Origin of the sequence: Bacillus sp. V3B, assembly GCF_024494465.1 — a bacterium.
Classification (GTDB): domain Bacteria; phylum Bacillota; class Bacilli; order Bacillales; family Cytobacillaceae; genus Bacillus_BD.
Genome location: NZ_JAETXM010000019.1, coordinates 1 through 57,671, shown reverse-complemented (window position 1 = coordinate 57,671; position 57,671 = coordinate 1). Strand labels below are relative to the sequence as shown.

Here is a 57,671-nt window from a genome sequence, read left to right as displayed (position 1 = left end):
TGGGTTGTGACAAATCTAAAGTTACCCAAATGACAACGGGAATTCCCTGATCTAACAGTTCCATCATTTCTTGTCTAGAACTACCACTGATATCAATCGAACGATTATCTTCCCCAATATCTTCGAAATATCGATTTGCCGCCTCGACTATAGGCGGTGCATAAGCAAAAAATCCTTCCGTACTTCTTGGTTCCCCTGCATATGCCTTAAAAGGATTTGCCCCGTATAACTGGTCACCAACCCTTTTAAAAGGCTGTTTTGGTAAATAGGTATCTGACATTTCTGTTTTACTCACATTATAACCATAATAATTTAGGATAGCCGTTAAAGATGTGATTTCACAGCCATGGGGAAGTTCAGGATATTGCAGAACCGTATCCACTGGAATATATAATTCTATAGTGTCAGTTTCTTCTTTATCTATCCCTTGGGATTTTTTTTCATATTCAGAAGATGTAGAGCTATCCCCATTTATCGTATCTGCTCTATTACTTTCTTTATATTTTATTAACATCACGATAAGGAAGGCTTCCATTGCGATGATCATGACTAATAAAATAGCAATAATCACTATTTTCTTCAATTTCCAGCTCAGTCCTTCTTAAAGTTTTAAAGTCAAATCAAGAAACTGTTGTCAGGATCGTATTATCAACTTCCGTTGAGGTAGAATCCTGCTCCTCTAACTCTATAAAAAATTTATTATACCAAACTAGGAATACATAAACGGTCCAAATATTTCTTGCATAATTATGTTTTCCTGTATAATGGTCATCAAGCATTGATAGTAACTCATCCCTATTGAAGAATTCTTTTGTTACTTCTGATTGGAATGCTTCTTTTACAATATTATAATACTTTTCCTCTCTTAACCAATGTCGAAGAGGAACAGGGAATCCTACCTTTTCTCTCTTTGCCCATTCTTCTGGAAGGACCTCCTTGGAAGCCGCTCTTAAGGCATATTTGGTATCGACATCATTGACCCTTAAGTTGCTTGGTAATTCTTCAGCCACTGACATGACTTCTTTATCTAAAAACGGGACCCTTAATTCAATGGAATGAGCCATACTCATTTTATCCGCTTTTAAAAGAATATCCCCAGGCAACCAAAGTTTCAAATCGAGATATTGCATTTTGGTCACATCATCTTTATCTTTAACCTGGTCATATACCTTTTTCGTTATATTTTGAACGGAAGGGCCCTTTTTGTAGTCATCTTGCAGAATGTTCATAGCCTCTTCTTCTTCAAAAATAATCGCTTCTCCAATAAATTTCTCTTCTATCTTTTGTCCACCCTTCACTAAAAAGTTCGTTATTTGATTTTTTGGAAGGTGGTCGCTGATTCGTGAAATGGAACGTCGAATCGCATAAGGTATTTTTTCATATTTTTGTAATTTAGCAGACTTTTGGTACCATGCATAACCACCAAAAATTTCATCTGCTCCTTCTCCAGACAATACAACCGTTACGTGCTTGCTGGCCATTTCTGTTAGAAAATATAACGGTACAGATGATAAATTAGATTGTGGTTCATCCATATGGTATTGAATAGTAGGTAACTTTTCAAAACACTCATCCGCATTCATCAGCTTTTTGTAGTTCTCTATTTCTAGAATATCTGAAAGATCTTTTGCTAGATTCGTTTCATTGAAAATTCCTTCGTGATCCTGAAAACCAATTGAAAAGGTCTTATTAGGCTTTAATAAGGCTGTAATATAACTCGAGTCCACGCCGCCCGATAAAAAGGAACCAACCTTTACATCACTGATTTTATGATAAGCAACAGATTCTCTTAACGTGCTGTTAATTTGTTCAATGTAATCCTCTAGACCCTTTTCCTTTTCATTAAAGTCTATATCCCAATAAGGCTTAATTTCCATTTGACCTTTTTTGTAAATCATATAATGTCCAGGTTTCAGCTTGAACACACCTTTAAAAAAGGTTTCATCTAATACAGAATATTGGAATGTCAAATAAGGCTTTAATGCATCCTTATTAAGCTCCTTTTTATAAGCAGGGTGTTTCAAAAAGGATTTTATTTCTGAACCAAATATAAGCGAGTTATCTACCGTATTTTGAGTATAGTACAAGGGCTTAATTCCAAAGAAGTCCCTTGCCAAAAACATTGTTTCACTCTTTTTATCCCATATGGCAAAGGCAAACATACCTCTTACTTTCTGTAATAAATCTACACCATATTCCTCATAAGCATGTACAACCACTTCACTATCAGCATCACTTTTAAAAATATGTCCTTTTTTAAGCAATTCACTTCTTAACTCTTGATAATTATATATTTCCCCATTAAAAACCAATACAAGGCTACCATCCTCATTGTACATTGGCTGACTGCCTTCTTCTGATAAATCAATGATACTAAGTCTTCTAAAGCCCAATGTTACACGGTCATCAGAAAAGAAGTCCCCACTATCGGGACCTCTATGTCTAATCGTATCCATCATATCGTTAATAACTTTACTACTATCTATTCCAATCACACTATCAGCAAATCCAACAAATCCACACATATTATGCAACCCAACCCTTTTCCTTCTTATTTTCCTTTAATAGACGAGTATAGACAGGAATTCTTTGCAAATGAATCAAACCTTCATACAATTTGTCCATTTCCTCCAACAATTTCCAGAACAATTTCTTTTTCATTGAATGGAATTTCTTTGTTTCCAATTACTTGTGACGTTTCATGGCCTTTTCCAGCCAATAAAATAATATCACCTTTTTCACATATTTCAATGGCATAACGAATCGCTTCTTTTCGATCCACTACCGCCATATAGGAACCATTTTCTTCTTCAATCGCTTCAACGATCTCTTTTATAATTAAATCGGGGTCTTGATTCTTTGGATTATCAGATGTCACAATTGAAAAATCAGCATGTTTCGCTGCAACCTTTCCCATTGCTCTTCTTTTATCTCTACCAGCTTCTCCAGGTGCTGCATACACGCCAAAGACTAGAATAACTCTACCTTCTGTATTGGATCGCAATGTATTGAGCGCCTTTTCCAAACCATCTTCCGTATGGGCAAAATCGACAACTACTTTTTTGTCGTCATCTTTATAAATAGTCTCAAGTCTACCTTTAATATGTTCTAAAGATTGAATCCCTTTTTGAATATCTTGAAGATTAATCCTATTACAATAAGCACAGGCAATCGCTGCTAAACTATTATACACATTAAAAACGCCAGGTATATTTACTTTGATTTCTATTGTACCTTCAGGTGTATGTAATGTATATTGGGAAAATTCACTATCTATATGGATATTTGTGGCATATATCTCTGCTTTGTTCTCAATTCCATAGGTAACCAATCTTGGTTTATATGACCGAATCTTCTCAATTAGCCTCCTCCCATAATCATCATCTACATTCACAATGTTATAATCATTGGTCAACTTGAATAATTTGGCTTTCGCCTCAAAATATTCTTCCATCGTATGATGAAGTTCTAAATGATCAGGAGTTAAATTTGTAAATACCCCCATATTAAAACGACTATAGGCTGTTCGGTTCAAACTTAAGGCATGTGATGATACTTCCATAATACAATCATCTATTTCGGCATCTACCATTTTTGAAAATATTTGTTGTAGGTTTAGTGATTCTGGGGTTGTGTTTTTATTTTTTAATTCTTTATTGTTGATGATGGTTCCAATTGTCCCAATAAGACCAATTGACTTTTTTGCCTGTTCAAAGATCGATTTAATAAAGTAGGTGGTCGATGTCTTACCGTTGGTCCCTGTTATTCCAATAAGATTTAATTTATCGGTCGGATTGTCATAGAAGTTAGCTGAAATTCGAGCCAATGCTTTTCTCGAATCCTTCACTTTAAGGATGGTCACATCCTCTTCTACCGAAATCTCCTTTTCAACAATGATGGTCGTTGCGCCCATTTCAATTGCTCTGCCTATAAACTGATGACCATCTACAGTAAAACCAGAAATAGCAACAAACACGCTGTTTGCTGCTATTTCTCTAGAGTCATAGGCGATAGAGCTTACCTCTTTATCCAAGCTTCCCTTTATCTGGATAAAGTCAAGATTATCAATTACCTTGGTTAGTAACATATGACTGCCTCCAATATATCTTTATGACTATTTAAAAATTTTCTTAACTATCTTTCCGGTGATGATACCCGCATAAGAAAAAGCTGGCTTAGGATCCTTCAAGTCCCATATAGCATGTGCTTTTGATTTAAATAAAGACTTGATGACTTCACCAACTTTAAGTTGTCCAGTCTTTATATAGTCTCTTATAGCTAGTATATCTTCATACGCATACCAAAATACAAGGTTTGTGTCTCTTTTCACTGCTTTTGGCGGCAACGGATTACCTGTTAATTCTTTATATGTGATATAGGGAAAATTAACGCCTACCTTGTACAATAAATTATTCAGATTGGTTATTCGCACATTTAATTCAATTAAATAAAATTTTCCTGTTTCAGCATCTTTTTTAAATTCAATCTCAACAAACCCTTTGAATCCAATACTTTCTAAGAATTTTGATCCTATCTCATAAAGCTCAGGAACATATTTTTGTCCAGTATAGACAGACGCACCGAAATTAATGGGATACTGACGGTATTTATTGCATGTAACCCAGTGAGTAACTTTTGCATCCTGATTTAAATAAGCATCAAACGTATACATATGATCATCAAACCCAGGAATAATTCGTTGAATAATAACCTCTTGATCCGCTTGTTTCGCCTTTTCTAAAGCATCTATTAATTCTTCTCTATTATAAACCTTAAATAGTTTTCTTCTAAAGATCGATACAAAGGTAGGTGAATCGGTAGGTTTAACTAAACAAGGATATTTAATCTTCTCATCTACTTTTTCAAAAAGATTTTCTTCATTTGTCCCTAACGTTTCAGGAACTGCCATCCCGTTCTCTATGGCCAATTGATGCAGCATTTCCTTGTCCATTGTCTTCGTGTATAAACCTTTTTCTGTTTGAGGAATAAGGTAATGCGCTTTTAATTCATCTAAATATTCGTCAATGACCTCTACATAAGAATCGTGACAGGGAATAAGCACGGGTGGGGAACTTTGTTTGCTTGCATAATCGATTAAAAATTCGATGAATTTTTCGGTTTCTTCCTTATAATGAGGGGAAATTAACCTCTCCGAACAATATTTTGATTTAGTAGCATAAGCGTTTTCATTCGAATAATCAACTGCAACTGTGTGTATCCCTTCTTTTCCTAAACATCTCATTGTACTTAAGCCGATATAATAATTATTCCCTAAAATGACTGCCTTATTATTCATACGAAATCTCCTCTATATCTATCATTCACCAATTATTTTACAATACATAAATATTGACACAGGACACTAGATTTTTCAAGATGTATCCTATAATCGAATGGACCTAGCAAAATCATACTAGACGTGACTGTGATGCGACTTCCTAGAAATAAAAATGAAGTGTGAGCCTTTAGCTTACACTGCTACTTTTGATTATTGGATTCTCCTCTAGCTTGCCTGTTCATTTAACGAGAGCTCTTGATGTACAGTACCTCGTTTACTACGAATAAAAACAATCAACATCATGGTAAATCCACATAAAGCGACAAAAGCATTTAATAAAAGGATTCCAGCAACATCGACCTTAGAAATAGCCGCTGCAACAAGAGGCATCGCGAAAAGGGCAATTTCCTCTGCAATCGTATAAAGACTCGTAACATGCCCTTTGTGAATGTTGTGCTCAAAGAGTCACCCCTAACTGAATAAGCCCACCAGCTGAGAAGTGTTTAGAATATAACTTCTACCGAATATTGTTGGTCCATCCCATAGATAAAGAGGCTGTCCCGAGCAAGAGTGTTTAGACACCACAATACAATATCTAGTATCTATCGATTTAGCATGATTCTAGATGAGTGTAACTTGGTGGATATTAGACACCCTATGGAACAGCCCTTTTTTTGTGTTTATATGCATCCACATGTATAAAGCTTTAAGAGCAAATTTTTTCTGAATCCTTCCATACCGTTCCATTAATTGCTTCATTTACGAGATTCACTATTATTGCATAAAAACTTTATTTTACATGCTGCTTAACAGCTATATAAGCTTGTTTCGGATGATTTATTTGATCTGGATATTTCAGTCTTACTTTCTCTTTCGTTAATAGCTTAGCTAAATAATTATTTCTTAAGCCATCAGGGGTTCGCTCTAATAAGTGTGCCAGTTCTTTTAACATTAATGGTTTATAGGTACAAAGATTTACGATGATTTCTTCCATTATATTCGGTGATAAACGTTTTTTCTTTCTGGCAAGCTCTGATATTTCCCATAACTTTTCTTCTATTTCTGTTGGAGAAGATAAATGTACCTCTTCCTCGTTTTCCACATTTGTCGAAGCACCAACCACTATATCTGTTTTTTCTTCATTTGTTGCAAGCAATTCACTATTATAGGAGTTAGCATCATGATCAAAACGATCTAAAGAAAGGTCTTCGTTATTATAGGAGTTCGCTCCCTTATTATAGGAGTTTACACCATTATTAATGGAGTTAACCTCGCTATTATAGGAGTTTATGTCCTTATTATAGGAGTTTTCTCTATTATTATAGGAGCCTACTTCTTTATTAATGGAGTTTATTTCACTATTATAGGAGTCCGTTTCCTTATTGTAGGAGTCCTCCAAGTCGTCAAAATCTGCCATTAACAGCTCCTCTTCTTCGGGAAATAAACAAGGATCACTTTCCGCTATCTCAGCTAACGGTTCTTCTTCTTCCACTAAACCTAGGTTTACATGTAACGTGAGAACCGTACGTTCTAACTCTGAATCTTGGATTAAATCAAAAGTATCATCCCCAGAGTGTTTCCAGGTTGTTTCAATCCCTTTTAATCCAGAACCCGTCCTTTTACAAAGCCCAATTAAAATAAACATTTTAAAGAGGGTAGGGTTACGAAGGTTACTTATATTGCCTTCTAGTGCTTGTTCTACTGATATACGAAAAAGGCCAGGGTTTGAAAAGCGAAATAACGTCTTTTCTTTTTCAATAACAATGCCGCCTTCTCCATAGTAATCAGAGTGTACTAGGGAATTTATGAATGATTCATGTAGGCAAGATATAGCAGCCATCTCATCAGATTGAGTCAAATGATTACCTTTATATAAAGTATTAAAATCAGCAACTAAATCAGCACTTGTTTTAAAATAAAAATCAAATATATTCCCTGACCAAGTTCCATCCTGTGAAGTAAACCGTCTAGACCAAGCCTCATCTAGGGTTTCATCTAAGCTTTCTCGATATTCAAGAAAATACTGTGGCAATACCTCTGTAATGATCCTTTCCTCACTAAACATCAGTAAGCCAGCAAGGGTTAAGCCTTCCTTATTCGTATTGCGAACCTTTCCCCATGCACCAATTTTATATAAAAACTCCTTTATTTCCAGTCCGTTCCAAGGGTGGCCTGGTTTACTAGCAGCAAATTTTTCTCGATACTTTTTAATAGATTCAAAGTTTAGTTCATTTATCCCATAATGTTCTAAGATCAAATTATCCTGTGGAACGGCTGAATAATCAGGTGGATGATGTACATTTATATTCACATTCATTCTCCCTTTTATACTCAATTTATTTCTTTATTATTCTTATTTTATCATCTTTTATCTAATCCTTCTCTTATGTACGATAATGAGTAAGATTTTCCATTATTATAATAGATAAAAAAGAGGAGAGCATACGGGAAATAATCCATTTTAATATAGTAATATACTATTATAGACCGTAATTTTTCTAATTTCTCTCTACATCCAACTTATTAAATCGACCTAAGAAACAGTTGGTCAATCTGCTTGAGCAAGCCTTTATGTACGTAGTAATAACAGCGAAGTGAAAGGAGGTTGGCCGACCATTTCTATACTATGTCGGAAAATTAAACTGGACTTATATATTTATAAGGCTTTGTTAAACAATATTGTTGATGTTTTAAATGCCTTTCGTATACGCGTCTTAGGTTATTCCATCGAATAAAACATATGACCGCATACACCAAGGAAAATTTTCAATATTAATCGTTAACATAGCCATTTATAAAAAATACCTATTGTGTCTAAAATAGAGAAGAGACTATCTAAGTAAAAAATACTCCCTTGTCTTCCAACATATACATTTAAATGAATACAATAACGGACTAAATAATGGATACTCCTAAGCTATCCACTTAATCGTATGAGCTTTCTTCCTTCCAGATCTAAATTAAACAAGCTTTTAATAAATCCTTGTAAAAGGGAGGGCTGTTCGTTATTCTTAAAAGATAATTCTCTATCAAAGGATGGTTAACTTGCGAATTAATAAATTTATAAGTGAGACTGGACAAGCCTCTAGGCGGGGGGCAGACAAATTAATAACTGAAGGCAAAGTAACGATAAATGGTTCCATTGCAAAAATAGGAAGCCAAGTTGAGCCAGGGGATGAGGTTCGAGTAAATGGTAACCCCATCAGGATTGCTAGAAACCATGTCTACATCGCCTTAAATAAACCTGTAGGCATTACAAGTACAACGGAAAAACGTGTAAAAGGAAATATTATTGACTTAGTCAATCATCCACTTCGAATTCATAATATTGGGCGACTTGACAAAGATTCAGATGGTTTAATCCTCCTTACCAATGATGGAGATATTGTAAATAGAATACTTCGTGCCGAAAATAAGCATGAAAAGGAATATATTGTGTCGGTGGATAAGCCGATTACTCCTGAATTCTTGAAGAGGATGTCAGAAGGGGTAAAAATATTAGATACCGTCACACTTCCTTGTGAAGTCAGACAGTTATCCAAATTTGATTTTCAAATTATTTTAACACAAGGTTTAAATCGCCAAATTCGGCGCATGTGTGAGGCGTTAGGATATGAAGTTTACCGACTTCAGCGAACTCGCATCATGAATATTCATTTAGGTAACCTTCCCCTTGGACAGTGGAGGGACTTAACAAAGAAAGAACGCACTCAATTATTTAAAGATCTAGACTATGAGCCAGAAGAATATTAAGTTCCAACCTGGAATCGGCTTTCTGATTGACATTTAATCAGAAAGCCGATTCTCTCTATAAACATCAACTTTCTTCATTTTCCTCACCGAAAAGGAATCATGAAAAATGATTCGTTTTTTATTTAAAACCTCATTTAAAACAGTATTTATATCTTCTTAACAAATTCAGACTTTAATTTCATCGCACCAAAACCATCAATTTTGCAATCAATATCATGATCTCCATCAACTAAACGTATATTTTTTACTTTTGTGCCTTGTTTTAAGGAGGATGAACTTCCTTTTACTTTAAGATCTTTGATGACTGTTACAGTATCACCATCATTTAAGACATTTCCATTAGCATCTTTGATAGTCTTTTTCTCTTCACTATTTTCAGTTTCTGATTCTAACGTCCACTCATGAGCACATTCTGGACAAACCAAAAGGCTTCCATCCTCGTAAGTGTATTCTGAATTACATTTTGGGCAATTTGGCAAATTAGACATTATTTTATTTCCCCCATTTATTCCTGATCTTTCTACTACTACTATAAAGGTTTTTACAAAAAAGGCTACCCGTCAATTGGTAATTCCAATGATAAGTAGCTCTTTTTAAATACTATTAGTTTAAGTCAACTTTTACATCTGCATCACTATCAATAAATACTTTCCAGCTTGCTGCATCAAATAATTCTGATGAAACTTCGAATACCTCAGCATCCGTTACAGAGATCCCAGGATTTAAGTCACTAAGAACTTTTGAATTCAAGTCTATCTCAGTTGCGTAAGAAGATGAAGCATCTAGATCAGAATCATACTTATTTCCATCACCATCAACTAACTTAAGAGTTGGTTGTGAAAATGTACCAATAGGTTTATCTGAAATATTTTTATACTTCCATTGAACAACAACATACTTTCCGCCTTCAGCAGGCTGTGAACTAAAGAACTCTCCGCCCACCTCTGTACGTTCTTCAACACCTACCACAGTAATCTCGAATTTATCAGTTGTGATTATATCTCCTACTTTAATAGGATCTGCAGATTCTTCTTTACCTGCAGTAGTCGATGCAGTATCTGAACCTCCACCACTTGCAAGGTTACTTACAATAACAATTACTACAATTAACCCAATAAAACTTAAAATCTTGTGCTTCATAAACCAGTTTCTTTGGTCTACTCCACAACTTGGGCATTTTTTTGCTTTTGAACTTACTTCATTATTACACTCTTTACACTTTTTCATAGCCATAGTTTAATCTACCTTTCTGGTAGATTTCACCTCCTCGATAATAGTAAAATATTACTGTAGGTATATAATACCACAACATACAAAATTTTATAGTATAATTTGTCGCAAATTGTAAAAGTATTGGAATTTTTATAGATCTTTACTCAGGATATTACTATCAATCTATTAGCATTATAAAAGGGAACGTGATAATAGTGAGGTTAGATACAAATAATCATTCGGTGTTCAAAATGCATTACCATCTTATCTTAGTTGTAAAATACCGAAGAAACGTAATTGATGATCCCCTTTCTGATAGATTGTCAGAGATATTCGAAAACATTGGCTCTAATTATCATGTAACAATTAAAGAGTGGAATCATGATATGGACCATATTCATGTGTTACTGACTACTAAATCAAATACGAATCTATCAAAATTTATTAATGCCTATAAGAGTGCCAGTTCTCGGAGAACCAATATAAGAATAAAAACCTAGTAAGTTCCAAATCATTAAGTAGAAAGAGTATCCTTCTTACAATCTCTTAATCTATTAAATGTCTAATAAGGCAATGGATCCCATGAATCCGTTACCTTATTCGATACTAGTAACCACACTTAGACAAAATTAACCCTTTTAAGTAAATTGAATGCAGATTCTTATCTATACATGAAAGAATTTGAATAATAGTTTTTATAAAATGATCATTTCCTTTATGTTAAAATGAAAGCAAATGATGAGCGGACATACTCAAAAAAAGGGAGATGTATAACTTGGTTAATAGTTTAAGTAAAAATAAGCGGATAAAATATTCAGTAATTCTTTATCTAATCGCAAGTCTTATCATGCCATTTGCTGTCTTTAATTTTTTGAATATTTATTTATGGAATATAAGTTTTAATCCAGTGGATTTTATTTTAAAACCCTTTATACTCATTCCAGTAACAAGCTTGTTACTCACATTATTCATAGAGTGGACAAGATATTTGATTAATAGTTTAAGTAAAAATAAGTGGATAAAATACTCAGTAATTCTTTATCTAACCACAAATCTTATTATGACATTTGCTGCCTTTAATTTTTTGAATGTTTATTTATGGAATATAAGTTTTAACCCAGTGGATTTTATTTTAAAACCTTTTATACTCATTCCAGTAACAAGCTTGTTACTCACATTATTCATAGAGTGGACAGGATATGCATTTCGTTATACTCAAAATCTAAGCTTAACTATAAGAAAAACAGGTGGTATATTACCTCTGAAGATAGTAAAAAAGAGTTTACCAATCTGCATAATAGATGAAAGTTATTTTAATAAAGAATTTCAAATTAAAAATGGTATAGTAGTAGATATGCGTATAAAAGATAATGATAATTTATCCTTTAGTGATCATTTAGATGTTGTTAAACTTTACAATTATGATCGTAAAGTAAATATTCCCCATTTGATAGAGAAGGCGAATCTCCTTATAAAGAACACTGCATTGAAAAATAAACCAATTACATTCATAGTCGATAGTAAAAAAGAAAAGAATAGAACAATATCAAGAATATGGCTCAGATTAATTCGTAATCCTAAATCTAAATCGGCAAAAGCTGATATTCATACGATTTTAACGTTAGTCTATTAATCATAGATAAGTACTACTTGAAAAACAAAATATATATCCATTCTCCAACATACAAGAAAAAAGTATCAAAGACATTGAATTGTTCTTTGATGCTTTTTTAGAAAATGAATACCACAGGTTAACTAAGTACGGTGAACTATACTCAGTTAACCTATGGCGCACTTCCGATTTTTTTATTCTTCAATAGCCTTTAACATCAATAAGGGACTACATTCCTTATAAGACAGCTTGCCTTAAAGGAAGCTGCTTCTATTTGAATAATATTGAATTTTAGCACCCTTGAAGAAGTCAAAATAGATGGCGCTCCTCCAAATACACTAAACCAAAAAGCACAGACAATCATAGGTATCATGAGAACTGCAATGGTAAACTCCCGAACCGTTCTTCCTTTAGAAACTCGAGCGATAAAGGTACCTGCAAATGGTGCCCAAGCAATCCTCCATGCCCAGTAGAAAATCGTTCAATCTTGTATCCAAGTCGCTTAGTAAGTCTTAAACCTCTCATTACCAATTTTTAGAAGATATATTAATATAATATTATAAATACAATTGTCAGTAAAATCGAATATGTATTCATATTTTGGGATGAAGCATGTTGTAAGCCTTTTAGGTCCGCTTACACTAGAAGATCGATAGAAATGCTCATGTATTGCCAAATATGCGCGGATAGATATATACAGATAAGTGGAAATAGTAAAAATATTCATTCTTCTTAAAGCAAATGCTCATATCATTGGACTTTATTTTATATCGACCTCAGATTATTTGAAACAACTAAATTCAATTCCTTCAGAACCGCTATAAAGGCAGTAAATAACCTTATTTACAACAAAGCAGTGGAGGGAGGGCGGTCTCTTATTCCAATCGGAGGATAAATTCTATTTCTTTTTTTGTTTTCAAGAGACTTTTTTTGAGAGACAAGAGGGAATATTCTATATTTTAATTATAAAATATACGTTCGTTTATGGGGTGAGAAATGGCGAGTAGGGATTGTTTGATTTCTTGCATGCTTTTGACTGTTTTTCTAAGGCGTGCCAGAGCTCTTCATTCGCAAATCTTACCTGGAACAACTGTAAGTCTGAAATACGAAAAGCTTGTGTTTTCGTAAAGTATGGAAAGGCTCAAGTACCTGTATTTTTCTTTAGAAGTAATAAAGACTTCGGTTTTTAGAGCCTCTTCATTTTAATTATGATCTATTACAATCACTACAGATACCAGTGGAATTGAAAAAAGATGATCCCTGTTCAATACAGAGATCATCTTTTTAAAGCTGCCTAGGCTTTTTTTAATGTCCTTTACAAAGGGTACACTTTATTTTAACCGTGACGACTTTATTTTCTATTATTTTTGTTTAGCTTTCGATATAGCATTTGCGATACTTGCAGCAAGGCCACCCCAAATAACCACCATTCCAATAATCATCATAGTTAGAGCGCTTCCGTCCATTATTTAGAGACCTCCTTGCTATCCTTTAACTCAAGATCGGATCTGTTCCACTTTACAAATGAGAAAATAACTCCCAGTATAATAACGCCAATAGCGACAACCCATCCATAAGCAGTAACAAACCATGTTTCGTATGCGCCATAGTTTTCAGCGATGTTGGTTCTAATATTATCGAACATCATATATCCAAGAACAATTGGAGTAATCACACTTAAACAGATTCTCCACCATACTCCAAGCTTCATATCTGAAACAGAGTCTGCATGCTGCTGAAGGTTTTTAAGTTCTTTCGCAAACCATGCAATTGCCACAACTTCTAATAATCCTACTAATGCTACACCAAAATTGTTAATGAAATAATCCGCTACATCTAAGAAATATAGTCCGCCTTGTGTGGCAAACATAATAGAAATAATAGCTGCTAACCCGCCGCCAACTAAAACAGATTTAGTACGGGACACATTGAATTTATCCTGGACCGCGGCAACGAACGTTTCTACAATCGAAATAAGTGATGATAACCCTGCTAAAACTAATGATCCGAAGAATAAGAATCCAAAAAATTCATTAAAGGCTGGGAACTGATTAATAATTTGCGGGAATACAACGAAAGCCAATCCCACACCGCCAGAAACGACTTCATTAACTCCAACACCTTGTTGCTGAGCCATAAATCCAAGAATACTGAATACACCAATACCAGCTAGAAGTTCGAATCCAGAGTTTGTAAAACCTGTTATAAAAGCATTGTTTGTAATATCGGATTTCTTTGGAAGATAACTTGAGTAAGTCACCATAATCGCAAATGCAATCGATAAACTAAAGAATATTTGTCCATAGGCAGCAACCCATACTTTACCGTCCATAATCACATCCCAATTAGGCTTGAAAAATGCGTTTAGACCGGTAGCTGCTCCATCTAATGTTACGGCGCGAATAACAATAATTAAAAATAATACGAAAAGTGTAGGTAAAAAGATTTTATTCGCAATCTCAATTCCTTTTTTAACACCTTTAAATAGAACTCCTAATGTAATCACCCAAACGATAATAAGAGGAATAAAAACTCCTGGCACTAAACTGCCGAATTGACCTGGTGTTTCTGCTAGTTTCAAATATTCACCAAACAAGAATCCTTCCGTATCATCTCCCCATTTTAAGTTAAAGGCAAAGATTGAGTAAGACATTGCCCAAGCGATAATAGCTGCATAATAAACAGAGATGACGAACGAAATCCCTACTTGCCACCATCCGATCCACTCCGCTTTTCTGCTTATTCTAGCGAATGATAATGGAGAAGACCCCCTATACTTATGACCAATGGTAAACTCCATAATTAAAAGAGGAATTCCTGCAGTCAAAAGGGCAAATAAATATGGTAAGAAGAATGCCCCGCCTCCATTTTCATAAGCTGTAGCCGGGAATCTCCAAATATTACCTAATCCAATTGCAGAACCGGCAGCTGCCAAAATAAATCCTGCTCGCGATCCCCACTGTGGACGACTTTCCATAGCGTATTTACCTCCTACTAAAGTTCTGTCTTTCTCCCTTAATTAAATGAATAATATGATTTTTTTGTATTTTCTGTCTATTTTTAAAATATAGAATTAGTATAGCTAGTTTTCTTTCATCTGTCAAAATCTTATTTTAGAAAAAGTAATACTATTTTTTATACCTTCCTATATTAACGAATTAAAGCGTTACCATATAATATATTACATATTACAATATTAATTCATTGACTTTCACCTCCTTTTTAAAGCTTATTCTGCCTGTTTACAATACTTTCACTTTTTTTAAAATTTGTTAATAAATAAATACATATCATAAAGCATTTTTTAATCGAAATACGAACTACCACTTAAAAAAATCAAAATATGATTCGTAAAATAAAAGACAATCTTCTAAAAAACCGAATTTCATTCATTTTTTAGTTTGGTTTCATACATTAAGTTCCTTACAGATTAAGAAAAGCACAAGCGCTCCGTTTAGCGATATATAGACTGAATGGTTAACGGGGGGTGTTAGTTGAAAAACGAAGTCAAAAAAGTCGGTGTAAAACACCGGCTTTTTTTCTTCGATAAAAAATCAATAATAAAATTTAACAAAGCCTCTAATTAGTAATAAGGTGTATAAGAAGGATATTATTCGTATTACACTATTTTTTTTAGGGAAAATACCTTGTATATACTATTTTTCGCCGTTACTTATGGTAAGGTTCATTGCGATTAATTCGAAATGCTCGGTATACTTGTTCTATTAAAATGAGTCGCATAAGTTGGTGGGGGAAGGTCATTTTGGAGAAGGAGAGTTTTTCATCCGCTCTCTTTAATACTTCATTGCTTAGTCCTAGTGAACCACCAATAACAAAGGCAATCTTACTTTTACCGTAGGTCGCTAATTTATCGAGCGAGTCGGCGAGTTCTTCTGAAGATTTCATTTTCCCATCGATCGCCAGAGCAATCACATATGTATCAGGTGATATTTTCGCTAGTAGTCTGTCACCTTCCTTTTGTTTAACCTGTTCCATTTCAACTGAACTTAATACTTCAGGGGCCTTTTCGTCAGGAATTTCAATCACTTCAACTTTGGCATAACCCGATAATCGCTTTAAATATTCATCAATTCCCGCTTTTAAATATTTTTCTTTTAATTTTCCAACTGCATAAATAGAAATATTCACATCTTACCCTCACTTTATAAACAATATATCCACAGAAGTTATCCACATATACATGTTATTTATCCACATTTTATATAAAATCATTTATTTCTACCCTATATACTGATAAATTACGACAATATTCACAGGCTGTTAATAACTAAAATTCCAACGATTTTTCAAGAGTTAAGAATATCTTAACATCATCTATACCCGTACTGATTCTATATTTCATAACTTTTACGCTGACTATATACCTCATATTCTTATTTCTAAACAAACTCCATGTTTCCCTATTTTTCAACATGTGGATAACATATTCATCATACCATAATAACAAAAAAAACAGGAAAGCATCATTTGCCTTCCTGTCAATATTGTTTATCCACAACTAATATGTTTCACCGGCCAATGTTAGACTTGCTTCTTGCAGTTTGCCTTCACGATAGAATTTAACGACCATTTGATCGCCAATCTGCTTTTCATTATATAGATGTTTTCGGAGTGAAATCACATCCGTAATTTTCTCCCCGTCCATTTCAACGATCACATCCAACTCTTCTAGACCTGCACGATTTGCTGGTGAATTCGGTACAATACTTTCAATCATGACACCTTCTTTTACATCTCTAGGTAACAACAATGTTTCCTGCTGATGATAAGAAGACACCTCTGTTAGATTACGAAGTTGAATTCCCATTGCCGGTCTTTTTACTTCACCATATTTCTCTAAATCCTCAATAATAGGGATTGCTGTATTAATCGGAATCGAAAGACCAATTCCTTCTACCGCTTCTTGGGCAATTTTCATGGAATTAATTCCAATAACTTGGCCAGCAATATTAATTAGCGCTCCACCACTATTACCCGGATTTATCGCTGCATCCGTCTGAAGAACTTCCACTTGCCAATCCTCTATACCATCCATATTTAGATCAACCGGAATTGTTCGTTCCAATCCTGAAATAATCCCACTTGTGACAGATCCAGAGAAACCTAAACCTAAAGGATTTCCAATCGCTATGACTGGTTCACCTGACTTTAACGTATCGGAATCTCCAAATTCAGCAACTGTTTCAATTGAGCTTCCATCGACTTCAATAACAGCTAGGTCTGTCCAAGGATCACTTCCTTTTACCTCAGCAGGCACCTTCGTACCATCTGCCAATGTCACATCAAGTTGATCTGCTCCTTCAATGACGTGATTATTGGTCACAATAAAAGCTTTACCACCTGATTTTTTATAGATAACACCCGATCCCGTTCCTGCTTCTTGACTGCCACCTTGTTGTGACCAAAAACTTGTCGATTGGTTATTCGTAATTCCGACAACGGCATCACCAGCCTTTTCAACCGCCTTCGTCACACCCGTCTCTACTTCTAGTGAGACATTCTTTGTGACTATATTCTCATTATTATCGGTATTCTCCCTCACTTCAATTTGGTTAGTCGGTTGCACAGAATAGGGGAGAAGGCCATAATTTGAGAGAGCTGGTACAGTAAAAATAACAAGCAATGCTCCAATTACAGCACCGGCCAAACTACTAAGAAAAAAACCGCTCTTTTTTCCTTTTGGTTTTCTATATTGATTTTCACCTTCATGATCATAATAACCCAAAGCTTCATCCATCCTTTCTCCCGATATTTCTCTACGTTTTATTTTACCTACCTATCCATTATTATACTCATCCTTTTTTAAAAACTTAAACAAAAGGTCTTCATTTTTTGCTAATCTTATTTTTTATAGAAGTGTAAGCGGGGTAGGGGTTTTCGGGTCTGTATCATAAAGAGAAAATTGCTCACCGACAATAATACCTTTACTTTCAAGTGTCTGTGTTACCGCCATTCTTGCTAAGTCCTTCATATTATTATCCGTACTTAAATGAGCAAGATAAATACTCTTTGTATGATCTCCTACAACATCACTCATAGCAAAAGCAGCATCCTCATTTGATACGTGACCAACATCGCTTAAAATCCTTCGTTTAATATTCCAAGGATAGCGTCCCATCCGAAGCATACTCACATCATGATTACTTTCAAATAAATAAGCATCTGCATTAGCAATTGTCCCTTTCATTCGATCACTCACATAACCTGTATCAGTAATAAGCACAAGCTTCTTTCCTTCATGATGGAAAATATAAAACATAGGTTCAGCCGCATCATGTGATACACCAAATGATTCAATATCGAGCGAGCCAAAGGTCTTTACTGTTTCCATTCCAAAAATAAATTTCTGATCTGTTGGAATGTCTCCGATTGATTTATCCATTGCTTTCCATGTTTTTTCATTCGCATAAATTGGTAATTTATATTTACGAGCAAGAATACCGACACCTTTAATATGGTCGCTATGTTCATGTGTCACAAAAATCCCATTAAGTTTCTTGATATCACGATCGATTTGTTGAAACAGTGATTCCATTTGCTTGCCACTAAAACCCGCATCGACCAAAAAAGTTTGGTCTTCTGTTTCTACAAAGGTCGCATTTCCCGTACTCCCACTTGCAAGAACACTAAAATGCAAAGCCATTATTCCTCACTCCACTATTTTTTCTCATTGTTGTTTAAATTAATAATCTTTCCTTCAATAATTTTCCCTTCAATAATCTTTCCTTCAAATGCACTTACAAACAAGTTTTCATTACCATCGATAACAAAACACCAGGCTGGATTCAATATTTGAGCTTTATCTGAAAGTGGGACAAGTGTATAATAACCTAACTCCACTTCTGTAATCTTACTTTTCGGTTGTAAAAATCCATTTGTATAAAGTGTTTCAATAGCATTTATCGGTTGAATAATCTTTTCAGATTTAGAAAGTTCTTTCACCTCTTCAAAGTAGCTTTGAGTATAGGAATAAATTTCATTATCGTCATTTATATCGAAAACAAGTCTTCCATTTATGTTTCCAAATGACGTTTTTCCATCAAAATGCTGATAATAAGTAATGGTCCGCCCATCCATACTTCTTTCCCAAAAGCGATATTGATCCCCATTTAAGACGTGACTTTTAATATAACTATTTAATTCAGATCGTCCGAAATTATCCGTAATTTCCAAGGGTTCCTCTAATATTGATTCAAGCACTGTATCACTTATGATCTCTATCACTTGATCATCAAGTATTTCATTTTGTATATCTTCATCTGTAAACACCTTTGGCTTTGCTTTTAAATAATGATCTTCTACATACCCCTTTGGCAATGTCACATATTCAATTTCATCTGCCATCAAACGCTTTTCAATTGATGCATTTGTTGTCGTCTGCTTTTCAATTTCATTAACATCTTGCATTTTAAAAAACTCATACATTAAATAGCTGTCGAGGATAAGGAAGGAAATAATAAAAATGGTTTTAATCTTACTCCAATCCAATACTTTCCCCTCCCAAGTCCTCTGTCTTTAGTTGCTTCCAAACTCCAGCATATAAATAAAACCAACTTGGCTCTAATTGGATCAGTAATGATTGAGTCAACTTCATTTGATAACCGATTTTTAGATCTTGAAGTAGATTAGGATTATAATTATCTATTTTTTTCACTTTATCTAATGCTGTTCGGCCAGAGTCCAGTTTTTTTTCAGAACTCGCCCCAATTAAACCGAAGGAAAAATTATTACGAATATAACGACTAATGTCTGTTTTTCCCCAAACAAGCAGAATTTCCGAAATACTACTATTTTCACTAAAGATAGGATAGCCCTCTGGTCCATACAAACGAAAATGAACGGATTTCTGATCATTATCTAATCCAACAAAACGATAACTATCTGTCCATCCCCCATGTCCATTAACAAAATCGATACTCTTTTTAATCAGATCATTAGAGTTTATTGCCTGACTCCCTACTTCTGCTGGATCAATATAAGAAATTAGGTTCTTTTCCGTATCTTCCCTCAATAGATTCGATCCATCTGTATATTCTTCACCCATTGCAATAATGCTTTTCTGAACGCGACTAGGGTCACTGAATAATGCATCTTTAAACTTACTAGAACCTAATGGTTTGGAGAGATATTGATAGTTCATCATTTCAGTTTCGCTTTCAGGTAAATAAATCTTTCTTTCTGCCCCCATATTAAGAGAGAAATATTGATTATATTGCTGTGCTACTTCAAAGTAACGCTCCTTAAAATTGGAAAGAGAGGAGACAGGTACAGTAGATTTATAAATTCTTTGGTCTTCACGGGATATGAAATAAAGCACGCCTTTTTCATTCTTTTCAGATTGTAAATCAATGACAATCTGGTCAAAATAAAAATGAGGGATATTTTGATCTTTAATTCCTAGAATGCTTTTATAGACATTAATTGAAATCAATCCCGGATAAAGAATTTCCACCACATCTGGATTTTCTATTAAAGAGAAAATATTTATTTCATCTGAAGATACCCTTTTAAAACGATCCAAATTCCACTGACTCACTTCGTAGATGACCTTTTCCATTTCCTTAGAAGAGATTGTTCCATAATGGGAATTTCCAATATGAAAAATAATTTGATCGGGTTGTAAGATTTCCTTTACAGCTTTTTTATCACTAAAAGCCACTTCTCGAACCGTATCTATTTTCTCCAATTCTTCGAAATGTGGTTGATATGTCCATAAATTCCAAGTTAATAGAGCACTCATCAGTACAAGAGTGATTAAGATGATGGATTTAATATTTTCATATGTCACTCCCAATCATCCTCCTCAATCTTTTCATAAGGCAAATTAAAGAAAATCGTTGTTCCTTTGCCCTCAATACTTCTTGCCCAAATTTGTCCATTATGAGCTTCAACCATTTCCTTGGCAATAGCTAAACCTAGACCTGTTCCACCAAGTTTTCTCGTCCTAGCTTTATCAACTCGATAAAAACGCCCAAAAATTTTATCTACATTTCCTTTTGGAATTCCAACTCCTTGATCTGTAATACTGATAATAATTTGCTCTTCTTGTTCTTTCATCCTAAAGGTCACTTTTCCTCCTTCAGGTGAGTATTTTAGAGCATTTGAAATAATATTATCAAGCACTTGGGTAAGTTTATCGGGATCAATTTCAACTAGTATGGCTTTCTCTGGCAAGTTTCTTTCAAAGAAAACATTTTGATCTTTTGTCAGTTCAAAGCGGTCAATAATCTTATGATAAAAAAGAACGATATCCACCCATTCTTTTGATAAGCGATAATCTTTATTGTCCATTTTCGATAACTGTAGAAGATCGTTTACAAGACGAATCATTCGTTCTGTTTCATTTTGTGCGACACAAAGAAAGTTTGGGGCAATCTCCTTATCCTTCCATGCACCGTCGGATAATGCCTCTAAATAACTTCTCATAGTCGTTAAAGGCGTTCGAAGTTCATGTGATACGTTAGCAACGAACTCACGCCGCTCCATTTCGATCTTTTCTTGTTCAGTAACATCATGTAATACTGTAATTAACCCATTAACAAAGCCTGTTTCTTTTTGAATGACTGAAAAGTTTGCCCGTAAGATATAAGGATTTAAATGCGTACTATAATCAAGAATAACCGACTCCTTTTCTGAAATCAGCTCCTCAAATGTATACTCATCTTCCAGATCAAGAAGAGAAACGATCGATGTTGAGAGTACTGTTTCACGTGAAACATTCAACATTTTTGCACCTTGATCATTGATTAAAATTACTCGACCTCTGCGATCGGTTGCAATCACTCCATCTGTCATAAACGAAAGGACAGATGTTAGCTTTCGTCTTTCGCTTTCTGTTGTCGATTGAGCCTCTTGGAGTTTCTTCGTTAAATTATTAAATGTATAGGCTAATTGCCCAATTTCATCATGCCCGTAAATTTTCACTTTTCGAGTATAGTTTCCTTTAGCCAAGGCCAAGGCTTGTCTTCTCATATCTGTAATCGGCCTAGTAATCGCTCTGGCAAGTAAAATGCCTAGAACGGCTGTGATCGCCAAGGCTATCCCCGTACCGGTTGAAAATATCTGATTAATTTGCCTCATTTGTCCAAATACATTTTCAATCTTTGATACAAAATAGATGGCACCAACCACTTCATTATTTGAGAAAACCGGACTTGCTAAGATCCAAATCCGTTTTCCTGTTTGTGGATCAATCATTTCCTGATCATCTGATTGTCCAGTGGCAATCACTCTACGTATTCTGGTATCGGTTGATTTTTGCCCTACTATTTGTTGATTATCAGGATCTGATGTACCTAGTACTTTTATCGATCCCCCGTCAATCACTCTTACTTCTGAAATATCTGTAGAACGATAATCACGAAGGAGATTTCTAATATCTCCTTCTAAAGTTGCCCCACCATCTGCTGGCAACCTATCTTTCGTAATTTGTTCCTCTAAATAATAGGCAAGTAAGTTCACCTTATCATGAATCGATGTTTTAAAATTGTCCTTTAAGGTTGTTTCTAACTGTCTGACAAAATAAACACCAATGATTTGCATAGCAATCAATACTAAAAGCATATAAATTAAGACTGTTTTTAGATGAATCGATTGTAAAAACTTAACCTTTCTCATGAATCATCATGACTCCTGCTCGGGATTTCGAAGATAGTAGCCTACCCCTCTTCTTGTTACAATCCAAAGCGGATGACTCGGGTTGTCTTCGATTTTTTCTCTTAGACGTCTGACAGTTACATCTACTGTCCGAACATCGCCGAAATAATCATAGCCCCATACGGTTTGCAATAAATGTTCTCTCGTCATAACTTGTCCAATATGCTTCGCTAAATAATGAAGGAGTTCGAACTCACGATGAGTTAATTCAATCGTTTCTCCCCGCTTTGAGACCATATATGCATTAGGGTGTATCGTTAAAAAGCCAATTTCAATTTCATTCTTTTCTTCCTCTTCCACAGTATTAGCACTCTGCTGGTGGCGTCTTAAGTTTGCTTTTACTCGAGCAATTAATTCCCTTGTGCTAAACGGCTTTGTAATATAATCATCTGCTCCTAATTCTAAGCCGAGTACTTTATCGATTTCGGAGTCTTTGGCTGTGAGCATAATAATCGGCATTTCATACTTTTTACGAACTTCGCGGCATACTTCCATTCCATCACGTTGTGGAAGCATAATATCGAGCAAAATGAGATCAGGCTTGATTTGCTCAACCATTTCTACTGCTTGATTTCCATCATAGGCACAATGGACATCGTACCCTTCCTTTTTTAAATTAAATTGTAATATATCTGCAATTGGTTTTTCGTCATCAACAACAAGAATTTTCTTATTCATATTCTCTATCCTTTCAGTTTCTCTATTTATGATCCTATCTACTCTATTTTTAGAATAGTGAATGTAAAAGTAGTCATTATAAAAAGCTATATGGTCCCTAGTTTACTGTATCATTTTATTTGTTAGAATTCATCCTTTTCAATAGGGAATATTTCCCCTATTACAGTATGATGTCGAATGTCTCACGATGAATTGTTGGATTTGCTATTTGTATTTATTCGTATAGAAGGAACCGTCTATTATAACTCCTTATAAGTTGGAGTTTTCTTCATCATGATAGGCGGGGAAGACGAGGAAATTAAATTTATGTAACAACAAAAAGAGCATGCTACTTCATGCCCTTTTTGTTAATTTGGATGGCTCAGGACGGAATCGAACCGCCGACACAAGGATTTTCAGTCCTTTGCTCTACCGACTGAGCTACTAAGCCATATTTAATTATTTTGCCCTAAACTTAGTTAGTGGTCTTATGCTTCAAAAGCTTTTCGCTTTTGTTGCAAAACGCATCCTCTTCAAGACGCTGCGTTTCTCTACCGACTGAGCTACTAAGCCATATTAAATTATTTTGTCCTAAACTTAGCTAGTGGTCTTGTGCTTCAAAAGCTTTTCGCTTTTGTTGCAAAACGCATCCTCTTCAGGACGCTGCGTTTCTCTACCGACTGAGCTACTAAGCCATGCTATATGTAAAAAAAAAATAGTAGGTAAACCTACTAGAATAAAAATGGCGGTCCGGACGGGACTCGAACCCGCGACCTCCTGCGTGACAGGCAGGCATTCTAACCAACTGAACTACCGGACCAAATTGATATAACATGTATTAAAAGTAAAAAGTGACCCCTACGGGATTCGAACCCGTGTTACCGCCGTGAAAGGGCGGTGTCTTAACCGCTTGACCAAGGGGCCCTACAAAAATAAAATGGTGAGCCATGAAGGATTCGAACCTTCGACCCTCTGATTAAAAGTCAGATGCTCTACCAACTGAGCTAATGGCTCGTATAATAATTTTCATTTTAGATCTTGATTGTGGTCTTGTGCTTCAAAAGCTTTTCGCTTTTGTTGCAAAACGCATCCCCTACAAGACGCTGCGTTTCTCTACCAACTGAGCTAATGGCTCGTATAAAACTTATTCGTTTGTGACGACATTTACTATATTATCATAAAAAAATAGAAAAAAGCAATTACTTTTTAAAAATTTTCCTATTTAAATATGAATTAGTAAAAAATAGAGAAGAGAAGCGCTAGAGCTTCTCTTCTTCCTATTAATTTTGACGCCAAGGACTGCGAATCACATTTGTTTGTGCACGATCAGGTCCTACAGAGAAAATGGAAAGCGGGATTCCTGTTAACTGTGAAACTCGCTCTAAATAGTGGCGAGCATTAGCAGGTAGCTCATCAAGTCTGTGACATCCCGTAATGTCTTCTTTCCAACCAGGAAGCTCTTCATATACAGGCTCACATTCTCCAAGCACTTTCAAGCTTGCTGGAAACTCCTCAATGACTTCACCTTTATACTTATAAGCCACACAAATTTTCAGCTTATCAATACCTGTTAAAACATCAATTGAATTTAGAGAAAGATCAGTCAACCCACTTACTCGACGTGCATGGCGAACAACAACACTGTCAAACCAGCCGACACGACGTGCACGTCCTGTTGTCGTACCGTACTCACGACCTACCTCACGAATTTGATGTCCAATTTCATTATCTAACTCAGTAGGGAAAGGGCCATCACCAACACGAGTTGTATACGCTTTACATACACCAACAACATGAGTAATCTTTGATGGGCCAACACCTGAACCAATGGTTACTCCACCTGCTACTGGATTGGATGATGTAACAAATGGGTATGTACCTTGGTCAATATCTAACATAACACCTTGTGCACCTTCAAATAAAACACGACGACCATCATCAAGCGCATCATTTAGTACAACAGATGTATCACATACATAATGTTTAATCTGTTGTCCATACTCATAGTACTCGTTCAAAATATCTTCGATGTTAAAACCTTCTGTTTCATAAAAACGTTCTAACATACGATTTTTCTCTTTTAAATTATGAGCCAATTTTTCTTCAAATACTTCACGATCTAATAGGTCAGCAATACGAATTCCCATTCGAGCTGCTTTATCCATATAAGCAGGGCCAATTCCTTTTTTAGTCGTACCAATTTTATTTGCACCTTTACGTTCTTCTTCTACCTCATCTAAGCGAATATGGTAAGGTAAAATCACATGTGCTCGATTACTAATACGAAGATTATCTGTTGTGACACCTTTTTCATGAACATACGCCAACTCTTCAACTAATGCCTTCGGATCGACAACCATTCCATTTCCGATCACACTAACTTTTTCTTTATAGAATATCCCTGATGGAATTAAATGAAGCTTGTACGTCTCACCATTAAATTTAATTGTATGTCCAGCGTTATTTCCACCTTGATAACGGGCAATTACTTCAGCATTTTCCGACAGAAAGTCTGTAATTTTCCCTTTTCCTTCATCTCCCCATTGTGTACCAACAACTACTACCGATGACATATAAAAAAGCACCTCCATAGGTTCCGATCATTATTTTTAACAAACAAACTATAGTTTACCAATTATTTACCCTAAAATCAATAAAACCCGAACATTTAATTATAAACATAATAGTATGTTCGTAAAAAATATCATACTAGTAATCTTGTCTAGATTCACTAACATAGTCAAAAAAAAGACTTGCAGATAGTGGTCTGCAAGTCTTTGAACCCCCTATTTAAGACACATTTTACTTTATGCACCAGGCGGCATGGATGAGTCATCAAACCGCCTTTCTAAGTTTACGAATTTATTATATTCTTTCACAAAGGCAAGAGAGACAGTCCCTGTTGGACCATTACGTTGCTTAGCAATGATGATCTCTATAATATTCTTATTCTCGGATTCTTTATCATAATAATCATCACGATATAGGAAAGCAACAATATCAGCATCCTGCTCAATACTCCCTGATTCACGGATATCTGACATCATCGGGCGCTTATCTTGACGTTGTTCTACACCACGAGAAAGCTGAGAAAGGGCGATAACAGGTACTTGCAATTCACGAGCTAATGCTTTTAGTGACCGGGAAATTTCCGAAACCTCTTGTTGACGGTTTTCGCCAGATCGTCCGTTCCCTAGTACTAACTGTAAATAATCAATTAGAATCATCCCTAGGCCACCTTGTTCCTGCTTTAAGCGGCGACATTTTGAACGAATATCCTGCACCCTTACTCCAGGTGTATCATCAATGAAAATACCAGCATTTGATAAGCTTCCCATTGCCATTGTTAGCTTACCCCAATCATCATCTGTCAGCGACCCTGTACGAAGTCGTTGGGCATCAATATTCCCTTCCGCACAAAGCATACGCATGACAAGTTGTTCCGCTCCCATTTCCAGACTAAAAATCGCTACATTTTCATCTGTTTTTGTCGCTACATTTTGAGCGATATTTAATGCAAAAGCTGTTTTACCAACAGAGGGACGAGCACCTACAATAATTAAGTCATTACGCTGGAAACCAGCAGTCATTGTATCTAATTCTGCGAAACCTGTTGCAATCCCCGTAATCTCTCCAACTCGGTTATGCATCACTTCAATATTATCGTATGTGCGAACTAAAACGTCCTTAATATGATGAAAGGCCCCAACTTTCTTTCTTTGAGAAACTTCCATAATATTTTTTTCAGCTTCACCTAACAATACTTCAACTTCATCTTCACGAGTAAAACCATCTTGAGCAATAGTCGTTGCTGTTCGAATGAGTCTGCGAAGAATAGATTTTTCTTCCACAATCTTTGCATAATACTCAATATTAGCAGCTGTTGGAACAGAGCCAGCTAGTTCACTTAAATAACTGATGCCACCCGTATCCTCTAATAATTTCGTAGCTGCAAGTTCTTCGGTAACCGTAATTAAATCAACAGCTTCGCCTTTATCATTCAGCTTCAACATCGCATTAAAAATACGTTGATGGGCTCCACGATAGAAATCTTCTGGAAGTAAAACTTCAGATGCCAGTGTAAGCGATGACGGCTCAAGAAAAATAGCCCCTAATACAGCCTGTTCAGCCTCCAGATTCTGTGGAGGAAGTTGATCCGCCAATAATTCACTCATCTATTAATCCAACCCCCTTCTATAAGAAAAGCATAAGCACCTTTGGAACAAAACAAGCTTATGCTAAATTACAATGCTCACTCCTGACAATCATAAGACAAGCTTGTGAGACTCTCGAGGAGTAGGCTACTTGTACTAAACAGCTATCTAAGTCTAGAAAAATAATTCTTTACTTTCCTAAAAGGAACTTTCTTCTCTAGTAATCTAGTGTACTTTTTTATCATTAAGTAATAAATAGATCAAACAAAAAAGCCCCTCATTCAACCAATAAACACAGATCACGTAAATCTATCCCAACTGTGATCTATGTTAACATTAAGTAGATAAAGGGAACTTATAAGAATTTTTCTTGTGAATTTCAACGATTAGAAGAAATATGATCAGAAACCTGACCACATTCTCGACACTTATAATTCTAACATGTTTCTTCTAAAATGAAACTTCCAAATTAAGTATACTGCAATCTCTTTAGGCTTCTTTTACATGAACATTTAAAGTAGCTGTCACTTCTGTATGTAGTTTCACAGGTACCTTTGTATACCCTAATGAACGAATTGCATCTTCTAATTCAAGTTTACGCTTATCTATTTTAATGCCATGTTTTTTTTGTAACTCTGCTGCAATTTGTTTGCTCGTGATCGAACCAAATAAACGACCACCTTCTCCAGACTTAGCAGTCAATTCCACAGTAATGTCATCGATCGTTGCTTTTAACTCTTTTGCTTCTGCCAATTCTTCTTCAGCATGTTTTTCCTCTTTTTTCTTTTGCGCATTTAGTGAACTCACATTTGCTTGATTTGCTTCAACGGCCAAGCCTTGCTTAAGCAAGAAATTATGTGCGTAACCATCAGCTACATTTTTCACTTCACCCTTTTTACCCTTACCTTTAACATCTTTTAAAAATATAACTTTCATTCTTTTTTTCTCCCTTCAAAATAATCATCGATCGCTATCTTCAGCCTTTGCTCTGCCTCTTCGATCGAGACTTCAGTTAATTGTGTTGCAGCATTTGTTAAATGACCGCCCCCATTAAGTGCCTCCATAATGATTTGCACATTGACTTCACCTAAGGAACGAGCACTAATTCCAATGATATTTTCTGAACGTTTTGAGATTACAAAGGAAGCCTTCACTCCGTCCATTGTTAACAGAGTATCCGCTGTTTGAGCAAGCAATACTTGATCGTATAGCTCATCATCATTCCCCTTTGCAATAGCAATACCATCATGATAGAAGATAACTGTTTCAATCAGTTTTCCTCTTCTTACATACATCTTTACATCTTCTTTTAAAAACTTTTGAACAAGTACTGTATCAGCACCATGTGCTCTTAAATAGGAAGCTGCATCAAAGGTCCTGGCACCTGTTCTTAGCGTAAAACTCTTTGTATCTACAATAATCCCTGCCAAGAGGGCTGTTGCCTCTAACATTTCAAGTTTACCGTGTTTTGGCTGATATTCAAGTAGTTCAGTCACAAGCTCAGCTGTAGAGGAAGCATAAGGTTCCATATAAACAAGCAAAGGGTGACTAATAAAATCTTCCCCGCGTCGATGATGGTCAATGACCACAACATGATCAATTTTCGATAACAATCTTTCCTCTATGACCATCGAAGGTTTATGTGTATCAACGACAACAAGTAAAGTACCTTCCGTTGCTAGTTCCATTGCTTGCTCTGAAGAAATAAACCGAGAAAACAAGGCCTCATTCTTTCTTGCTTCCTCCATTAATCGTTTAACACTAGTATCAATATCTTCAAAGTTAACGACAATGTAACCCTCACGTTGGTTCATTTGTGCTATTTTTAAAATTCCAATAGAAGCCCCAATGGCATCCATATCTGGACTTTTATGACCCATAATAATGACCTTTTTACTTTCAACAACCAATTCCTTCAGAGCGTGAGAAATCACTCGTGCCCGAACCCTAGTCCTTTTTTCAACTGGATTTGTTTTACCGCCAAAGAATTTGACCTTACCATTTGATTGTTTAATGGCTACTTGGTCGCCTCCTCTTCCTAAAGCAAGATCCAAGCTGGATTGAGCAAGTGCACCAAGTTCTGGCAATGATGAAACACCTGTCCCGACACCAATACTTAATGTGAGAGGAACATTCTGCTTAGCTGTTGACTCCCTGACATCATCTAAAATCGTGAACTTTCCTTTTTCAAGATCCTGTAGAATCGATTCATTAAAAACAGCGATATAACGATCAGAGGACACTCGTTTTAAAAACGCGCCACTTTCTTGTGCCCACTTATTCAAGATGGAAGTAACCGAATTATTTAAAGCACTTCTCGTTGGATCATCCATTCCTTGTGTCACATCATCATAATTATCTAGAAAAATAACAGCGATAACCGTTCGTTCTTCCTCATAAAGCTTCTCAATCTCAGCCTGTTCCGTTACATCTAGAAAATAAAGAAGCTTCTCAGCCCGCTTATGTATCACACGAAACCTTCGTTCATGTAGAGTAACAATTTCTGTCTCTACTTCTTGCTTAATTAAAGGAACCACAGACTCAGCCACATCATACAACGACCTTCCAATTAACGTATCTTCAGAAAAACAGGATGAAATAAAGGGGTTCGCCCATTCAATATAATAATCATCATTAATTAGCACAATACCAATTGGCATCTCCATCAGTGCTTCTTCTCCAACTTTTTTTACCCGATAAGATAGAGTTGCAATATACTCTTCCATTTCGTTTCTTTGCCGCTGATCCAATAGCAAAATGAGTAAAAAGAAGAGACCTGATAGAATAAACCCAACAATACTTAATATTAAATTATAGTAGGCAACCAGCCCTAGAATCACCACTGTTACACCCATTAATCCATATAAAAGATAGCTCATGGACTGTTTTTTTAAATATGAAGGCATACTTTCAGCTCCTGAACAGTAGTGTGTAGTTATTTTTTTATCCTTTTTCGTAAATCAAATCCTAAATCAATTATACCTAAAATCCAAACAATATAAAGTAATATTGGCATGATGAATAATAACACTGTCACTATAATAGGGACAGCTCTTGGCCACCCCTTTAAATGGCTAATATACCAAATAAAAGACAATCCCTGCACTAACACAACCAATTGTATTATAAACATGATATTTGTTAAAGCCAAATAGAGGTAACTTCCAATTTCAGGTTGGAGGATCAGGGATAATAGCAAAGCAATTAAAAAGTAAAACAATAAATTTCTCGGTAGTGCTAGCTCTCTAAATGGCTTCGAATCTTCCACTTTTATTCCAAATCTTTTTACAATAGGAAAGGATACTAACTGAATAACAAATACAGCAACACAGGCAGCCATCACAAACAAACTAGGTGTTAACGATTGAAGTGTGTCTATAGCTGAGTTAAATTGATCGAACAAAGCAGCATTTGGTTCCTGACCTAGAACGCTTAATAGATCTTTTGATTGCTCAATCGATTGTTTAAATAACTCCATGCTTTGTTTAATAAAATCCACTTTAAAAAAGGCCACGGCAACCGCATATTGAACAACTAAGTTAAGGAGAAAAGTGATAGAGCCAGCGATAAATCCTGCTCCTTTTCCTCTTTTATGGCGAATAAAGTCACCTATTACAAGTCCTGTCAAACCATAAGCAAGCGTTAATGGAATGGCCAAGAAAGTACCAACAATAAGCGAGAGTAAAAGGGAAGCCACTAAAAAAACGAATGACTCTTTACGATTATTTTTTGCCGAGAAAAAAATAAAGGGAAGAGATAAAAATAAATTTATCACAGCACCAAGAATAGGCACATAAATGGTAATCAGTAATATGACAGTAAAGACGGTTAATAAAATAGCTCCTTCTGTCAGCTTATGTACATTTTTCAATTTTACACTCCTAACTTAGGTCATCCTTATTAGTCTATTCTACAGACAATTATATCGATCTTCAACCAACTTACACTGAGTACAAAAGAGAAACGATTAAAGCCAATGCCTAAGAAGACTAATTAGTAAGGATGGGAGGAACCTTTTACTATAAGATAAGCTCAAATAAAAAAGGACACCAGAAATGATGTCCTTTTCTTTATGTCTAGCTACAGTGCCTACCCCCTCGAGGTCATAAGCTAATCCAGCAAGAAGGTTAAAGAACAATCTTCTTGCTGGCTCATCTTATGCTTGTTGGGAGTGAACGAGGCGCTTCCGCTTTTATTATTCTCCAGTTACGTATGGAAGTAATGCCATCGTACGAGAACGTTTAATTGCAGATGTTAATTTACGTTGGTATTTAGCGCTTGTTCCTGTAACACGACGAGGTAAAATTTTACCACGTTCAGAAACGAATTTTTTTAGAAGGTCTGTGTCTTTATAGTCGATATGTGTAATTCCGTTTGCAGTAAAGTAGCAAACTTTACGACGTTTTGCACGACCGCCTCTGCGTCCACCCATTGCCATTATGCGTCACTCCTTTACAAATATGTTTTACATTACGTTCAAGTCGCTACTTTATTAGAATGGAAGATCATCGTCAGAAATGTCAATTTTACCATCTTGTGCGAATGGATCTTCATCTAAACGAGTATAACCTTGTTTATTTCGATCATTAGGTTGGCGTTGTTGATTCTGATTGTTGTTACTATATGGAGAATCCTGTGGACCACCACCAGAATTAGAGTTAGCATAATCTCCTCTTCCTCCACCGGAACTTCCTTTCGGTTCAAGGAATTGTACACTTTCCGCTAGCACCTCAGTGACATAAACGCGTTTGCCATCTTGTCCTTCATAATTACGTGTTTGAATTCGACCATCAACACCAGCAAGGCTACCCTTTTTCAAGAAGTTTGCTACGTTTTCTGCCGGACGACGCCAAACAACGCAATTAATAAAGTCCGTCTCACGCTCACCCTGTTGATTGGTAAAGCTACGGTTCACAGCTAAGGTAAAAGAAGCTACTGCAACCCCATTTGGCGTATAACGTAGCTCAGGATCTTTCGTTAAACGACCAACTAAAACAACACGATTCATCATCAGAATCAACTCCTTCCTCCAAATACTTATTTCACATGAAACAAGTGAATCGAAAATCATTTATATCAGTCTTATTTTTCGTCTTTAACAACAATATAGCGAATGATATCTTCGCTGATTTTAGCTAAACGGTTAAATTCTTCAACCGCAACTGGTCCAGCGTTAACATGCATTAGTTGGTAGTAACCATCACGGAAATCATTGATTTCGTATGCAAGACGACGTTTACCCCAGTCTTTTGAATCGACTATTTCCGCACCATTATCTGTTAAGATCCCATTAAAACGCTCAACAAGAGCTTTTTTAGCTTCGTCTTCAATATTTGGGCGGATGATGTACATTACTTCGTACTTTCTCATCACGTTCACCTCCTTTTGGTCTAAACGGCCCACAATGGGGCAAGGAGCAATTATTAATTACTCACAAGAGTGAATTATATCATAATAATAAAGGAATAGCAACGTTGAATACTAGTAAAAGTAGTTTCCCTTTTCTAACAATTGTGTTGTCATTTTAAAAACCCCCTCTGACCATTCGATATCAGAGGGGTAGGAGTGTCTATTATACGTTAAAACGGAAATGCATAACGTCTCCGTCTTTTACAATATATTCTTTTCCTTCAAGACGAACTTTTCCAGCCTCTTTAGCCGCCACCATGTTCCCTGCTGCTAAAAGGTCTTCATATGAAACCGTTTCAGCACGAATAAAGCCTTTTTCAAAGTCCGAGTGGATTACTCCCGCACATTGTGGTGCTTTCATACCGTTGCGGAATGTCCATGCGCGAACTTCTTGAACACCGGCAGTAAAATAAGTAGCTAGTCCAAGTAAACTATAAGCAGCTCTAATTAACTGATCAAGGCCAGACTCTGCAATTCCTAGTTCAGAAAGGAACATTTCCTTTTCTTCCCCTTCGAGCTCTGCGATTTCTTCTTCAATTTTGGCACAGATAACGATCACTTCTGCCTGGTCCTGCGAAGCGAACTCTTTGACCCTTTGAACATATTCATTCTCTGAAGGATTTGCAACATCATCTTCTCCCACATTTGCTACATATAATACTGGTTTAATGGTAAGGAGATGAAGCCCTTTAGCGGTCTTTAGTTGCTCTTCTGTAAATTCAACAGTTCTTGCCGGCTTTTCTGCTTCAAAAGCCTCTCTTAATTTTTTAAGCACTTCAAATTCAACTAATGCATCTTTATCTTTCTGTTTTGAGAGTTTTTCAACACGACCAATTCGTTTTTCGACTGATTCAAGGTCAGCTAAAATTAATTCCAGATTAATCGTTTCAATATCATCAATTGGATCAACCTGTCCAGAAACATGTGTAATATTATCATCTGCAAAACAACGAACAACTTGACAAATGGCATCTACTTCACGAATATGTGAAAGGAATTTATTTCCCAACCCTTCACCTTTACTTGCTCCTTTCACAATCCCAGCAATATCAGTAAATTCAAATGTAGTTGGTACTGTTTTTTTCGGTTGAACAAGTTCAGTTAATTTGTTTAACCGTTCATCTGGTACTTCAACAATTCCAACATTGGGGTCAATTGTACAAAATGGATAATTAGCAGACTCTGCACCTGCTTGTGTAATTGCATTAAACAAAGTAGATTTCCCAACATTCGGTAAACCCACTATTCCAGCTGTTAAAGCCATCCTCGTCACTCCTCAAGTATATGAACTCAAATAATTAATCTTATATTTCAAATGAAATTATGTCATTCCACCAATACAAACGAATAAAGACCTCCAACAATTATAGATATTTAATAAGAAAAGCGCAAGCACTCGATCAGCTACTGGAGCTAGACAATCCTAAAAGTGACCGGTTAAAAATGAAACGTCCCGTTGCAACCACATCCTGTACGACACAAACGGTTTGACATCAGCACAGGTTGTGTAAGTAAAGGATGATGTTGCTTATTCTTCATGTTTAACGAGCATTTTTTTCATTTTCCGAGTAAACTCTTTTCTTGGAATTAATACACTATGTGAGCAACCTTCACACTTTATGCGAATATCCATACCTAATCGAATGATTTTCCAACGATTTGCTCCACATGGATGAGCCTTTTTCATTTCTACAACATCGTTTAACCCAAAGTCCTTTTCTTCCACAATGAAATCCTCCTATTCAGTTATCACATACATAATAACCTTGATTTCAATTAAATTAAGTCTATTTTATCAATTCCTTCATTCTCTTTGAAGACTAAAATGCCATCCCTACTATTAACTTTTAACAAAAAACAACCTATCCTACTTTTTCTTTTAAAATTAAGTATAGCAGTGTATGTATAGATATCCAAAAAAGGTCGTATACTAATAGAAAAGCGTAGGCGTCTTATGGAAAAATCGTCGACTGAAAACCCAATTCCTGTGATCAACGTTGATGTCAGCGCATCTTGTGCAAGGCACGAAAAGTTTTCGATTTATTTCCAGCTATTAAATTAGGGGGAGAGTGTATCTTGAACTATAAATCTAATTTATTTAAAAAGATAATGAATGATGAAGTAAGAATTATTCACGATGAGCATGACTCCGCAAACAGAGTAGCAGAGGAATTATTTTCCTTAATACCTACTGCATTAAGCCGCAGACCCATCATATTCGTTTGTATTGGAACTGATCGATCAACAGGTGATTCATTAGGACCATTAATTGGAACCTTACTTAAAGAAAAGACACCCTATCCCTTTCATGTATATGGATCATTAGAAAACCCCATCCATGCCTTAAATCTAGCTGAGAAATTAAACGAAATCAAAACAAATCATATCAATCCATTTATTATAGGAATCGATGCCTGCTTAGGACGTTTAAAAAGTGTCGGAATCATCCAAATAGGCAGTGGGCCTGTTAAGCCAGGATCTGGCGTTAATAAGGAACTTCCAGATGTTGGGGATATTCATATTACAGGTATTGTAAATGTAAGTGGATTTATGGAATACTTTGTACTTCAAAATACAAGATTACATCTAGTCATGCAAATCGCAAAAACCATTGCAGACGGAATCTACAATGCAAGTAAGTTATATGAATTAAAACACTCCTTTCCCAAATTGCAGTGGACACTGGATCAAGATCAGGAACAGACAAATTAGCCTTATGCCGCTTTCTCCTTCTATTTTGAAAGCGGCGCTCTAATAAATTTATCTACAAATAAAGCTGATAAAAATAAAGGATCATAACCACCAAAGCGACTACCACAAGACCTGGTAAAAGATTAGCTACCCTAATCTTTGTCAATCCTATTACATTGAAACCAATAGTCATGATCATAACCCCGCCTACAGCGGTCATCTCCATAATAAATTGATCCATTAAAACAGTGGGGACAATGCGATCAATTTGTGTAGCGAATAGTGCAATAAGACCTTCGTATAAAAATACGGGTATAGCAGAGAAAATGACACCCATCCCTAGGGTAGTTGTTAAAATAAAAGCAGTAAATCCATCAAGAATCCCTTTCGTATAAAGCACTTGGTGATCACCACGAATTCCACTATCCATTGCACCAAGGATAGACATTGCACCAATAGCAAAGATTAACGTTGCTGTGACAAAACCTTGTGAAATACTTCCTTTTGCTTTAGAACCTATTTTATGTTCCAGCCACAATCCCAGATTATTTAGTTTATCTTCCAATTCTAAGTATTCACCGATCATAGATCCAAACACAAGACTGATAATAACGATCAAAAAGTTTTCACTTTTCAATCCCATTTGAATTCCTAAAACAATGACAGCCATCCCAATCGCATACATGACTGTACTTCTCATTTTTTCTGGAATTCGATTAAAAAGTCTACCTATCAAAGACCCTACAATAATAAGCACGCCATTCACAATTGCCCCTAACAAAAACATATTATTTTCTCCTTTCATAAGAAAAACACGGCTGTTCTCGCTAAAACATAAAAAAAAAACCATCCATTGGAATGATGGTTTAGTATCCTTGTTTTGTTTCCAGCATTTCTAAAATACGATCTAAGTCATCTTTTGAAAAGAACTCAATTTCAATTTTCCCTTTATTCTTTGTTTGCTTTATATGAACAGTCGTTCCGAATCTTTCACGAAGGGTTGACTCTTGTTCTTTTATAAAGACATCTTTCTCTTTTATTGGCTTTTTTGTTTCACGTGAAACATTCTCATTTAATTGTTGGACCAATTGTTCAAGTTGGCGAACATTTAATCCTTCCTTCAGTATTTTCTCAACGACAACAGGAATTGATTCCTTATTTTGGAGTCCAAGTATTGCACGACCATGTCCCATTGAGATTTCCCCTTCGGAAATTAACTCTTGAATTTTAGTTGGAAGTGTCAACAAACGAACATGATTTGCAATATGTGGTCTACTTTTCCCAAGACGTTTAGCTAATTCCTCTTGGGTGACTTTTAATTTTTCCATGAGCAATTGATAAGCAGCAGCCTCTTCAATAGGCGTTAAATCCTCACGTTGTAAGTTTTCTAATACAGCTAGCTCCATCATTTGCTGTTCTGTCATTTCTCGAATCACCACTGGTACTTTTTCAAGTCCCGCTGCTTTGGCTGCCCGGAAACGTCTTTCACCAACAACAATTTCATACCCTTTAATCGCTTTTCTTACAATAAGAGGTTGTAAGATCCCATGCTCTAGTATAGATTGTTTTAACTCTTCAATTGCTTCTATATCAAAGACTTTTCGAGGTTGATAAGGATTGGGTCTACATGTCTTAATACTGATTTCCTTAATCACTTCTTCCTGGTCAACCTCAGCATTTGAGAAAAAAGCATCTAGTCCCTTTCCAAGACCTTTAGCCATTCCGAACCACTTCCTTTGCCAAATCTAAATACACTTCAGCACCACGAGACTTAGGATCATAGATGATAATCGGTTCACCATGACTGGGAGCCTCACTTAGACGAACATTTCTAGGAATAATGGTTGTATATACTTTATCTTGAAAATATTTCTTTACTTCTTCAATGACTTGAATGCCAAGATTGGTTCTTGCATCAAGCATAGTCAATAATACACCTTCTACTTTTAAATCATTGTTTAAATGTTTTTGGACAAGACGGACTGTATTTAAAAGCTGACTGAGTCCTTCTAATGCATAATACTCACATTGAACAGGAATGAGGACGGAGTCTGAAGCCGTTAATGCATTAAGAGTTAACAACCCAAGAGAAGGGGGACAATCAATTAAAATATAATCATATTCATCTATGATCTTTTCCAATGCCCTTTTTAAACGGACTTCCCTAGAAATTGTCGGAACCAATTCAATTTCTGCTCCTGCAAGTTGAATAGTAGCAGGGATGGAATAGAGGTTTTCAACAACTGTCGGCCTTATGACTTGGCTTGCTTCAACATCCTCAACTAATACATCATATATACATTGATCAACATCCGCTTTCTCAATTCCGATACCACTTGTCGTATTCCCCTGTGGATCAACATCTACTAATAAAACCTTTTTTCCTAGATAAGCTAAGCACGCCCCTAAATTAACAGAAGTAGTCGTCTTTCCGACTCCTCCTTTTTGGTTTGCTATTGAAATCACTTTTCCCACGTTGTCACCTACCTTTATTTCCATGGAAATCATACTTTTGTTTTTTTATCAGTTTTATAGCTTCAACATCATGGTTTAACGAAGCCTATTATTAAATACATAAACTACCAAGCATGTAATCTATTTTATCATGAATATAAGAGGATAATAGAGTTTTTCTTAAAAGATACAACTAGGAGGCTCTCTAAAATAAGTATCCAAATGCTTAATAAGTATCAGAATATTAAAAATAGAGAAACTAAAGCGTAATGTTTAGTTTCTCTTTATTATGATAGAAAAATATAAAGTATTGTAATAGCAAAGAGATAAGTCTACAAGCATTTAGCTTTCTCTATTATTTTTTTTTGGAATTTTAATCGTGAATTGGTAATACTCATCAAACTCTTCCTCTTGCGCATCAAGGTTAATCCCATTATCTGAAACCATTGATAAAGATTGGCGAATCGTATTGACAGCAATTCTCATATCCTTACTAAATGCTTTTCTTTTCGGTTTTGGTTTTTCTCGTGTCTGTTCAAGTAATTTGCCAACACGATCTTCCGTTTGTTTAACATTCAAGCCTTTTTCAATGATTTCCATTAGCAATATTACTTGTTTTTCTGAATCTTTTAGCGGAATAAGTGAACGTGCATGGCGTTCAGTGATCGTTTTATTTAATAAAGCATCCTGTACTTCTTGTGGAAGCTTAAGTAATCTCAATTTATTTGCAACCGTTGATTGTCCTTTTCCAAGTCGCTGAGCCAATGCTTCCTGTGTTAACTCATGAAGTTCAAGTAACTTTCCATAAGCAATGGCTTCTTCTATTGGTGAAAGCTCTTCCCTTTGAAGGTTCTCAATTAAGGCAACAGAAGCCGTTTCTGTATCATTAAAATTTTTAATAATAGCAGGTGCCGTATCCCAACCGAGCTTTTTCATCGCTCGCCATCTTCGCTCACCAGCAATAATTTCAAATCTATCGTATTCAAATTCCCTTACTACAATCGGTTGAATAATCCCATGAGTATGAATCGTACGAGATAATTCCTCAATTTTCTCATCATCAAATACCGTTCTCGGTTGAAAGCGATTAGGTACAATTTGATTAATAGGTATTTTTTTTATTTCCTCATTTTCCACTTCTACTACTTCTTCAAGATCAGTAGATTCCACTGATTTGTCTATTTCCATCTGTTCTCCCTTTTCGCCGAGGCCAAAAAAGCGTGAAAAAGAATGCTTCACCACCCTGCACCACCTTTACGAAACTCCCTATTACATATTCTCTAAAAAAACGACAATTCCTTCCAGAAAAAAATGGAATATTGGTCTCTTCATCGTTTAATCTATAAAATAGGTCTACGAATTACTCCAATTTCATAACCGCAATCAATTCTTTTATAAAGAATTATGCCATATTTTCAAGGAAAAAGTAACTCTACTCAATAGGACTGCGATTAGGTGTTCCTGGTTTTCGAGGATATTTCTTTGGAGTTGACTTTTGTTTTTGAATGAAATAAATATTCCTTTCACTTTCTTCAAAGGGAAGAGAAAAGGCAAAGGATTCTTTTACTACCCCACCAAATAAAGCAATGGCCTTTGTGCTAGCATCCACTTCTTCCTTTCCACTAGCACCCTTCATTGCAATAAAGGTACCCCCTATTTTCACAAGAGGCAGACATAGTTCACTTAATACAGACATTCTGGCTACAGCTCTGGCAGTCACAATATCATAAGCTTCGCGGTGTTCTTTCAGTTGACCAAATGTTTCTGCACGGTCATGGATAAAACGAACATGGTCAAGTTGAAGTTGATCGGCTAGATGCTCTAGAAAGTGAATTCTTTTATTAAGCGAATCAACGATTGTAACATGTATCTTTGGAAATGCTATTTTAATGGGGATACTTGGAAATCCCGCTCCCGCACCCACATCGCAAACATGCAACGGTTGATCAAAGTTAAAGTAAAATCCAGCTGTAATGGAATCAAAAAAATGCTTTAAATAAACCTCTTGTTTTTCAGTAATGGCTGTTAAATTCATTTTTTCATTCCACTCAACGAGCGTTTCATAATAGGTTTCATATTGTTTGATTTGCTGCGAAGTAAGGGAAATCCCTTTCTCCGCAAGCAAGCTGATAAATTGTTCCGTATTCATCGGCAAATCCTTTCTTAACTCTTACTTAAATTACTCATTCGATACTTTTGCAATTTTGCCCTGTTCTAAATAAACAAGTAAGATCGAAATATCAGCAGGATTGACTCCTGAAATCCTTGAAGCTTGCGCAAGAGATAATGGATGTATTTTTTTTAGTTTTTGTCTGGCTTCTGTAGCAAGCCCATTAATCGCATCATAATCAATATTCTCTGGTATCTTCTTATTTTCCATTTTCTTTAGACGATCCACTTGCTGAAGTGATTTTTCAATATAGCCTTCGTACTTAATTTGAATTTCTACTTGTTCTTTTATTTCATAATCAAGCTCTATTTCATTTTTCACTAAAGTTTCAATATGTTCATAAGTCATTTCTGGACGTTTTAATAAATCCGAGGCTCTTATGCCATCTTTAAGCTCGCTGCCACCTACACTTTTAATCAACTCTTGAACTTCTTGATTCGGTTTAAGTCTTAGGTTATGAAGACGGCTCTTCTCCTCTTCAATTTCCTGTTTCTTTTTTGTAAAGCGTTCATAACGTTCTGGAGAAATAAGCCCTATTCTATAGCCTATTTCCGTAAGACGTAAGTCAGCATTATCATGGCGAAGGAGCAATCGGTATTCCGCTCTAGATGTCAGTAAACGATATGGCTCATTTGTTCCTTTTGTAACAAGATCATCAATCAATACACCGATATAAGCATCGGAACGGCTCAAAATAAGTTCTTCTTTTCCAATCGCCTTTAATCCGGCATTAATGCCTGCCATCAGGCCTTGTCCTGCTGCTTCTTCATAGCCAGATGTCCCGTTAATTTGTCCCGCCGTATAAAGATTTTTGATTTTTTTCGTTTCTAATGTTGGCCATAATTGAGATGGTTCGACTGCATCATATTCAATCGCATACCCAGGTCGCATCATTTGTGCATTTTCTAATCCAGGTATCGTTTTTAATATATTGTGCTGCACATCTTCAGGTAAACTAGTTGAGAGACCTTGAACATACACTTCCTGTGTATTTCTACCTTCTGGTTCAAGGAAAATTTGATGTCTTGGCTTATCATTGAAACGAACGACTTTATCTTCGATGGAAGGACAATAGCGAGCTCCTGTCCCTTTAACCATACCGGAAAACATGGGTGAACGGTGCAGGTTGTCATCAATTAGTTGATGTGTATTCCCATTTGTGTAAGTAAGCCAACATGGTAGTTGATCTGTAATAAATTTTGTCGTTTCATATGAAAAGGCACGAGGAGCATCATCTCCTGGCTGAATTTCTGTTTTACTATAATCAATTGTATTACTGTTAATTCGTGGCGGCGTACCCGTTTTAAAACGAACTAAATCAAAACCAAGCTCCTCTAAATGCTCTGAGAGCTTTATAGCAGGCTGTTGATTATTAGGGCCACTTGAATATTTTAATTCCCCGAGGATGACTTCACCACGAAGATAGGTTCCAGTTGTGATGACGACGGTTGTTGCATGATAAATCGCACCTGTTTTTGTAATAATACCTTGACAGACACCATCTTCAACGATTAATCTCTCAACCATCCCTTGTACTAAGGTTAGGTTTTCTTCATCTTCGAGGGTCTTTTTCATTTCATACTGATAGGAAACCTTATCAGCTTGTGCACGTAAGGCACGAACAGCTGGACCTTTTCCTGTATTCAGCATGCGCATTTGAATATACGTTTTATCGATATTTTTGCCCATTTCTCCACCAAGGGCATCAATTTCTCTAACGACGATTCCTTTTGCTGGTCCTCCCACAGATGGGTTACATGGCATAAAAGCGACCATATCTAAATTAATTGTTATCATTAATGTTTTGGCACCAAGGCGAGCTGCTGCTAATCCAGCCTCACAACCTGCATGTCCGGCACCAATGACAATGACATCAAAATTACCTGCTTCATATTGCATGGTATTGCCTCCTATATTTCTAAAAAATCACTTTACTTACACAGGATGTTGCACTTTTAGCCGGCCTTTTCTTATTGTCAAGCTCTAGCGGCGATCTGCTAAAGGTCTTAAGCCAAGCCTGCTTGTGCTTTTCTTATTTCCCTAAACAGAACTGCGAAAAGAGTTGATTGATTAGGCTGTCTTGTACGCTTTCACCAATAATCTCTCCTAGTAACTCCCATGTTCTTGTTAAATCAATTTGAATAATATCAATTGGGGTACCCACTTCAATTCCATCATTTACGTCTTTTATCGCCTGTAATGCTTGGTCTAATAAAGCAATATGACGACTATTCGATACATAGGTCATATCTCCAGATTCAATCGATCCCGTAAAGAAAAGATCAGCAATAGCTCCCTCTAATTCTTCGACTCCCTTTTCATCAATGAGGGAGGTCGTAATCAACTTATGATCTTGAGCTAACTCTCTAATCCGCTCCATATCAATTTTTTGTGGAAGGTCTGTTTTATTGACGATGACAATAACATCCATTCCCTTAACCACATCAAAAAGATTTTCATCTTCCTTTGTTAACTCATCCGAATAATTCAAAACTAGTAACAAGAGATCAGCCTCTTTTAACACTTGACGAGACCGTTCGACACCAATTTTTTCAACAATATCCTCTGTTTCTCGAATTCCAGCTGTATCCAATAACCTCAATGGAACCCCTCGAACATTGACATACTCTTCGATCACATCTCGAGTCGTTCCTGGAATATCCGTCACAATTGCCTTATTCTCTTGGACAAGACTATTTAAAAGAGATGATTTCCCGACATTTGGACGTCCTACAATAACAGTTGATAGCCCTTCACGCAAAATTTTCCCTTGCTGAGATGTTTGTAAAAGATGCTCAATTTCTCTCCTCACATAGGTTGCCTTCTCCTTCAACATCCTATGAGTCATTTCCTCAACGTCATCATATTCGGGATAGTCTATATTCACTTCAATTTGCGCTAACGTCTCTAGTAATTCTTGACGAAGCTTTTGAATCAGTTTAGACAATCTCCCTTCCATTTGACCTAAAGCAACATTCATCGCTCGATCCGTCTTAGCTCGAATTAAATCCATTACTGCTTCAGCCTGTGATAGATCAATTCGTCCATTCAAAAAGGCCCTTTTCGTAAATTCACCGGGTTCAGCTAGCCGTCCCCCATATCTTAAACAAAGTTGTAACACTCGATTAACCGATACTAATCCACCATGACAATTGATCTCAACAACGTCCTCTTTTGTAAAAGTCTTCGGACCTTTCATAATTGAAATCATAACTTCCTCAACTACTGCCTCTGTTTCTGGATCAATAATATGCCCATAATGAATCGTATGGGATGGTTCCTGACTAATCTGCTTCCCACTCACGCTTCGGAAAAGCTTTTCTGCAATTTGAAAGGCTTCATCCCCACTTAAACGAACAATCGCTATAGCTCCTTCTCCCATTGGAGTTGAAATAGCCGCAATCGTTTCAAATTCCACTCTTTCCACCTCTTTCATAGAAAAAACTTAATGATTCCGCTTATCAGCTGTAGACTAAAGAGCCTATGATACCTGGAGCTAGACCATTTTATAATTTTCAACATTGATCTATCTATGTTTCTATATGAGCCTACCCTTACAATTTTATTAAAAGACTTTGTTCAACAATCATCGTTAATAAAGACTATTAAAAAGAAAATACTCTCTTGCGCTTATCCACAACCTCTTATTCCCATTATTTCATTTTAACTTATCCACATGTGAATAACAATAAACCTCTACTCAATGATAAAAAGAAAACTTTAAAAATATATGATCATTCTCTATTTTAGTATAAGAATAAAATAATTTTATCCGATATTTTGGACAGTAAAACCCCTGATTCATATAGAATCAGGGGTTTTAGGAAAATACGATTATTGATTAGGTGCTATAACAATATGACGATGCGGATCTTCCCCGCTCGAATACGTCTTAATTCTTTTATTTCCCACTAAAGCAGTATGAATAATTTTACGCTCATATGAAGGCATTGGTTCCAATGCAACTACTTTACCTGTTCGAACCGCCTTTTGTGCCAACCGTTCAGCTAAATGGATTAATGTTTCATTTCTTCTTTCCCTGTAACCCTCAGCATCTAGAATGACATTTAAGTAATGTTCGGAAAAACGATTGATAACAAGTTGATTCAAATATTGTAAGGAGTTTAACGTTTGTCCTCTTTTTCCAATGAGTAGCGCTATCTTTTCCCCAGCTAATGTAAATTTAACTTGCTTCCCGTTTTTCACAACATCTATCGTAATTGGAGTACCCATCTTTTCACATACATCCATTAAAAACTTTTTTGCTTCTTCGATGGGATCGATTTTAACCGATACTTCCACAACAGCAGGTCGAGATCCAAAAATACCAAAAATACCTCTTTTACCTTCATCAATAATCGAGATGTTTGTTCGATCCTCTGTTGTTTGTAATTGAGCTAGTGCTGATTCAACTGCTTCTTTGACAGTTTGTCCCGTAGCAGTAATCTGTTTCACTTTTTGGCTCCTCCCGCTTTTCCGGCTGCAGCTGCTTTTAAATCTGGACCTTTAATAAAATAGGTTTGTATAATCATGAATAAGTTACCTACTACCCAGTATAAAGCAAGGGCTGCCGGGAAATTAATTGCAAAAACAATGATCATAATTGGCATTAGCCAAAGCATCATGGCCATTTGTGGATTATTTTCCATCCCAACCATTGTAATTTTTTGCTGAATAAAAGTAGTAATACCTGCAATGACCGGTAATAAATAGTACGGATCTGGCGCTGCAAGGTCAAACCAAAGGAAATTGGCATGTTCCTGTAATGCAGGTGTCCTCATGATTGCATGATAAATACCAATTAAAATTGGCATTTGAATAATAAGTGGTAAACAACCCGCTAGTGGATTGACACCATACGTTTGGAATAATTCCATTGTTTCTTGTTGTAACTTTTGTTGTGTCTTCTGATCTTTAGAACTATATTTTTCTTTTAACGCCTTCATCTCAGGCTGCATGGCTTGCATCGCCTTTGAACTCTTGGTTTGTTTAATCATTAGTGGCAAAATGAGCAAGCGTAAAAGAATCGTAACGATAATGATCGATAAACCAAAACTTCCACCTACAATTTCAGCAACTTTCACAATAAATAATGAAAGCGGATATACAATATACTGATTCCAAAAGCCTTCACTTTCAGAAGTAATCGGTAAATTTGTTTCCATACAACCCGCTAATAGAGTTGTGACGAGAATGAGTCCGATTATTAGAGATATTCGCTTTTTCAACCGTATTTTCCTCCTTAAAGCATTGTTTTCAAGCATTTTCTCGTTTGTTTTTCACTTAAAGAATAAAGTTTATTCAAAATTTATTCTACCATCTTTTTATAGTAAACGCTTTTAAAATGAAAAAATTAAGGGGATTTCTCACCCTGAGTTTTAGCTGGCAACTGTTTTCCCTGGCCATATTTAAACTTCTTTAATACATGTGCAAGGCGCAATACGTGTGAAAGACTTTGTTGAATTTCAAAGAAATCCATTGTGGCTGTTGGTTTCCGAGCAATGATGACGTAATCTACATCATTATGTAATTGTCCATCCAATTCATGAAACACCTGACGAACGTATCTTTTTATTTGATTTCGAGTCACTGCATTTCCAACTTTTTTGCTTACGGACAGACCAATCCGAAAATGCTTTTGGTCTGGTTTTTTTAGCGTATAGACAACAAATTGTCTATTTGCAACCGATTTTCCTTTTTTAAAAGCTTCTTGGAATTCTTTATTTTTTTTAATTCGATATTCTTTTCTCATCTTAGATACACCTTCACTTACTTTCATTCAAAGAATGCTTTGTCCCATAAATAAATTGATGTTCTATATGTCTTGAATCCACGTGGATTCAAGACAATGCCTTCATCACACTGATCACAGAGTTCACCTAATGAGAAAAAAGACCACTGATATTTCAGTGGCCTAGGCAGATAATACTTTTCTTCCTTTACGACGGCGACGAGCTAGAACATTGCGTCCGTTTGAACTGCTCATACGGCTACGGAATCCATGAACTTTGCTATGTTTACGTTTTTTTGGTTGATACGTTCTTTTCATATATGACACCTCCCTGAGGAATTGCTTCTAAAGACAGTATTCTAATTATATATAAATGACTTTAAAAATGTCAACTCTCTTCAAAAGAATATCCAAATAATAATATTTTTTCAACCTACAAATTTTACCGTGAATTTGATTCTTTGTCACGGATAAAATAAATAAAATTTAAATTTGTTAACAAAAATAAGAAAAGAGCAAGTCAGTCACCTGGAGCTCGACAGGTATCTCAGTTCAAATCATCATACTCTCCTATCTTTAAAAACAGCTCTTCATAAATAATCCACTTTCCGGATTTTTAGATTGTGGATATTTTCGACAGCATTCTTTATTATCCACAACATCTATTGACAGGTTTTTCACATAACCACTACCTGTGGACATTTTTTAATCACAGTAAGTGGAGGTTGTGGATAAAGTCCCAAAAACCGTTGCATACCTTGCTATTATTTGATATTATATTTGTGTTTTCACTCTTCATAAATACTCTAACAATTGTTTTTATCCACAAATTGTGGATAAAGTGTGGATAACTTATCCACCTGAGTTAATAAAGGTTATCCACAAACCGTGGATATTGTCGGAATTCTTCTTTATTTCCTTATAATATATTTATCCACAACTCAGTTTCGTATATTTATACATTTTAGGTTGTACTTTCACGTATAACCTATTGTTTTTTATGCGAACATCAGCAAAGGAGGGATACATGTTGGAAAATATTACGGATCTTTGGAATAGTATATTAGCTAATGTTGAAAAGAAGGTCAGTAAGCCCAGCTTTGATACATGGCTAAAATCTACTAAAGCTCATTCCCTTCAAGGAGATTCATTAGTTGTAACAGCTCCAAATGAATTTGCACGTGATTGGCTAGAAGAACGCTATTCCCCTTTAATCTCCAGTGTTTTATATGAAATTACTGGTGAAGAATTTAGTGTTAAATTCATCATTCCGCAAAGTCAAATCGAAAACGAGGAAGGATTACAGACTTCTCCTAAAAAAATAAAAAAGGAGAATAGTCAATCAGAATTTCCGGTTAGTATGTTAAACAAAAAAAATACCTTTGACACCTTTGTCATTGGATCCGGCAACCGGTTTGCCCATGCAGCATCTCTAGCCGTAGCTGAAGCTCCTGCCAAAGCCTATAATCCGTTATTTATTTATGGAGGAGTTGGACTTGGAAAAACCCACTTAATGCACGCAATTGGCCATTATGTTTTACACCATAACCCTTCAGCAAAGGTTGTCTATCTATCTTCTGAAAAATTCACAAATGAATTTATCAATTCCATTCGCGATAATAAGGCAGAGGCATTCCGTAATAAATATCGCAGTGTTGACGTTCTTCTAATTGATGATATTCAATTTTTAGCCGGAAAAGAATCAACCCAAGAAGAATTTTTCCATACTTTCAATACGTTGCATGAAGAAAGTAAGCAAATTGTCATTTCTAGTGACCGTCCACCGAAAGAAATCCCCACATTAGAGGAGCGTTTACGATCCCGTTTTGAATGGGGACTTATTACCGATATCACACCACCTGACTTGGAAACTAGAATTGCTATTTTGCGGAAAAAAGCGAAAGCAGATGGACTCGATATTCCTAACGAAGTCATGCTTTATATTGCAAATCAAATCGACTCTAATATACGTGAATTAGAAGGTGCACTCATTCGGGTTGTAGCCTATTCATCATTAGTGAACAAAGATATTAACGCTGATCTTGCAGCAGAGGCACTTAAAAATATTATTCCGAGTTCAAAACCAAAAGTCATTACGATTCCAGAAATTCAACGAGTTGTTGGCGAACATTACAATGTGAAATTAGAAGATTTCAAAGCAAAGAAACGGACTAAATCAGTTGCTTTTCCAAGACAAATTGCCATGTACCTATCAAGGGAACTAACTGATTTTTCATTGCCGAAAATTGGTGAGGAATTTGGCGGAAGAGATCATACTACCGTTATCCATGCCCATGAAAAAATCTCAAAATTGCTCCAATCAGATTCTCAGCTGCAAAGAGAGTTAAAAGATATTCATGAGGAATTAAAAGTTTAAGTTTATAGAAAAAACTGTGCATAACTTTACCAAACCTGTACACAGTTTGTCCCCATGTGGACAGACTGTCATTCTATATGATTTCTTCAGTTATCCACATAATCACAGGACCTATTACTATTACTACTCTTTTTTTATTAATAAATATATATAAATATAGCTAAAACGGAGGATTAAAAATGAGGTTTATAATCCAACGAGATCACTTAGTCCAAAGTGTCCAGGATGTTATGAAAGCTGTCACAAGTAGAACAACCATTCCAATCTTAACTGGAATTAAAATTGTAACCACTGAAGAAGGCGTTACTTTAACTGGCAGTGATTCCGACGTGTCAATTGAATCCTTTATTCCAAAAGATGATGGGGATAAAGAGATTGTTAACATTAAACAAACAGGAGCCATTGTCCTACAAGCTAAATTTTTCAGCGAAATGGTTCGAAAGCTTCCGTCTGATCATGTTGAAATAGAAGTACAGAATCATTTACAAACAGTTATACGTTCTGGAAGTTCTGAATTTAACTTAATTGGCCTTGATGCAGAGGAATATCCACATTTACCACAAATTGAAGCGGAAAATGTATTTAAAATACCAACTGATTTACTTAAGGCTATGATTCGTCAAACATCCTTTGCAGTGTCCACCTCAGAAACACGGCCAATCTTGACAGGTGTCAACTGGAAGGTTGAAAATGACGAATTAAACTGTATTGCAACAGACAGCCATCGATTGGCGTTAAGAAAAGCTAAAATTGAAATTGAGACACCTGCTAGTTACAATGTTGTTATTCCAGGGAAAAGTTTAACTGAATTGAGCAAAATATTAGTTGACAATAATGAACTGATCGACATTGTGATTACAGACAATCAAGTATTATTCAAAGCTAAACATCTTTTGTTTTTTTCCAGATTATTAGAAGGAAATTATCCTGATACATCGAGATTAATTCCAAATGAAAGTAAGACAGAGATTGTTTTACAAACAAAAGAATTCTTACATGCGATTGACCGCGCTTCATTACTCGCCAGAGAAGGTCGAAATAATGTGGTTAAACTCTCAGCAATTGATAGTAAGATGGTTGAAATATCTTCAAATACTCCTGAAGTAGGGAAAGTGGTAGAGGAAGTAAAAAGCCAATCCATTGAAGGGGAAGAATTAAAAATTTCATTTAGTGCTAAATATATGATGGATGCACTGAAAGCATTAGAAGGAACTGAAATTAAAATAAGTTTTACTGGAGCGATGAGACCGTTTATTATTCAGCCAATTAACGATGAATCCATTCTTCAATTAATTTTACCGGTCAGAACCTACTAATTTAAAGCTTATGTTAAATGAAATAGGATAATTGCTAAAAATGCTTGAGTACTCAAGTGGTTTTTGTACGAAAGCTGCCGATTGTTGTCGGTGGCTTTTCCTATAAAATTCTCCATTTTTAAAAAGAGTTTTAGTTTTCTTTGTATACTAGAGAAATATTTAGTAAAATAAACTATTAGATATTATTCCATGAAAGAGTGAATAACTATGAAAACAATCAAAATACAGACGGAGTATATTACACTTGGCCAATTTCTAAAAGTAGTAAATGTTATTTCATCAGGTGGGATGGCCAAATGGTTTTTAAGTGAGTATAAGATTCACATCAATGGAGAGCAGGACCAAAGAAGAGGAAGAAAACTTCGTTCAGGTGATAAGATTGAGATTGATGGCCATAGTACTTATATCCTCATAGGGAACGATTAATAAAGACGGTATGAGCGGAGCCTATTCATTCAATGTCACTTCATAACACACTATTGTCAAAATAAAGTAGATTGAAGATTAGGATGAAGTTTTGCACTACCCCCTTTCCATAAAAAGGATGAAATAGATGTTTATTAAACAATTGCAATTGAAAAATTATCGAAATTATGAACAGCTAGAAATTCAGTTCGAAAATAAAGTCAGTTTCATATTAGGCGAAAATGCACATGGCAAAACGAATGTGATGGAATCTATCTATGTTTTAGCGATGGCGAAGTCACATCGAACTTCTAATGATAAAGATCTTATTCGTTGGGACCAAGAATATGCTAAAATAGAAGGTAGGGTTCAAAAAAGTAATAGTTCATTGCCAATGGAATTAATCATTTCAAAAAAAGGCAAAAAAGCAAAGTATAACCATCTTGAACAAAAAAAACTGAGTCAATATGTAGGGAATATGAATGTTGTGATGTTTGCGCCTGAAGATCTCCTTTTAGTCAAAGGGAGCCCTCAAGTTAGGCGTCGTTTTATTGATATGGAGATTGGCCAAATATCACCTGTCTATCTACATGAAGTTGGCCAGTTAAATAAAATTTTACAACAACGCAATCACTATTTGAAACAATTACAAACGAAAAAACAAACAGATGCTGCTATGTTGGATATTTTAACAGATCAATTTATTCAATCGGCTGTGAAAATCGTTTCAAAACGATTTGAATTCCTCCGTTTATTGCAAAAATGGGCCATTCCCATTCATGAAGGAATATCACATGATATGGAAATATTAAAAATTAAATACAAACCATCTGTTGATGTATCAGAAGAACAAGAATTGTCGAAAATGGTGGATATATACGAGAATAAATACCATCAAGTAAAGAAAAGAGAAATTGACCGTGGAGTCACATTATTTGGTCCTCAACGGGATGACCTTCTTTTTTTTGTGAATGATCGAGATGTTCAAACATTTGGATCACAAGGGCAACAGAGGACAACAGCTCTCTCCATCAAACTAGCGGAAATTGAACTGATCCACTCTGAAGTAGGAGAGTATCCTATCCTTTTATTGGATGATGTCTTATCTGAACTAGACGATCATCGCCAATCTCATTTGTTAAATACCATACAAGGAAAAGTACAAACATTTGTCACGACAACTAGCGTAGATGGTATTGATCACCAAACGTTAAAAGGAGCATCTACCTTTTATGTGAAGAATGGAACGATAAAAAAGATTCAGTGAGGTGGAGCATTGTATATTCATTTTGGAGAGGAAACCATTGTGAAGGCAAAAGATATTATAGCCATCATTGATAAAGAGAGTTTTCATTCTTCAGCAGAAATGAAGCATTTTTTTCGACAATATGAGAATGATTCTGTGCAACAGACAAAAAACTCCTTTAAGTCAATAATCATAACAACTGAGCATATCTACTTTTCCCCGTTAGCCTCTAGTACACTAAAAAAGCGATCACAAAAGTGGTTTGTTTCAGAATTTTAATCTAGGGAAATGGAAGATTTCAAATTAAGAAAGTCCTTTATATTTGATTTTTATTGAATTTCTAATTTTTAAAAATGTAGTTGTAAGATAAATTCACTTAACTTCTTTGCAAAAGGTTAAGTTTTTCATAGATAACGCAATCAACGCCAAAAGAAAGTGTAGGTGACTGATATGGCAATGGAGCAAAATGAAATTCCCGAACAAGATTATGGTGCCGATCAAATACAAGTCCTAGAAGGTCTTGAGGCAGTAAGAAAAAGACCAGGAATGTATATTGGTTCAACAAGTTCAAGAGGTCTTCATCATTTAGTCTGGGAAATTGTCGATAATAGTATTGATGAGGCACTTGCTGGCTATTGTGATCAAATAAATGTGATAATTGAACAAGATGAGAGTATTACGGTTAAAGATAATGGGCGTGGTATTCCAGTTGGTATTCAAGAAAAGACAGGGCGTCCTGCTGTTGAAGTTATTTTGACAGTCCTTCATGCCGGAGGTAAATTTGGTGGTGGAGGCTATAAAGTATCAGGAGGCTTACATGGAGTTGGAGCATCAGTAGTAAATGCTCTTTCAACTGAATTAGAGGTGTATGTATCTCGTGAGGGTCATGTTCACTATCAAAAGTTTGAAAGAGGAGTTCCGGCTGCTGATTTAAAAATAGTTGGAGAGACTGATCAAACAGGAACTGTTACTCATTTTAAACCAGATCCAGAAATTTTTACCGAAACACTCGTATATGATTTTGAAATTCTTTCTACTCGAATTCGTGAACTTGCCTTTCTTAACCGCGGATTAAGTATAACAATTGAGGATAAACGAGTTGAAAATAAACGTGCTGAGTACCATTATGAAGGTGGTATTAAATCATATATTGAGCATTTAAACCGAACAAGAGAAGTTCTTCACGAAGAACCGATCTTTATTGAAGGTGAACGTGATGGGATTTCTGTTGAAGTTTCCATGCAATATAATGACAGCTATACAGGTAATATTTATTCATTCGCTAATAATATTCATACCTATGAGGGCGGAACGCATGAATCAGGATTTAAAACGGCTCTAACTAGAGTTATTAATGATTATGCGAGAAAGAATGGACTTATTAAAGAAAGTGAAACAAATCTTTCTGGTGAGGATGTCCGAGAAGGCTTAATTGCGATTGTATCCATTAAACATCCAGATCCTCAATTTGAAGGCCAAACAAAAACAAAATTAGGTAATTCAGAAGTGCGTACGATAACAGACGCTGTTTTTGCAGATCACTTGGAGAAGTTTTTACTAGAGAACCCTAGTGTCGCTAAAAAAATTGTTGAAAAAGGATTAATGGCTACAAGAGCAAGAATGGCAGCGAAAAAGGCTCGTGAATTAACAAGAAGGAAAAGTGCTTTAGAAGTTTCAAGTTTACCAGGAAAACTAGCAGATTGTTCTTCAAAAGATCCTGCTATTAGCGAAATTTATATAGTCGAAGGTGACTCTGCCGGTGGTTCTGCTAAACAAGGACGTGATCGACATTTTCAAGCTATTTTACCATTAAGAGGTAAGATCTTAAATGTTGAAAAAGCTCGTCTTGATCGAATTCTTTCTAACAATGAAGTAAGAGCAATGATTACAGCTGCGGGAACTGGAATTGGAGAAGACTTTGATATCTCAAAAGCACGATACCATAAAATTGTCATCATGACAGATGCTGACGTTGATGGGGCTCATATACGAACTCTATTATTAACATTCTTTTACCGATATATGAGACAGATTATTGAAGCCGGTTATATTTATATTGCTCAACCACCGTTGTATAAAATACAACAGGGAAAAAGAATTGAGTATGCTTATAATGAGCAGCAACTTGAGCAAATCAACGCTACATTAGCAGCCGCTCCAAAGCCAAATGTACAGCGTTATAAAGGTCTAGGGGAAATGAACCCTGAACAACTTTGGGAAACAACAATGAATCCTGAAACACGCACGCTCCTACAAGTAAATCTTGATGATGCGATAGAAGCGGATGAAACATTTGAGATGCTTATGGGGGAAAAAGTAGAACCACGTCGCCAGTTTATTGAAGAAAATGCTATATATGTTAAAAATTTAGATATCTAAACAAAACCGGGATAGAGGATCTTCTATCCCGATTTCAATGGTAATGATCGCATCTAATTAAAGTAGTGAAGATGCTTGAAATACAACTGAATACGATCTTTACATAAATAAATTTTGACCCAGGAACGATAAGGATCGTTTCATAAAAGGGAGGTTTATAAATTGTCTGATATGCCAAAGTCTAAAGTTGAAGAAATTAATATTAGTCATGAAATGCGTACATCTTTTTTAGATTATGCGATGAGTGTTATCGTATCTCGTGCACTTCCAGATGTCAGAGACGGTTTAAAGCCAGTTCACCGCCGTATTTTGTATTCTATGCATGACCTCGGGATGCATTCAGATAAGCCCTTTAAAAAGTCTGCCCGTATTGTTGGAGATGTAATTGGAAAATATCATCCGCATGGGGACTCTGCTGTCTATGAAACAATGGTTAGGATGGCGCAGGACTTTAACTACCGTTATATGCTTGTAGATGGACATGGAAACTTTGGTTCAATTGATGGTGATGGAGCAGCAGCCATGCGTTATACAGAAGCTCGTATGTCAAAAATTTCAATGGAGCTATTAAGAGACATTAATAAAGACACCATTGATTATCAAGATAACTATGACGGGGAAGAAAAAGAGCCAGTTGTAATGCCATCTCGTTTTCCTAACTTGCTTGTTAATGGAACGTCTGGTATTGCGGTTGGAATGGCAACGAACATTCCACCACATCAGCTTGGGGAGGTCATTGACGGGGTTCTAGCTGTCAGTCATGATCCTGAAATATCGATTCAAGAGCTGATGGATATTATCCCTGGTCCTGATTTCCCTACAGCAGGTTTAATTCTTGGTCGGAGTGGTATTCGTAAAGCATATGAAACGGGACGAGGTTCTATTAAACTTCGTGCGAAAGTGAAAATTGAAGAAAAATCAAATGGGAAAGAAGTTATTATCGTTAATGAAATTCCCTATCAAGTCAATAAAGCTAGGCTGATTGAAAGAATTGCTGAACTAGTAAGAGAGAAGAAAATCGATGGCATTACAGATCTCCGTGATGAATCTGACCGTGAAGGGTTAAGAATTGTCATAGAAGTCCGTAAAGATGCGAATGCAAATGTGCTGTTAAATAATCTTTATAAGCATACCGCCTTGCAAACAAGCTTTGGAATTAATATTTTAGCGCTTGTTGATGGACAACCTAAAGTACTTGATTTAAAAGAATGTTTAGTTCATTATTTGGACCACCAAAGAGTAATTATCCGAAGAAGAACAGAGTTTGAATTGCGAAAAGCAGAAGCAAGAGCGCATATTTTAGAAGGTCTGCGGATTGCTCTTGATAATTTAGATGCAGTGATTAATTTAATTCGTAGCTCACAAACAACCGAGATTGCCCGTGAAGGTTTAATGACAACCTTTAACTTATCTGAAAGGCAAGCACAGGCTATTCTTGATATGCGTCTTCAACGGTTAACTGGTTTGGAACGTGAGAAAATTGAAGAAGAATATCAAAGTCTTGTTCAACTTATTTCAGAATTAAAGGCTATTCTAGCAGATGATGAAAAAATTCTTGATATTATCCGTGAGGAATTGGCGGAAATAAAAGAACGTTTTAATGATAAAAGAAGAACAGAAATTGTTGCAGGAGGAATTGAAGATATCGAAGATGAAGATTTAATTCCACGTGAAAATATTGTCATTACGTTAACACATAATGATTATATTAAACGTCTTCCTGTATCAACTTATCGCTCCCAAAAAAGGGGTGGACGTGGGATTCAAGGAATGGGTACGAATGACGATGATTTCGTTGAGCATTTAATTACGACTTCTACTCACGATACTATTTTATTTTTTACAAACAAAGGGAAAGTCTACCGTGCAAAGGGGTATGAAATACCAGAATTTAGTCGTACGGCGAAGGGGATCCCAATCATTAATTTGTTAGGAATTGAAAAAGATGAATGGGTAAATGCCATTATTCCAGTTTCAGAATTTGATGAGGGTTGGTTCTTATTTTTCACAACAAAGCATGGAATTTCAAAACGTTCTCCTCTCACTTCTTTTGCTCATATTCGAAATAATGGATTAATTGCATTGAATTTAAGAGAAGATGATGAACTGATATCTGTTCGTTTAACGGATGGAGATAAAGAAATTATCATCGGAACGAAGAATGGTTTGTTAATTCGCTTTCATGAAACTGATGTACGTTCTATGGGTAGAACAGCTACAGGAGTAAAGGGAATTACTCTAGGTAAAGAGGATGAAGTGGTTGGGATGGAAGTGCTTGAAGAGAACTCAGAGATCCTAAATGTTACAAAAAATGGATATGGCAAACGCACACCAGCATTGGAATACCGAATTCAAAACAGGGGCGGCAAAGGAATTAAAACATGCAATATTACAGATAAAAATGGGTGCCTTGTTGGCGTGAAGGTGGTTAATGGTGAGGAAGATATTATGCTCATTACAACCAGTGGGGTTCTTATTAGAATGGCGGTTAGCGATATATCAAAGATGGGTAGAAGTACTCAAGGAGTAAAACTGATTCGACTAGATGAACATGAAGGTGAATATGTAGCGACTGTTGCAAAAGTTGAAAAAGAAGAAGTAGAAGTAGTTTCCGAATTAGACAGTCAAGAGGAAGAAATTCTAGAATTAGATACTCCAAAAGAAGATAGTGAAATGATGGAAGTAGATAATCAAGAGAACAGTGAAGAAAAAGATAAGGAATAATTAAATGGAGGAGTGCTGTATAGGCACACCTCTATTTTTTTGTCTCTTGCAGTCTCCATTGTTATCCAAGTAAAATAAAGGAAAATAGTATTTTAAAAGGTGGTGAAGAAATATGCGGGTGAAAGTAAAAGACCTATTAGCGGGATGTATATTAACCGAAGATGTTTTTGGATTGACAGCTCGACCAATAGTTCAAAAAAATACAGTGTTAACGGCTGAGCTAATTGAAATATTAAACCTATTCCTAGTTCCAAGCGTTAAAGTAGATAAAACGCTAGTAACTGGAATGCCATTTCTTCCATTAGAAGTTATGGAAGACGAAAATAAAGATATTTTGGATGACCGTGAGAAAAAAGGCTTTACTGGGTTATTTCTCGAATCGACTCAAGAATATAAAAAGCAGTTTCAGTCATGGCAATCTGGATTATCTATTAATATTTCAAAAATAAGAGAGGTTTTATTACCACTCCTTGATGAAGGGAAATTAAGATCAATAGAGATTTTTTCTCTTCACCATTTGTCCAATAATGAAGAATATCAATATCAACATGCAGTAGCTGTTGGTTTGCTCTGTGGTTTCATGGCTAGAAAGTTAAACTATTCTAAGGGAGAAGTTATACAGGCTGCCTTGGCAGGTATACTAGCTGATTGTGGTATGGTAAAAGTCAGACCCGGAATATCACAAAAAAAATCAGCTTTAACTCCACAAGAGTTTGAGGAAATTAAAAAACATAGTAATTATAGTTATGAAATGGTTCAGCAAATTACTTCGCTTAAAGAAAGTACTAAAGTTTCCATTATTCAGCATCATGAACGATTGGATGGAAGTGGATATCCTTTCGGTTTGAATAGTAATCAGATTCATCCAGTAGCAAAGTTGATTGGTGTAGCAGATACTTACCATGCAATGACATCGGAGAGATTATATAGAAAAAAACAGTCGCCATTTAGAGTACTTGAATTGATGCGACAAGATTATTTTGGGCAGTTTGATTTATCTGCTTTAAAGGCATTAAGTGAAGGAATCATTAATTTTTCTATTGGCAGTAAGGTTAGACTTTCAAATGGAAAATTAGGGGAAGTATTATTTATTACCGAGAAATCTCCAACTAGACCATTAATTAAACTAACTGAGACTGAAGAAATGATGAATCTAGAGGAGCATTTGGATTTGTTTATTGAAGAAATTATTTTTGAAGAAAGTTTCAAGTAGTAAAAAATCAATTTTATTAGAATTGATTTTTTTCATACAAGATAATATAAACTATTGCATAATCTCTATTATCTTGATATACTAATTCAAGTCATTAAATAATATGTATTTTTTCATAAAGTATATATATTTTTATTGACTTGAATTATGATAGATGTTATATTGTTTAAGTCGCTTGCGAGCGATTGCAATGCTCCTTGAAAACTGAACAAC

General features: G+C 35.7%; 50 protein-coding genes, 4 tRNA genes and 1 pseudogene (1 of these 55 running past the window's edge). 12 read left to right on the top strand and 43 right to left on the bottom strand.

Features of this window, described 5'->3' with window-relative positions:
• The 6 genes and pseudogenes from JMM81_RS17525 to JMM81_RS17500 form a co-directional block, all read right to left on the bottom strand.
• Positions 1–583, bottom strand: partial view of a C39 family peptidase gene (locus JMM81_RS17525; protein ID WP_256242851.1) — the 5' portion only. 215 nt of this gene lie to the left of the window's left edge; 583 of the gene's 798 nt are visible here — the first part of the coding sequence; its start codon is at positions 581–583; its stop codon lies beyond the left edge, outside the window.
• A 37-nt stretch (positions 584–620) separates the two neighbouring features.
• Positions 621–2,525 (bottom strand): asparagine synthase (glutamine-hydrolyzing), encoded by a 1,905-nt coding sequence (asnB, locus tag JMM81_RS17520; protein ID WP_256242850.1) that lies wholly within the window; start codon positions 2,523–2,525, stop codon positions 621–623.
• Between the two features lie 83 nt (positions 2,526–2,608).
• Positions 2,609–4,087, bottom strand: a complete 1,479-nt coding sequence (locus JMM81_RS17515) for a UDP-N-acetylmuramoyl-L-alanyl-D-glutamate--2,6-diaminopimelate ligase (protein WP_256242849.1) — start codon at positions 4,085–4,087, stop codon at positions 2,609–2,611.
• 27 nt (positions 4,088–4,114) lie between these two features.
• A complete protein-coding gene (locus JMM81_RS17510) occupies positions 4,115–5,296 on the bottom strand; it encodes a carboxylate--amine ligase (protein WP_256242848.1) in 1,182 nt (393 codons plus the stop codon).
• 207 nt (positions 5,297–5,503) lie between these two features.
• Positions 5,504–5,780 (bottom strand): annotated as a pseudogene (locus JMM81_RS22945) (hypothetical protein); the annotation flags it as partial.
• Positions 5,781–6,068: 288 nt separating this feature from the next.
• Positions 6,069–7,595 carry an ATP-binding protein gene (locus JMM81_RS17500; protein WP_256242846.1) on the bottom strand — a complete coding sequence of 509 codons (1,527 nt, stop codon included), beginning with the start codon at positions 7,593–7,595 and terminating at the stop codon, positions 6,069–6,071.
• Between the two features lie 719 nt (positions 7,596–8,314).
• Here JMM81_RS17500 and rluF point away from each other — a divergent pair.
• Positions 8,315–9,031: a 23S rRNA pseudouridine(2604) synthase RluF gene (gene rluF, locus JMM81_RS17495; RefSeq protein WP_256242845.1), complete on the top strand. Its 717-nt coding sequence runs from the start codon at positions 8,315–8,317 to the stop codon at positions 9,029–9,031.
• A gap of 146 nt (positions 9,032–9,177) precedes the next feature.
• On the opposite strand, the gene JMM81_RS17490 is transcribed toward rluF, so the two are convergent.
• On the bottom strand, positions 9,178–9,519 hold the full coding sequence (locus tag JMM81_RS17490; RefSeq protein ID WP_256242844.1) for a zinc ribbon domain-containing protein YjdM: 342 nt from the start codon (positions 9,517–9,519) through the stop codon (positions 9,178–9,180).
• Between the two features lie 115 nt (positions 9,520–9,634).
• The gene (locus JMM81_RS17485) at positions 9,635–10,171 is read right to left on the bottom strand and encodes a DUF4352 domain-containing protein (protein WP_256242843.1); all 537 of its coding nucleotides are present in this window, start codon (positions 10,169–10,171) and stop codon (positions 9,635–9,637) included.
• Positions 10,172–10,458: 287 nt separating this feature from the next.
• Between JMM81_RS17485 and tnpA the strand changes: the two genes are divergently transcribed.
• Both tnpA and JMM81_RS17475 read left to right on the top strand, forming a co-directional pair.
• Positions 10,459–10,743 carry an IS200/IS605 family transposase gene (gene tnpA, locus JMM81_RS17480; protein WP_375162410.1) on the top strand — a complete coding sequence of 95 codons (285 nt, stop codon included), beginning with the start codon at positions 10,459–10,461 and terminating at the stop codon, positions 10,741–10,743.
• A gap of 275 nt (positions 10,744–11,018) precedes the next feature.
• Positions 11,019–11,876 (top strand): hypothetical protein, encoded by an 858-nt coding sequence (locus JMM81_RS17475; protein WP_256242842.1) that lies wholly within the window; start codon positions 11,019–11,021, stop codon positions 11,874–11,876.
• A gap of 196 nt (positions 11,877–12,072) precedes the next feature.
• Here JMM81_RS17475 and JMM81_RS23150 read toward each other — a convergent pair whose 3' ends face one another.
• The 24 genes from JMM81_RS23150 to JMM81_RS17355 form a co-directional block, all read right to left on the bottom strand.
• The gene (locus JMM81_RS23150; RefSeq protein WP_375162411.1) at positions 12,073–12,282 is read right to left on the bottom strand and encodes a BCCT family transporter; all 210 of its coding nucleotides are present in this window, start codon (positions 12,280–12,282) and stop codon (positions 12,073–12,075) included.
• 934 nt (positions 12,283–13,216) lie between these two features.
• Positions 13,217–13,321, bottom strand: coding sequence for a methionine/alanine import family NSS transporter small subunit (locus tag JMM81_RS17465; RefSeq protein ID WP_256242841.1), 105 nt, complete (start codon positions 13,319–13,321; stop codon positions 13,217–13,219).
• Positions 13,321–14,832, bottom strand: coding sequence for a sodium-dependent transporter (locus JMM81_RS17460; protein ID WP_256242840.1), 1,512 nt, complete (start codon positions 14,830–14,832; stop codon positions 13,321–13,323). Before JMM81_RS17460 ends, JMM81_RS17465 begins: the two co-directional genes overlap by 1 nt.
• A gap of 692 nt (positions 14,833–15,524) precedes the next feature.
• Positions 15,525–16,004, bottom strand: coding sequence for a 23S rRNA (pseudouridine(1915)-N(3))-methyltransferase RlmH (rlmH, locus tag JMM81_RS17455; RefSeq protein WP_256242839.1), 480 nt, complete (start codon positions 16,002–16,004; stop codon positions 15,525–15,527).
• A gap of 370 nt (positions 16,005–16,374) precedes the next feature.
• Positions 16,375–17,601, bottom strand: a complete 1,227-nt coding sequence (locus JMM81_RS17450; protein ID WP_305367840.1) for a S1C family serine protease — start codon at positions 17,599–17,601, stop codon at positions 16,375–16,377.
• A 123-nt stretch (positions 17,602–17,724) separates the two neighbouring features.
• Positions 17,725–18,519 carry an MBL fold metallo-hydrolase gene (locus JMM81_RS17445; RefSeq protein WP_256242837.1) on the bottom strand — a complete coding sequence of 265 codons (795 nt, stop codon included), beginning with the start codon at positions 18,517–18,519 and terminating at the stop codon, positions 17,725–17,727.
• A 14-nt stretch (positions 18,520–18,533) separates the two neighbouring features.
• On the bottom strand, positions 18,534–19,364 hold the full coding sequence (locus JMM81_RS17440; RefSeq protein WP_256242836.1) for a two-component system regulatory protein YycI: 831 nt from the start codon (positions 19,362–19,364) through the stop codon (positions 18,534–18,536).
• Entirely contained in the window at positions 19,351–20,664 is a 1,314-nt protein-coding gene (locus tag JMM81_RS17435; RefSeq protein WP_256242835.1) for a YycH family regulatory protein, read from the bottom strand. The genes JMM81_RS17440 and JMM81_RS17435 overlap by 14 nt, the downstream gene beginning before the upstream one ends.
• Positions 20,661–22,493, bottom strand: a complete 1,833-nt coding sequence (walK, locus tag JMM81_RS17430; RefSeq protein WP_256242834.1) for a cell wall metabolism sensor histidine kinase WalK — start codon at positions 22,491–22,493, stop codon at positions 20,661–20,663. Before walK ends, JMM81_RS17435 begins: the two co-directional genes overlap by 4 nt.
• Positions 22,494–22,499: 6 nt before the next feature.
• Positions 22,500–23,210 carry a response regulator YycF gene (yycF, locus tag JMM81_RS17425; RefSeq protein WP_256242833.1) on the bottom strand — a complete coding sequence of 237 codons (711 nt, stop codon included), beginning with the start codon at positions 23,208–23,210 and terminating at the stop codon, positions 22,500–22,502.
• Between the two features lie 357 nt (positions 23,211–23,567).
• Positions 23,568–23,640, bottom strand: a tRNA-Phe gene (locus JMM81_RS17420).
• Between the two features lie 292 nt (positions 23,641–23,932).
• Positions 23,933–24,009 (bottom strand) — tRNA-Asp (locus JMM81_RS17415).
• Positions 24,010–24,041: 32 nt separating this feature from the next.
• Positions 24,042–24,113, bottom strand: a tRNA-Glu gene (locus JMM81_RS17410).
• Between the two features lie 14 nt (positions 24,114–24,127).
• Positions 24,128–24,203: transfer RNA gene (locus JMM81_RS17405), tRNA-Lys, on the bottom strand.
• A 266-nt stretch (positions 24,204–24,469) separates the two neighbouring features.
• On the bottom strand, positions 24,470–25,762 hold the full coding sequence (locus JMM81_RS17400) for an adenylosuccinate synthase (RefSeq protein WP_256242832.1): 1,293 nt from the start codon (positions 25,760–25,762) through the stop codon (positions 24,470–24,472).
• A gap of 234 nt (positions 25,763–25,996) precedes the next feature.
• Positions 25,997–27,364 carry a replicative DNA helicase gene (gene dnaB, locus JMM81_RS17395; protein ID WP_256242831.1) on the bottom strand — a complete coding sequence of 456 codons (1,368 nt, stop codon included), beginning with the start codon at positions 27,362–27,364 and terminating at the stop codon, positions 25,997–25,999.
• A 468-nt stretch (positions 27,365–27,832) separates the two neighbouring features.
• Positions 27,833–28,279 carry a 50S ribosomal protein L9 gene (gene rplI, locus JMM81_RS17390; RefSeq protein ID WP_256242830.1) on the bottom strand — a complete coding sequence of 149 codons (447 nt, stop codon included), beginning with the start codon at positions 28,277–28,279 and terminating at the stop codon, positions 27,833–27,835.
• Positions 28,276–30,249 (bottom strand): DHH family phosphoesterase, encoded by a 1,974-nt coding sequence (locus JMM81_RS17385; protein ID WP_256242829.1) that lies wholly within the window; start codon positions 30,247–30,249, stop codon positions 28,276–28,278. Before JMM81_RS17385 ends, rplI begins: the two co-directional genes overlap by 4 nt.
• A 29-nt stretch (positions 30,250–30,278) precedes the next feature.
• Entirely contained in the window at positions 30,279–31,214 is a 936-nt protein-coding gene (locus tag JMM81_RS17380) for a YybS family protein (RefSeq protein ID WP_256242828.1), read from the bottom strand.
• Positions 31,215–31,538: 324 nt separating this feature from the next.
• Positions 31,539–31,775, bottom strand: a complete 237-nt coding sequence (gene rpsR, locus JMM81_RS17375) for a 30S ribosomal protein S18 (RefSeq protein ID WP_256242862.1) — start codon at positions 31,773–31,775, stop codon at positions 31,539–31,541.
• A 60-nt stretch (positions 31,776–31,835) separates the two neighbouring features.
• On the bottom strand, positions 31,836–32,354 hold the full coding sequence (gene ssb / locus JMM81_RS17370; RefSeq protein WP_256242827.1) for a single-stranded DNA-binding protein: 519 nt from the start codon (positions 32,352–32,354) through the stop codon (positions 31,836–31,838).
• Between the two features lie 71 nt (positions 32,355–32,425).
• Positions 32,426–32,713 carry a 30S ribosomal protein S6 gene (gene rpsF, locus JMM81_RS17365; protein WP_256242861.1) on the bottom strand — a complete coding sequence of 96 codons (288 nt, stop codon included), beginning with the start codon at positions 32,711–32,713 and terminating at the stop codon, positions 32,426–32,428.
• A 202-nt stretch (positions 32,714–32,915) separates the two neighbouring features.
• Positions 32,916–34,016: a redox-regulated ATPase YchF gene (ychF, locus tag JMM81_RS17360; RefSeq protein WP_256242826.1), complete on the bottom strand. Its 1,101-nt coding sequence runs from the start codon at positions 34,014–34,016 to the stop codon at positions 32,916–32,918.
• A 264-nt stretch (positions 34,017–34,280) separates the two neighbouring features.
• Positions 34,281–34,478 carry a DUF951 domain-containing protein gene (locus tag JMM81_RS17355; protein ID WP_256242825.1) on the bottom strand — a complete coding sequence of 66 codons (198 nt, stop codon included), beginning with the start codon at positions 34,476–34,478 and terminating at the stop codon, positions 34,281–34,283.
• 350 nt (positions 34,479–34,828) lie between these two features.
• Here JMM81_RS17355 and yyaC point away from each other — a divergent pair, with 350 nt between their 5' ends.
• Entirely contained in the window at positions 34,829–35,464 is a 636-nt protein-coding gene (gene yyaC, locus JMM81_RS17350) for a spore protease YyaC (protein ID WP_256242824.1), read from the top strand.
• Between the two features lie 52 nt (positions 35,465–35,516).
• Here yyaC and JMM81_RS17345 read toward each other — a convergent pair whose 3' ends face one another.
• The 11 genes from JMM81_RS17345 to rpmH all read right to left on the bottom strand — a co-directional run bounded on the left by JMM81_RS17345 (position 35,517) and on the right by rpmH (position 46,116).
• On the bottom strand, positions 35,517–36,230 hold the full coding sequence (locus JMM81_RS17345; protein ID WP_256242823.1) for a DUF554 domain-containing protein: 714 nt from the start codon (positions 36,228–36,230) through the stop codon (positions 35,517–35,519).
• A 79-nt stretch (positions 36,231–36,309) separates the two neighbouring features.
• Positions 36,310–37,164 (bottom strand): ParB/RepB/Spo0J family partition protein, encoded by an 855-nt coding sequence (locus JMM81_RS17340; RefSeq protein WP_256242822.1) that lies wholly within the window; start codon positions 37,162–37,164, stop codon positions 36,310–36,312.
• Positions 37,157–37,918, bottom strand: coding sequence for a ParA family protein (locus JMM81_RS17335; RefSeq protein WP_256242821.1), 762 nt, complete (start codon positions 37,916–37,918; stop codon positions 37,157–37,159). Before JMM81_RS17335 ends, JMM81_RS17340 begins: the two co-directional genes overlap by 8 nt.
• A gap of 321 nt (positions 37,919–38,239) precedes the next feature.
• Entirely contained in the window at positions 38,240–39,136 is an 897-nt protein-coding gene (noc, locus tag JMM81_RS17330) for a nucleoid occlusion protein (RefSeq protein WP_256242860.1), read from the bottom strand.
• Positions 39,137–39,329: 193 nt separating this feature from the next.
• Positions 39,330–40,046, bottom strand: a complete 717-nt coding sequence (gene rsmG, locus JMM81_RS17325; RefSeq protein ID WP_256242820.1) for a 16S rRNA (guanine(527)-N(7))-methyltransferase RsmG — start codon at positions 40,044–40,046, stop codon at positions 39,330–39,332.
• 30 nt (positions 40,047–40,076) lie between these two features.
• Complete coding sequence (mnmG, locus tag JMM81_RS17320; protein ID WP_256242819.1) at positions 40,077–41,966, bottom strand: tRNA uridine-5-carboxymethylaminomethyl(34) synthesis enzyme MnmG; 1,890 nt, start codon at positions 41,964–41,966, stop codon at positions 40,077–40,079.
• A gap of 133 nt (positions 41,967–42,099) precedes the next feature.
• Complete coding sequence (mnmE, locus tag JMM81_RS17315; RefSeq protein WP_256242818.1) at positions 42,100–43,503, bottom strand: tRNA uridine-5-carboxymethylaminomethyl(34) synthesis GTPase MnmE; 1,404 nt, start codon at positions 43,501–43,503, stop codon at positions 42,100–42,102.
• Positions 43,504–43,901: 398 nt separating this feature from the next.
• Entirely contained in the window at positions 43,902–44,522 is a 621-nt protein-coding gene (jag, locus tag JMM81_RS17310) for an RNA-binding cell elongation regulator Jag/EloR (protein WP_256242817.1), read from the bottom strand.
• Positions 44,519–45,295, bottom strand: a complete 777-nt coding sequence (gene spoIIIJ, locus JMM81_RS17305) for a YidC family membrane integrase SpoIIIJ (protein ID WP_256242816.1) — start codon at positions 45,293–45,295, stop codon at positions 44,519–44,521. Before spoIIIJ ends, jag begins: the two co-directional genes overlap by 4 nt.
• A gap of 125 nt (positions 45,296–45,420) precedes the next feature.
• Positions 45,421–45,819, bottom strand: coding sequence for a ribonuclease P protein component (gene rnpA, locus JMM81_RS17300; RefSeq protein ID WP_256242815.1), 399 nt, complete (start codon positions 45,817–45,819; stop codon positions 45,421–45,423).
• Positions 45,820–45,981: 162 nt separating this feature from the next.
• Positions 45,982–46,116: a 50S ribosomal protein L34 gene (rpmH, locus tag JMM81_RS17295; RefSeq protein ID WP_256242814.1), complete on the bottom strand. Its 135-nt coding sequence runs from the start codon at positions 46,114–46,116 to the stop codon at positions 45,982–45,984.
• A gap of 712 nt (positions 46,117–46,828) precedes the next feature.
• Here rpmH and dnaA point away from each other — a divergent pair.
• The 8 genes from dnaA to JMM81_RS17255 all read left to right on the top strand — a co-directional run bounded on the left by dnaA (position 46,829) and on the right by JMM81_RS17255 (position 57,458).
• Positions 46,829–48,175 (top strand): chromosomal replication initiator protein DnaA, encoded by a 1,347-nt coding sequence (gene dnaA, locus JMM81_RS17290; RefSeq protein ID WP_256242859.1) that lies wholly within the window; start codon positions 46,829–46,831, stop codon positions 48,173–48,175.
• Positions 48,176–48,354: 179 nt separating this feature from the next.
• A complete protein-coding gene (gene dnaN / locus JMM81_RS17285) occupies positions 48,355–49,491 on the top strand; it encodes a DNA polymerase III subunit beta (RefSeq protein WP_256242813.1) in 1,137 nt (378 codons plus the stop codon).
• 207 nt (positions 49,492–49,698) lie between these two features.
• On the top strand, positions 49,699–49,917 hold the full coding sequence (gene yaaA / locus JMM81_RS17280) for a S4 domain-containing protein YaaA (protein ID WP_256242812.1): 219 nt from the start codon (positions 49,699–49,701) through the stop codon (positions 49,915–49,917).
• A 127-nt stretch (positions 49,918–50,044) separates the two neighbouring features.
• A complete protein-coding gene (gene recF, locus JMM81_RS17275; protein WP_256242811.1) occupies positions 50,045–51,163 on the top strand; it encodes a DNA replication/repair protein RecF in 1,119 nt (372 codons plus the stop codon).
• A 9-nt stretch (positions 51,164–51,172) separates the two neighbouring features.
• Complete coding sequence (gene remB, locus JMM81_RS17270; protein ID WP_256242810.1) at positions 51,173–51,421, top strand: extracellular matrix regulator RemB; 249 nt, start codon at positions 51,173–51,175, stop codon at positions 51,419–51,421.
• 177 nt (positions 51,422–51,598) lie between these two features.
• Positions 51,599–53,521, top strand: a complete 1,923-nt coding sequence (gene gyrB / locus JMM81_RS17265; protein WP_256242858.1) for a DNA topoisomerase (ATP-hydrolyzing) subunit B — start codon at positions 51,599–51,601, stop codon at positions 53,519–53,521.
• A gap of 171 nt (positions 53,522–53,692) precedes the next feature.
• Entirely contained in the window at positions 53,693–56,245 is a 2,553-nt protein-coding gene (gene gyrA, locus JMM81_RS17260) for a DNA gyrase subunit A (protein WP_256242857.1), read from the top strand.
• 112 nt (positions 56,246–56,357) lie between these two features.
• Complete coding sequence (locus JMM81_RS17255) at positions 56,358–57,458, top strand: HD-GYP domain-containing protein (protein ID WP_256242809.1); 1,101 nt, start codon at positions 56,358–56,360, stop codon at positions 57,456–57,458.
• The last annotated feature ends 213 nt before the right edge of the window (positions 57,459–57,671 follow it).

Coding starts and splice junctions, on each gene's coding strand:
- rluF (WP_256242845.1), top strand. CDS start 8,315: ATGGTTAACTTGCGAATTAATAAATTTATAAGTGAGACTGGACAAGCC.
- JMM81_RS17400 (WP_256242832.1), bottom strand. CDS start 25,762: ATGTCATCGGTAGTAGTTGTTGGTACACAATGGGGAGATGAAGGAAAA.
- ssb (WP_256242827.1), bottom strand. CDS start 32,354: ATGATGAATCGTGTTGTTTTAGTTGGTCGTTTAACGAAAGATCCTGAG.
- JMM81_RS17490 (WP_256242844.1), bottom strand. CDS start 9,519: ATGTCTAATTTGCCAAATTGCCCAAAATGTAATTCAGAATACACTTAC.
- rsmG (WP_256242820.1), bottom strand. CDS start 40,046: ATGAATACGGAACAATTTATCAGCTTGCTTGCGGAGAAAGGGATTTCC.
- JMM81_RS17255 (WP_256242809.1), top strand. CDS start 56,358: ATGCGGGTGAAAGTAAAAGACCTATTAGCGGGATGTATATTAACCGAA.
- JMM81_RS17385 (WP_256242829.1), bottom strand. CDS start 30,249: ATGCCTTCATATTTAAAAAAACAGTCCATGAGCTATCTTTTATATGGA.
- asnB (WP_256242850.1), bottom strand. CDS start 2,525: ATGTGTGGATTTGTTGGATTTGCTGATAGTGTGATTGGAATAGATAGT.
- gyrA (WP_256242857.1), top strand. CDS start 53,693: ATGCCAAAGTCTAAAGTTGAAGAAATTAATATTAGTCATGAAATGCGT.
- JMM81_RS17465 (WP_256242841.1), bottom strand. CDS start 13,321: ATGGACGGAAGCGCTCTAACTATGATGATTATTGGAATGGTGGTTATT.
- JMM81_RS17460 (WP_256242840.1), bottom strand. CDS start 14,832: ATGGAAAGTCGTCCACAGTGGGGATCGCGAGCAGGATTTATTTTGGCA.
- JMM81_RS17510 (WP_256242848.1), bottom strand. CDS start 5,296: ATGAATAATAAGGCAGTCATTTTAGGGAATAATTATTATATCGGCTTA.
- JMM81_RS17340 (WP_256242822.1), bottom strand. CDS start 37,164: ATGGCTAAAGGTCTTGGAAAGGGACTAGATGCTTTTTTCTCAAATGCT.
- ychF (WP_256242826.1), bottom strand. CDS start 34,016: ATGGCTTTAACAGCTGGAATAGTGGGTTTACCGAATGTTGGGAAATCT.
- rpmH (WP_256242814.1), bottom strand. CDS start 46,116: ATGAAAAGAACGTATCAACCAAAAAAACGTAAACATAGCAAAGTTCAT.
- dnaB (WP_256242831.1), bottom strand. CDS start 27,364: ATGAGTGAATTATTGGCGGATCAACTTCCTCCACAGAATCTGGAGGCT.
- JMM81_RS17445 (WP_256242837.1), bottom strand. CDS start 18,519: ATGGCTTTGCATTTTAGTGTTCTTGCAAGTGGGAGTACGGGAAATGCG.
- rnpA (WP_256242815.1), bottom strand. CDS start 45,819: ATGAGAAAAGAATATCGAATTAAAAAAAATAAAGAATTCCAAGAAGCT.
- yycF (WP_256242833.1), bottom strand. CDS start 23,210: ATGAATAAGAAAATTCTTGTTGTTGATGACGAAAAACCAATTGCAGAT.
- mnmE (WP_256242818.1), bottom strand. CDS start 43,503: ATGAAAGAGGTGGAAAGAGTGGAATTTGAAACGATTGCGGCTATTTCA.
- JMM81_RS17500 (WP_256242846.1), bottom strand. CDS start 7,595: ATGAATGTGAATATAAATGTACATCATCCACCTGATTATTCAGCCGTT.
- rplI (WP_256242830.1), bottom strand. CDS start 28,279: ATGAAAGTTATATTTTTAAAAGATGTTAAAGGTAAGGGTAAAAAGGGT.
- recF (WP_256242811.1), top strand. CDS start 50,045: ATGTTTATTAAACAATTGCAATTGAAAAATTATCGAAATTATGAACAG.
- gyrB (WP_256242858.1), top strand. CDS start 51,599: ATGGAGCAAAATGAAATTCCCGAACAAGATTATGGTGCCGATCAAATA.
- yaaA (WP_256242812.1), top strand. CDS start 49,699: ATGAAAACAATCAAAATACAGACGGAGTATATTACACTTGGCCAATTT.
- mnmG (WP_256242819.1), bottom strand. CDS start 41,966: ATGCAATATGAAGCAGGTAATTTTGATGTCATTGTCATTGGTGCCGGA.
- rpsF (WP_256242861.1), bottom strand. CDS start 32,713: ATGAGAAAGTACGAAGTAATGTACATCATCCGCCCAAATATTGAAGAC.
- dnaN (WP_256242813.1), top strand. CDS start 48,355: ATGAGGTTTATAATCCAACGAGATCACTTAGTCCAAAGTGTCCAGGAT.
- JMM81_RS17345 (WP_256242823.1), bottom strand. CDS start 36,230: ATGTTTTTGTTAGGGGCAATTGTGAATGGCGTGCTTATTATTGTAGGG.
- rpsR (WP_256242862.1), bottom strand. CDS start 31,775: ATGGGTGGACGCAGAGGCGGTCGTGCAAAACGTCGTAAAGTTTGCTAC.
- JMM81_RS17515 (WP_256242849.1), bottom strand. CDS start 4,087: ATGTTACTAACCAAGGTAATTGATAATCTTGACTTTATCCAGATAAAG.
- JMM81_RS17485 (WP_256242843.1), bottom strand. CDS start 10,171: ATGAAGCACAAGATTTTAAGTTTTATTGGGTTAATTGTAGTAATTGTT.
- walK (WP_256242834.1), bottom strand. CDS start 22,493: ATGAGAAAGGTTAAGTTTTTACAATCGATTCATCTAAAAACAGTCTTA.